Source organism: Gynuella sp., from assembly GCF_050297175.1.
Classification (GTDB): Bacteria; Pseudomonadota; Gammaproteobacteria; order Pseudomonadales; family Natronospirillaceae; genus Gynuella.
Map to the genome: position 1 here is coordinate 114880 of NZ_JBNKSF010000014.1, position 57671 is coordinate 172550.

The 57671-nt window shown below is 46.5% G+C and carries 44 protein-coding genes and 1 tRNA gene (2 of these 45 only partly in view); 17 read left to right on the forward strand and 28 right to left on the reverse strand.

What is annotated here, in order from left to right; all coding sequences use genetic code 11:
• The 10 genes from ACQY6I_RS05440 to ACQY6I_RS05485 all read right to left on the reverse strand — a co-directional run.
• A protein-coding gene (locus ACQY6I_RS05440) for a hypothetical protein (protein ID WP_428240453.1) crosses the window boundary here: on the reverse strand, positions 1-1095 show its 5' portion. It extends 468 nt beyond the left edge of the window; 1095 of the gene's 1563 nt are visible here — the first part of the coding sequence; its start codon is at positions 1093-1095; the stop codon falls past the left edge of the window.
• Between the two features lie 422 nt (positions 1096-1517).
• Positions 1518-3131, reverse strand: coding sequence for a hypothetical protein (locus ACQY6I_RS05445; protein WP_428240454.1), 1614 nt, complete (start codon positions 3129-3131; stop codon positions 1518-1520).
• A gap of 689 nt (positions 3132-3820) precedes the next feature.
• On the reverse strand, positions 3821-4171 hold the full coding sequence (locus ACQY6I_RS05450) for a hypothetical protein (RefSeq protein WP_044618083.1): 351 nt from the start codon (positions 4169-4171) through the stop codon (positions 3821-3823).
• Between the two features lie 1154 nt (positions 4172-5325).
• Positions 5326-5413 (reverse strand) — tRNA-Ser (locus ACQY6I_RS05455).
• 765 nt (positions 5414-6178) lie between these two features.
• Positions 6179-9001 (reverse strand): FAD-binding and (Fe-S)-binding domain-containing protein, encoded by a 2823-nt coding sequence (locus ACQY6I_RS05460; RefSeq protein ID WP_428240455.1) that lies wholly within the window; start codon positions 8999-9001, stop codon positions 6179-6181.
• A 110-nt stretch (positions 9002-9111) separates the two neighbouring features.
• The gene (locus ACQY6I_RS05465; protein WP_428240456.1) at positions 9112-9564 is read right to left on the reverse strand and encodes a chemotaxis protein CheX; all 453 of its coding nucleotides are present in this window, start codon (positions 9562-9564) and stop codon (positions 9112-9114) included.
• Positions 9565-9716: 152 nt separating this feature from the next.
• Positions 9717-10133 carry a YqaA family protein gene (locus ACQY6I_RS05470; RefSeq protein WP_428240457.1) on the reverse strand — a complete coding sequence of 139 codons (417 nt, stop codon included), beginning with the start codon at positions 10131-10133 and terminating at the stop codon, positions 9717-9719.
• The gene (locus tag ACQY6I_RS05475; RefSeq protein WP_428240458.1) at positions 10123-11952 is read right to left on the reverse strand and encodes an ABC transporter ATP-binding protein; all 1830 of its coding nucleotides are present in this window, start codon (positions 11950-11952) and stop codon (positions 10123-10125) included. The genes ACQY6I_RS05470 and ACQY6I_RS05475 overlap by 11 nt, the downstream gene beginning before the upstream one ends.
• Positions 11936-13786 (reverse strand): ABC transporter ATP-binding protein, encoded by a 1851-nt coding sequence (locus ACQY6I_RS05480; RefSeq protein WP_428240459.1) that lies wholly within the window; start codon positions 13784-13786, stop codon positions 11936-11938. Before ACQY6I_RS05480 ends, ACQY6I_RS05475 begins: the two co-directional genes overlap by 17 nt.
• Before the next feature lie 331 nt (positions 13787-14117).
• Positions 14118-14618, reverse strand: coding sequence for a DUF6942 family protein (locus ACQY6I_RS05485; protein WP_428240460.1), 501 nt, complete (start codon positions 14616-14618; stop codon positions 14118-14120).
• A gap of 68 nt (positions 14619-14686) precedes the next feature.
• On the opposite strand from ACQY6I_RS05485, the gene grxB reads away from it, so the two are divergent.
• The 3 genes from grxB to ACQY6I_RS05500 all read left to right on the forward strand — a co-directional run bounded on the left by grxB (position 14687) and on the right by ACQY6I_RS05500 (position 17057).
• Entirely contained in the window at positions 14687-15340 is a 654-nt protein-coding gene (gene grxB, locus ACQY6I_RS05490; RefSeq protein ID WP_428240461.1) for a glutaredoxin 2, read from the forward strand.
• Between the two features lies 1 nt (position 15341).
• A complete protein-coding gene (locus ACQY6I_RS05495; protein WP_428240462.1) occupies positions 15342-15998 on the forward strand; it encodes an HAD family hydrolase in 657 nt (218 codons plus the stop codon).
• A gap of 144 nt (positions 15999-16142) precedes the next feature.
• On the forward strand, positions 16143-17057 hold the full coding sequence (locus tag ACQY6I_RS05500; protein ID WP_428240463.1) for a phytanoyl-CoA dioxygenase family protein: 915 nt from the start codon (positions 16143-16145) through the stop codon (positions 17055-17057).
• 51 nt (positions 17058-17108) lie between these two features.
• Here the strand turns inward: ACQY6I_RS05500 and ACQY6I_RS05505 are convergent, their stop codons facing one another.
• Both ACQY6I_RS05505 and ACQY6I_RS05510 read right to left on the reverse strand, forming a co-directional pair.
• Positions 17109-18062 (reverse strand): PDR/VanB family oxidoreductase, encoded by a 954-nt coding sequence (locus ACQY6I_RS05505; protein WP_428240464.1) that lies wholly within the window; start codon positions 18060-18062, stop codon positions 17109-17111.
• Between the two features lie 9 nt (positions 18063-18071).
• Complete coding sequence (locus tag ACQY6I_RS05510; RefSeq protein WP_428240465.1) at positions 18072-19121, reverse strand: Rieske 2Fe-2S domain-containing protein; 1050 nt, start codon at positions 19119-19121, stop codon at positions 18072-18074.
• A gap of 256 nt (positions 19122-19377) precedes the next feature.
• Here ACQY6I_RS05510 and ACQY6I_RS05515 point away from each other — a divergent pair, with 256 nt between their 5' ends.
• Positions 19378-20103 (forward strand): GntR family transcriptional regulator, encoded by a 726-nt coding sequence (locus ACQY6I_RS05515; protein ID WP_428240466.1) that lies wholly within the window; start codon positions 19378-19380, stop codon positions 20101-20103.
• A 365-nt stretch (positions 20104-20468) separates the two neighbouring features.
• Here ACQY6I_RS05515 and ACQY6I_RS05520 read toward each other — a convergent pair whose 3' ends face one another.
• The gene (locus ACQY6I_RS05520; RefSeq protein ID WP_428240467.1) at positions 20469-21302 is read right to left on the reverse strand and encodes a p-hydroxycinnamoyl CoA hydratase/lyase; all 834 of its coding nucleotides are present in this window, start codon (positions 21300-21302) and stop codon (positions 20469-20471) included.
• 110 nt (positions 21303-21412) lie between these two features.
• Here ACQY6I_RS05520 and ACQY6I_RS05525 point away from each other — a divergent pair, with 110 nt between their 5' ends.
• Positions 21413-21889, forward strand: a complete 477-nt coding sequence (locus tag ACQY6I_RS05525; RefSeq protein ID WP_428240468.1) for a MarR family winged helix-turn-helix transcriptional regulator — start codon at positions 21413-21415, stop codon at positions 21887-21889.
• 746 nt (positions 21890-22635) lie between these two features.
• On the opposite strand, the gene ACQY6I_RS05530 is transcribed toward ACQY6I_RS05525, so the two are convergent.
• Together ACQY6I_RS05530 and ACQY6I_RS05535 are read right to left on the reverse strand one after the other, a co-directional pair.
• On the reverse strand, positions 22636-24279 hold the full coding sequence (locus ACQY6I_RS05530) for a GGDEF domain-containing protein (RefSeq protein ID WP_428240469.1): 1644 nt from the start codon (positions 24277-24279) through the stop codon (positions 22636-22638).
• 1400 nt (positions 24280-25679) lie between these two features.
• Positions 25680-25970, reverse strand: coding sequence for a hypothetical protein (locus ACQY6I_RS05535; RefSeq protein WP_428240470.1), 291 nt, complete (start codon positions 25968-25970; stop codon positions 25680-25682).
• Positions 25971-26057: 87 nt separating this feature from the next.
• On the opposite strand from ACQY6I_RS05535, the gene ACQY6I_RS05540 reads away from it, so the two are divergent.
• Positions 26058-26768 (forward strand): heparan-alpha-glucosaminide N-acetyltransferase, encoded by a 711-nt coding sequence (locus ACQY6I_RS05540; protein WP_428240471.1) that lies wholly within the window; start codon positions 26058-26060, stop codon positions 26766-26768.
• Here the strand turns inward: ACQY6I_RS05540 and ACQY6I_RS05545 are convergent.
• A complete protein-coding gene (locus tag ACQY6I_RS05545) occupies positions 26743-28047 on the reverse strand; it encodes an RsmB/NOP family class I SAM-dependent RNA methyltransferase (protein WP_428240472.1) in 1305 nt (434 codons plus the stop codon). The two genes, ACQY6I_RS05540 and ACQY6I_RS05545, sit on opposite strands and share 26 nt — an antisense overlap.
• 270 nt (positions 28048-28317) lie before the next feature.
• On the opposite strand from ACQY6I_RS05545, the gene ydiJ reads away from it, so the two are divergent.
• Both ydiJ and ACQY6I_RS05555 read left to right on the forward strand, forming a co-directional pair.
• On the forward strand, positions 28318-31377 hold the full coding sequence (gene ydiJ, locus ACQY6I_RS05550; protein WP_428240473.1) for a D-2-hydroxyglutarate dehydrogenase YdiJ: 3060 nt from the start codon (positions 28318-28320) through the stop codon (positions 31375-31377).
• Complete coding sequence (locus tag ACQY6I_RS05555; protein WP_428240474.1) at positions 31370-32731, forward strand: class II 3-deoxy-7-phosphoheptulonate synthase; 1362 nt, start codon at positions 31370-31372, stop codon at positions 32729-32731. The genes ydiJ and ACQY6I_RS05555 overlap by 8 nt, the downstream gene beginning before the upstream one ends.
• A 51-nt stretch (positions 32732-32782) precedes the next feature.
• Here the strand turns inward: ACQY6I_RS05555 and ACQY6I_RS05560 are convergent, their stop codons facing one another.
• Entirely contained in the window at positions 32783-34069 is a 1287-nt protein-coding gene (locus ACQY6I_RS05560; protein WP_428240475.1) for an Nramp family divalent metal transporter, read from the reverse strand.
• A 347-nt stretch (positions 34070-34416) separates the two neighbouring features.
• Here ACQY6I_RS05560 and ACQY6I_RS05565 point away from each other — a divergent pair, with 347 nt between their 5' ends.
• On the forward strand, positions 34417-35286 hold the full coding sequence (locus ACQY6I_RS05565) for a hypothetical protein (protein ID WP_428240476.1): 870 nt from the start codon (positions 34417-34419) through the stop codon (positions 35284-35286).
• A 208-nt stretch (positions 35287-35494) separates the two neighbouring features.
• Here the strand turns inward: ACQY6I_RS05565 and ACQY6I_RS05570 are convergent, their stop codons facing one another.
• From ACQY6I_RS05570 to flhA, 4 genes are all read right to left on the reverse strand, one after another.
• Positions 35495-36220, reverse strand: coding sequence for an RNA polymerase sigma factor FliA (locus ACQY6I_RS05570; protein WP_428240507.1), 726 nt, complete (start codon positions 36218-36220; stop codon positions 35495-35497).
• Between the two features lie 29 nt (positions 36221-36249).
• Positions 36250-37062: a MinD/ParA family ATP-binding protein gene (locus tag ACQY6I_RS05575; protein ID WP_428240477.1), complete on the reverse strand. Its 813-nt coding sequence runs from the start codon at positions 37060-37062 to the stop codon at positions 36250-36252.
• 65 nt (positions 37063-37127) lie between these two features.
• The gene (gene flhF / locus ACQY6I_RS05580) at positions 37128-38525 is read right to left on the reverse strand and encodes a flagellar biosynthesis protein FlhF (protein ID WP_428240478.1); all 1398 of its coding nucleotides are present in this window, start codon (positions 38523-38525) and stop codon (positions 37128-37130) included.
• Positions 38526-38610: 85 nt separating this feature from the next.
• Complete coding sequence (gene flhA / locus ACQY6I_RS05585; RefSeq protein WP_428240508.1) at positions 38611-40794, reverse strand: flagellar biosynthesis protein FlhA; 2184 nt, start codon at positions 40792-40794, stop codon at positions 38611-38613.
• 302 nt (positions 40795-41096) lie between these two features.
• Here flhA and acnB point away from each other — a divergent pair, with 302 nt between their 5' ends.
• From acnB to ACQY6I_RS05605, 4 genes are all read left to right on the forward strand, one after another.
• Positions 41097-43697 carry a bifunctional aconitate hydratase 2/2-methylisocitrate dehydratase gene (gene acnB, locus ACQY6I_RS05590; RefSeq protein ID WP_428240479.1) on the forward strand — a complete coding sequence of 867 codons (2601 nt, stop codon included), beginning with the start codon at positions 41097-41099 and terminating at the stop codon, positions 43695-43697.
• Positions 43698-43895: 198 nt separating this feature from the next.
• Entirely contained in the window at positions 43896-44267 is a 372-nt protein-coding gene (locus ACQY6I_RS05595) for a response regulator (RefSeq protein WP_428240480.1), read from the forward strand.
• 5 nt (positions 44268-44272) lie between these two features.
• The gene (locus ACQY6I_RS05600) at positions 44273-44881 is read left to right on the forward strand and encodes a histidine kinase (RefSeq protein ID WP_428240481.1); all 609 of its coding nucleotides are present in this window, start codon (positions 44273-44275) and stop codon (positions 44879-44881) included.
• A 3-nt stretch (positions 44882-44884) separates the two neighbouring features.
• A complete protein-coding gene (locus ACQY6I_RS05605) occupies positions 44885-45835 on the forward strand; it encodes a diguanylate cyclase (RefSeq protein ID WP_428240482.1) in 951 nt (316 codons plus the stop codon).
• 11 nt (positions 45836-45846) lie between these two features.
• Here the strand turns inward: ACQY6I_RS05605 and ACQY6I_RS05610 are convergent, their stop codons facing one another.
• Positions 45847-46617, reverse strand: a complete 771-nt coding sequence (locus ACQY6I_RS05610; protein WP_428240483.1) for a methyltransferase domain-containing protein — start codon at positions 46615-46617, stop codon at positions 45847-45849.
• 230 nt (positions 46618-46847) lie between these two features.
• Here ACQY6I_RS05610 and ACQY6I_RS05615 point away from each other — a divergent pair, with 230 nt between their 5' ends.
• A complete protein-coding gene (locus tag ACQY6I_RS05615) occupies positions 46848-47405 on the forward strand; it encodes a DJ-1/PfpI family protein (RefSeq protein ID WP_428240484.1) in 558 nt (185 codons plus the stop codon).
• Here the strand turns inward: ACQY6I_RS05615 and ACQY6I_RS05620 are convergent.
• The gene (locus ACQY6I_RS05620) at positions 47402-47662 is read right to left on the reverse strand and encodes a ribbon-helix-helix domain-containing protein (protein ID WP_428240485.1); all 261 of its coding nucleotides are present in this window, start codon (positions 47660-47662) and stop codon (positions 47402-47404) included. The two genes, ACQY6I_RS05615 and ACQY6I_RS05620, sit on opposite strands and share 4 nt — an antisense overlap.
• A 146-nt stretch (positions 47663-47808) precedes the next feature.
• Complete coding sequence (gene purL / locus ACQY6I_RS05625; protein WP_428240486.1) at positions 47809-51705, reverse strand: phosphoribosylformylglycinamidine synthase; 3897 nt, start codon at positions 51703-51705, stop codon at positions 47809-47811.
• A gap of 259 nt (positions 51706-51964) precedes the next feature.
• Here purL and mltF point away from each other — a divergent pair, with 259 nt between their 5' ends.
• Positions 51965-53371 (forward strand): membrane-bound lytic murein transglycosylase MltF, encoded by a 1407-nt coding sequence (gene mltF, locus ACQY6I_RS05630; RefSeq protein ID WP_428240487.1) that lies wholly within the window; start codon positions 51965-51967, stop codon positions 53369-53371.
• Between the two features lie 18 nt (positions 53372-53389).
• On the opposite strand, the gene ACQY6I_RS05635 is transcribed toward mltF, so the two are convergent.
• The 3 genes from ACQY6I_RS05635 to ACQY6I_RS05645 form a co-directional block, all read right to left on the reverse strand.
• Positions 53390-54394 (reverse strand): S1 family serine peptidase, encoded by a 1005-nt coding sequence (locus ACQY6I_RS05635; protein ID WP_428240488.1) that lies wholly within the window; start codon positions 54392-54394, stop codon positions 53390-53392.
• Positions 54375-54734 carry a hypothetical protein gene (locus tag ACQY6I_RS05640; RefSeq protein WP_428240489.1) on the reverse strand — a complete coding sequence of 120 codons (360 nt, stop codon included), beginning with the start codon at positions 54732-54734 and terminating at the stop codon, positions 54375-54377. Before ACQY6I_RS05640 ends, ACQY6I_RS05635 begins: the two co-directional genes overlap by 20 nt.
• Positions 54735-54905: 171 nt before the next feature.
• On the reverse strand, positions 54906-55814 hold the full coding sequence (locus ACQY6I_RS05645; protein WP_428240490.1) for a flagellar protein MotY: 909 nt from the start codon (positions 55812-55814) through the stop codon (positions 54906-54908).
• Positions 55815-56103: 289 nt separating this feature from the next.
• On the opposite strand from ACQY6I_RS05645, the gene rnt reads away from it, so the two are divergent.
• Positions 56104-56748 carry a ribonuclease T gene (gene rnt, locus ACQY6I_RS05650; RefSeq protein ID WP_428240509.1) on the forward strand — a complete coding sequence of 215 codons (645 nt, stop codon included), beginning with the start codon at positions 56104-56106 and terminating at the stop codon, positions 56746-56748.
• The gene (locus ACQY6I_RS05655) at positions 56732-57034 is read left to right on the forward strand and encodes an MTH1187 family thiamine-binding protein (protein ID WP_428240491.1); all 303 of its coding nucleotides are present in this window, start codon (positions 56732-56734) and stop codon (positions 57032-57034) included. The genes rnt and ACQY6I_RS05655 overlap by 17 nt, the downstream gene beginning before the upstream one ends.
• A 97-nt stretch (positions 57035-57131) precedes the next feature.
• On the opposite strand, the gene ACQY6I_RS05660 is transcribed toward ACQY6I_RS05655, so the two are convergent.
• Positions 57132-57671 carry the 3' portion of a peroxiredoxin gene (locus tag ACQY6I_RS05660; protein WP_428240492.1) on the reverse strand. It continues 84 nt past the right edge of the window, so only the last 540 of its 624 coding nucleotides appear in the window; the start codon falls outside the window, past its right edge; the stop codon is at positions 57132-57134.

Below are 57671 nucleotides of genomic sequence, written 5' to 3' on the forward strand. Positions count from 1 at the left end.
TGCATTGGCAACATCTGAAGCAAAGTCATAACACTGCTGAGGAGAAAGTTTTGCAACCTGAGAGGTGCAAATATTCTTGACCAGATCTCGCTCCCTGACATTCTGAGTAACAATTGCAGATGCCAGTTCAGAAACGACCAGATCCGCATATTCATCTGTTTCGACAACACTGGCTACCATCTTGCTGAATTGCTTCCGACGTGCGCCAACCTTGTTCAGTTGAGCCTTCATAAGCTTTTTGGCTTCATCCAACGAATCAGGCAAGAATGCTTCATACCACTCATAGACCTGATCCAGCGAGGCTGTGGACTGATATATTTGCATATACTGGAGTTTCTGAGAAACCAGACGGGATACCAGTTCACTGGCAAATGCACGACCAATCTGCTGTCTGGCAATCTCTTCAACCTGGCACTGCTGGGCAGCCGCTTCGATTAGATCAGCAAACAGACGATCAGACAGCTCTGCACACTCCTGCATAACAAAACTATCTCCAAAAACAGCATTTTTATCTGGATTACAGTGTTGCTTACTCATCGACCACCCTGGACGGGACCATGCAGTCAAAGACAGGGAACAAACTTTGTACTGATCTGCTGTTTTCAGACTCTGAGCCAAACGTTCAACCTGAGCGGAAGACAGCTGGATATCTTTCAGCCTTGAAAGGATAGATTGATAGATTTCGATACTTTGAAAAGCACTCCGGCTCCCTGCCTGCAGTAGGTCAATCGTTGTTGCTGCACTCAATAATTCATTCTTTTTGGTAATCATAGCAACCTCAACCGTCATCTGGTAACCGGGTTCACTGGCTTCCCTATAGTTAAAAACGACAGGCAATGAAATAGAGTTATCACGATTGATGAATGATTGAAGAGCCAGAACATCTTGTTCCGAAGGAGTTGTACTATATAACTTGACGGCGAGCATATTTCGGGGATTGTAGGCTTTGGTTTTAACCGCAACCATACCATTGGCCCCCAATATTTTGTCTGGTTTAACAATATTCCCCTGGTGCCAAAGCTCGACCCGGACAAACCCCTTCTCAACGGACACCAGTTTTAGTTCAGCATTTGTAGAAGCCGCCCACGCAGGCAAAGCAATCACATATCCCAAGACAACACGGACAAGAAATTTTGCGAAAAAATTCAGGCGCCACCCCATCGTTACTGAAATCACTCTATGACGAATCAGCCTCTCTTAGAACTCATAATCAAAACACTGGAGAAGCCGGCTATATCGAACAAACCGACTAGTCTAAATTAAGTAGCAGCCCTTGCACTATGGTGATTGGATAAAATTGAGATCGATTCCCCAGTTTAACAGAACATAGAGAGACTAACGCTTTTCAAATGACAGATTCGAACTACCTGCAATAATTCCATTGTTGATATTGTTGTAATTCTTCATCAAAGACGCTGGCACCCATTACCAGCCTCTCCCTTTAAACAAGCATAGCATGAGACGATGTTATTAAAAGCCCGATGATCAAGCACACAACTGGTTAGAAAATCAACTGGCTATCGACTATTTCTCAGCAATGGCTCGAACGCAGAACTCAAAACAGCAGAATCAGTACAACCTGCAGCACTCAAACGCCCATCCCGAAGTTTAGGATACCTTTGCAGAGAAGACCATAACTGCTGAACGGCGCTTTCCATATTGTTTGACAGCATTTCGACCATGTACTTGTATTCTTCGCTGTTACGTTTTTCGATCAACTCAATATTGGGAATCCGATTGCGAACGATCATAAAACTGAGAGGAAACAGACTTTTGTTAAGGCAATTGGATTGTTCATATTGCGTACTAACATACTTCTGCACCCAATTTCTGACATTTGATAGACTAGATTCAATCATCTCTGCAGGTATCTTGCCTTTTAATGAACTCTTATATTGACGACGCATATACGCAGCGCTTTCATGCATCTCTGACAAATCCGCAAAACCAAACGGCTTAATGAGCCCTAGGGATATATCAGAGGCAAATTCGAAACATTTATCCTCACCAAGACCAGGCACCTGCTGTTTACATACCTCTGCCAGTCGAGCCCGCTCACGAAAATTATGGGTAACAGCAGCAACCACCAGCTCAGACACGACCAGATTACGATATGCCTCACTGATAACCACCTCGTCCTTAAAGTTCCGATGACTATTTTGTTTTATAGCCACCCTGTTCATTTCAAACTTCATAGCGCTCTTAACATCAGCAATCTGAGAGGGTGCAAACTGGTCATACCAGGATAAAACATCAGTCAGATCTGTGGTTGAGTGATAAAACTCAGAACTCGTCACCCAATGGGAGACAAATTGATTCACCAGATCCTCAGCAACACTATTACCCACTTGTCGACGTGCGATATCGTCAATCTCACATTGCTTTGTTGCTCTCGCTAACAAATCTGAAAAAATCCGATCCGATAGCTCAACACACCCCTCGTCCATATCATTGTCTCCTGATGGAGCCCCCTCACCGACCGAGCAGTGCTGTTTACTTATCCTCCAATTAGGTTTTATTCGGGCAGTCAAAGCCAGTTTACAAACTTCCAGCTCACCGGCTTTTTCAAGGTTTTCAGCCAGCATTTGTACCTGTTCTGGCGATAACAACATATCCTTCAAATGGTCTAACAAGGCATGATATTCATCAGGACTGGAGAAAGCGTTGACGCTGCTGGTCTTATGTAAATCAATAATCACAGATTCGGATAAAGCTACCGATGTTTTTGTCGTTACATCTACAGTGATAAAGAATGCATATCCAGGCTCAGTTGCAGTCAGGTAGTCAAACTCAAAAGGAATTCTGATAGTGCCGTCCTCAACGATATACTGCTGCAAATGTTTGAGATAAGGCTTCATGGGGTCCAAACTATACTGTCTGGACACTCTAGTATTACGCTGGTTGTAAACACGGGTCTGTATAGTTATCTGCCCCTGTTTACCAAGTACTTTTTGTGGTTTGACAGTTTTGTCATTGCTGATAAACCGAATTTCGATATTACCACCATTAACACTGGCAACTTTCATCTCTATCGACTTGGGCGAAAAAAAAGTAAACGCATTTGCCTGACCGGGAAACCATATTAGGACACACATAACCATTAAATAGGAATAGAGTTTCTGTACTACCATACCTGCACCTATACAAACTAATTTCAAAACTACCCTTTCTGCACCTTTGACCCAAAATCTGTCACATGTTCTCACCAACATCCATCAATATCTGCTAATGCACGGCAAAAAAGGGCTTACAAAACAACCTCCTGTAGCAGAAGCCAGCTGAAAATAACAAACTTCTAACGGCGAAACCAAAGGTTAGTTAACATCATCGAGAACGGAAAAAACAAATGATTACCTCCTCAAATAAATAAGGATATAACCAGAATAATTTAACAAAGAGAAGCAAATACAGAAAGAACGCCTGCCCGGGGGGGCTTCCTAAAACACAGAAGGCATCTGAGAATGGCACTTTAGTACCTTCTACTATCTTCCAAGCAAAGGAGGCAAGGTTATAAAATAATCAGATATTTCTAAATCGCACCCCAGTGGAACAAAACTCTAAAAATGCCTCAATGTCACATAATAAATTAAAGACATACATTTCAGCACTGGAAAAAGAACCTTCAGTGTTAATCGAAGATTGAATCGGACGGCAAAAAGCCATTTTTTTGAAACAGCTTTTCAAAAACCGGATTGGAGGACAAATCAGAGCAATAAAGTCAAAATAGAAAAAGAACTTTCATGGAAAGATAACATGAGAACAGCAACGACAATGACATTAGCATCCTTGCCTGATACTCATCCTTAAAGATAACAATCTATCAGGTAAAGAGATTATCCAGAAGCTTCAAACTGGTTTTACCTTTAGCAGTCAAACGATATCCAATGACACAAGGCCTTAAACCTTTAACCAGAACCGGTTTTTTAAGGTTATAGCGCTTAACCATTCCAGTATCGACCAATTTGGTGAGTTCTTTACGAATTGCCTTATCATCTTTTCCTGGAGGACATAGATCCTTCACAAGACAATCATCCTTCTGATCCTCTTTCTCCTTGGCCTGCAGTAAAATGTATAACACAACCTGATTTATCAATTTGATCTTTGACAATGCGGGTGGATTCACCTTCTGCAAGCTATTCCACAACTGAGACTCTGTTTTTAATTTTGCCATAATCTACCTTCCTTTAAATTGAATTTATCCTACTATCTATTTTGATTATTATTATGTACAACCCCGATAACATCATATCTCAACATCCGGGATAGTAAATGGAGATCACAACCCTCTGAATGAAAACTTGCCGTCAATTAGTAGTAGTTTTCATAAAATGAATCACAATCTCCAAACCAACTACAACATAGAACATGAATTCTATAAGTCTACAGACAAACTACACATAAAATAGTCAATAACAGCATATTACACAAAAGCCAATAATGTAAATTGCTTTCCAGGAAAGATCCTAAAAAGCTGACTAGACTTATCTTGCTAACAATACTTTTTTCCGCTATTAAAAGGTGTTTTACCCTACATTAACCGGTTCAGCACAACTTTCTATTTCAGACTATCCCTTTTTTTGAAAATATTTCAATTGTCATCAAGCAAGGCAAATATGCATTATTAATTAGCAAGTAAAGGGCTAAAACGATACAGGATTCCCTTTATCCAATTTTGATAGAATAAAAATATATTTTTATATAAAAAATAGCTCTTTTAGGAAAATCAAAGCAACCGATATATACCCCCAGAACAATTTGGTATACCACGAGCTTTTAGTATAAATAAGTTACCTTGAACAATTAGAATATCTGGCATCAGCAAAGATCTTTTACTGATAGTGCTTTTGGGACACACATGACACCAAAGCAGGAAAATTGATGTCATACCAGAGAAGGAAAATCTTTGTGTTTTACTATTGCGGACAAAACCACTCGAGCCGAAAGGTCTTTTTCCCGTACTACCTCAATAGGAATATATCAGGTAGCCGAATCAGGAGAGCTTTAAATGGGATGATTTACAGATGTGGCCTAGCCATACTGTTGATGACATGATCATTGAGAAAAGCCAATGCTAGTGCTATTTCATCACTTATCATGGTTTGGAAATATAGTGATCAGGAAACCAGACACTCGCCATCTGGTACTTTTTTGTTGAAAAATACCCAAAGAAAATATTTATAAGAGAAGAGAACAAAAAAGGTGCAAATAGGCATTTCAAGCCGGGACCAGAAACAGCTTCCTCTCTACTTCAGAGAATGCTTTACCCAAAATATCCCGCTATCTTTACTATCGACCAAAAAAAACCGCTCTATGCGGATTTTAAAGTGGCGGTGAGGGAGGGATTTGAACCCTCGATACGTTGCCGTATACACACTTTCCAGGCGTGCTCCTTCGACCACTCGGACACCTCACCATCAAACAATCAGGAAACTACAAAGCACCCTGAATTTGAGGCGAGTAATCTATATGACTCAGAGAGGAAACGCAACTCGTTTTTATCTATTTCTTAATAAAAACAGCAACTTATCTTTATTCTTGTCGGTCAAGACCTGGAAATCAGTCTATTTCAGCACGAACCTAACCCGCAACACGCGATCATGTCTATTGCCCCCCTCCGTCTTAAAGGATCCCGTCACACAACCACACGTCACCAACCATCCAGAAGATGGAAGCTCTTAGTTGTCAATTTCAAACATTTGTACAAATGTTGAACGACAGTCTCCTATTTCCGGAACTTTGGGGTGCTTCCCAATGCTGCGAATTTGTAATCAAGCTACTTGATTTCATCCGACAGACCTTGCTTTCTTATCGGAGCCTTTCAGTATTTACTTTCCTAAACAATAAACACTTACACTTCACCACAGTTGAAATAACTTATTCAATTTAGAGGCACTTTGAAATTTTTATCCCACCATGTCCGTCCATTGATCACTACACACTCATCAGGACCGCTATAGTGGTTTAGCAGGTGTGGATATTTGTTACAAGGACAGACATGAAACAAGGCAAACACCATCGACAAGTCAATTGGGAAGGCGTGCCCCTATTCTGCACGTCAATGTTCAAGATACTCGACCTAACGTGCCACCGATACATGCTGGAGAGGATGTCTAAAGCCGCACTCGCAGCACTGCTTGAAAATTAACAGCTTCTTAATGACATCAAGCTAAACAGACATCTACCGTACAGCTGCTGCCAATAAGTACAGAATAGATCGATAGGGTATCCCTGCATGACGCGCTAATCCGCACTCACAAGTCATACTGGTTGAATAACCCTCGACACAGCCATTGATCTGCTGTTGCAAATCAGCCAGTGCCGCCTGATTTAGTTCTGGAACCACAAAACCCTTATCTCCGGCAAAACCACAGCATTCAATACCCTCAGGAACACAAACATCAGCAGCACACAACTTCGCTAACTCAACAGCAGCACTCAACAACCCCATGCGCCGGGTACTACAGGTGACATGAAGCGCGACTTTCCGATCCAGTGGCTGAATAGACAATACTGGCAATAGATATTCCAGCGCAAACTCAAAAGGTTCATACAACCGAAACTCGGTCTGGTCAAAAAATTTTAACGCGCAGGGCGATGTGTCCATCAAAATGGGTATTTTACCGTTATCACTGATTTCCATCAGCTGCTGATAAGCCTGCAGCCGTTTTTGTTCGGCTATATCGAGAAAGCCCTTCGACTCAAATGGCTGACCACAGCACAATGCGGGGTCACTGAGTACCCGGACATTTATTTCAGCCTGTTGGCACAGTTTCAGTATCAGCTCCGGCAATGGTAACGATGAATCATGTCGGGAAGGCGACAGATTACGACTGATGCAGGATGGCCAGTATACGACATCCTGTCTTGCAGATATGATTTCAGGTGGACTGATCAGCTTTGTATTCTTTCTGGCTAACGGCACTTCCCGCACCCACAATGGCGTCCGACTTCCCGACATCCGATGGACGGATGATGAAATTTTCTCCAACGCCTCTTCCCCAATTACCCGACTACCCGCTTCAGTGATCTTCAAAACCCCTCTTGTCACAGCCGCAGCGGCAGCAAAGTGATCCGCCACCATAACGGCAACAGGCTTCCAACGCCGATTTTGTCGCTGTCTGAGTTTTCGAATAAGGTCTCCAGTATTGATGGAAACCGGGCATTTCTGCGCACAGAGCCCGGTTGCAGCGCAAGTATCAACACCAGCATATTGATAGATCTTGGATACCTCGGCCAAACGTTGCACCTGGCCATTAGCCTTCAGTTCACAGATATGCCGGTACAACGTTATGCGTTGTCTCGGTGTCAGCGTCAGATGTCGGGATGGGCATACCGGTTCACAAAATCCGCACTCAATACATCGATCCACCAAAGTATCGGCCGCAGGCATCTTTTTCAGGTTTTGAACGTGAACAGAGGAATCATTGTTGAGGACAACCCCAGGATTGAGTATTCCTTCTGGATCCAAAATACGTTTTATCCGAGTCATAAGGGCATATGCATCCTTACCCCACTCCAACTCCACATAAGGTGCCATATTTCGACCGGTTCCATGCTCAGCCTTTAACGACCCCTGATAATCAACTGCCACTAACCGACAGACATCATCCATAAAACGTTCGTAACGATTAACTTCTTCTGAGGTCTCGAAGGATTGAGTGAAAACAAAGTGGAGATTTCCGGCCAGGGCATGACCAAAAATGATGGCTTCGTTGTAGTGATATTGATCGAATAACTGCTGAAGAGCATGAACTCCTTCTGCCAGCCGTTCCAGGGGAAATGCAACATCTTCAATAATAACGGTGGTGCCGGCCGGACGTACAGCACCGACGGCTGGAAACAGACCTTTGCGGATATCCCAGTAAGTCTTAATAACGTCGGCATCCTGACTGAACACAGCTTCTGCCAACAATTCGAAGCCGGATAATACTGAAGAAACCTGCTCAATATTTTGCTTTAGAGCCTGGGCATCGACACCACGAATATCAATCAACAATGCACAACACTCATCGTTTTGCAGGTCCAATTGAAAACCCAAACGACTCAATCCGGGCTTATCGGCAACCGCTTTCAGACTTCTGTTGTCCATTAACTCCATTGCATCAACAGGCAATGCTTTTGACGCAAGAACAGCGTTACAGGCAGTTTCAATATCCGGAAAAATGACCAGCGCACTGGCTTTGTTAGCATGATCCGGCACCGTGTGATAACTGACTTCGGAGATAAACCCTAAGGTACCTTCAGAACCAACAATAAGATGAGTCAGAATGTCGACAGGATCTATGAAATCAACCAGTGCGTTAATGCTGTAACCGGTAGTGTTCTTAAGTCGGTATTTGTGCTCGATTCTGCTCTTTAATTCAGGGTTTTGTCTGACCTGCTCCGATAACGTCGATAGCTCGGCCAATAATGTTGCATGGGATAACCGAAAGCTGTCTACACTGTCGCGATCACGGGTATCCAACAGGGTACCATCAGCTAAAATAACTCTGATTCCATGAAGGGTATGATAAGTATTATGAGCCGTACCACAGCACATCCCACTTGAGTTATTAGCAACGATGCCGCCGATTTTACAGGTATCGATAGATGCGGGGTCAGGACCGATTTTTCGACCAAAAGGTTTCAGTTGCCGATTTGCATCTGCTCCGATGACACCCGGTTGTAGATGTACTATTTGTCCTTGCAGATCAACCTGAATCCGATCCCAGCTACGATCCAGCATCAATAACACACTGCTGGAAACCGCTTGACCCGAAAGACTCGTCCCTGCTGCGCGAAAAGTAATGGCAACAGCCGATTCATTTGCTGCCTGCAAAACCTCAATCACCTGCTGCTCTGAAGTAGCAATCAGAATAAGCTCAGGTATCAACCGATAAAAGCTGGCATCTGTTGAATAAGCGTAGCGATAGGTATATTCCTGGATTATGTTTTCTGGTTTAAAGTGCTGGCTGATCACAGACAGAAATTGTGACCATGCGCGAGAAGAAGAGGATTCCATTATGTATTCAACCGTACAATGTCGTCTTTGCCAGTGAATATGAACCCATCAATTATTACAAGAACTGAAATCCATTTCTCTGGCTGAAGCAGGAAACACCCTTCAGGTGGTCAGACTGTTTGACGATGATCTGAATATTTACCCCAGGAAGCCGATTTGCGCATATCTTTCATACAGGCTTCTATCTGAAAATCACCAAAATCGGAGTGAAACGGCACCACGACTACTCGGTGCGGCAAAACATGGTGGTACTCACTTTGTTCCAGAAAAATCTCCGGTCTGGAGAGTTCGAACCCAAAACCTTTGTCCCAGAGAATCTTTTTGGTAGCCCCCGTCACCATGTTGGTAATCTCTCCAACCAAGTCAGCCACTCCTTCATCGATCACCGTAAGAGTTTCCTGCAGCATGACCGATCCAATTTTTAATATTGCAGGTTCAGAAAAATGGATAGCAATTGTGCAGACAGCCTGCTCCCCTTCCATACGGATAAAACCAGTGACAGCCGCCTGATGAACCTCCTGCTTAAGAAAAGGTTTCTGCGGAACCGCCCTGAAATCAGCCATAGTTTCTAATACGTCACATAGGGACTGAACAAATGGATTTATGTATTCAACCTGCATGGATATCTTTTTCGACTCAACCGGGACACCTTTATTTTAGACTACCTTTGACGAACACAATTGTAAGCTTTTGCATATGCAGAAAAACCTGTATTTCAGCCTAGAAACGGTATGACAAGAACGAAATAACGAATTGATTTACCAAGAAAAATGAATATGAGACTCAACGCAAAGTTGAGCCGGTGAAAGCCTGCAGCGAGAACAAGTGGATCACCAATCACAGGAACCCAGCTAAACAGCAATATAAACATGCCATATTTTTGAACCCATTGACCAGAGCGCTGATGGACCGCTGCAAATTTTAACGAATACCCTCTACGCAAGAGATCCCCTACCACGAAAGAGGTAACGGATCCCAGCGTATTGCCTAATGTAACGGAAACCCAGGCTGGCAGGATTTCCACTCCTTTCGTCAAAAAACCAAGCAACAAAATCTCTGAGTTCCCAGGCAGTAGTGTTGCTGACAGGAAACCACTTGAGAATAAAACCCAAAGATCTGCATCAACCATCATGAACCATTAATTCATCCTCGAGCTCTTTACGATATTGTTTTTCATACAACTCAAAATACCGTCCCCTATGAGCAAGCAGCTCAACATGATTACCCTGTTCAAGCAACTCGCCATTTTCGATATACAGGATACAATCCGCCTCACGAATCGTTGACAGGCGATGAGCAATGATGAAGCTGGTCCGATTTTTAAGCACTGCTTTCAGCCCCTGCTGAAGAACATATTCTGTCTGGGTATCAACCGAGGAGGTCGCCTCATCCATTATCAGAATCTGTGGGTCACCAATCACCGCACGGGCAAACGATATTAACTGCTTCTGTCCGGTGGACAGATTGTTGCCCCCCTCACCGACTTCCGTATCATAACCATGCTCAAGAGCCATAATCAGATCATGAGCATTGACCAACCTCGCAGCTTCCTCTACCTCCGCATCTGTGGCATCAAGTTTTCCATAACGGATATTTGATCGTATCGTGCCACTGAACAAAAAGGGCGTCTGCATGACAATTCCCAGGTTGGATTGCAACCACGCCAGGCTTCTTTCGCGATAATCAACACCATTGATCAGAATCTGTCCGGACACAGGTTCATAAAACCGACACATCAGATTCACAATCGTAGATTTACCACTCCCCGTTGGGCCGACCAAAGCGATGGACTTCCCTGCCAGTGTCTTAAAGTTAAACTGTTTCAACACTGGCTCACTGGTTTTATAGGAAAAAACGACATCTTGAAAACAAATGTCATGTATGTCGCTATCGCCACCATCCGGCGTTTCTGAATCCTGGCAAGCAGCCACTTTTCTCAACACAGCTTCTGAGTCATAAATCTGAGGTTTGACTGCCAACAGTCCTAACACTCTCTCCGCACAAGCAGTAGTACGCTGAAGGTCTGTCAGCGTCTGTGCCAACTGCAACAATGGATCACTGAGGGTGCGCGAATAAGAAATAAACGCCACCAGTGTTCCAACCGTTATAACACCGACAAGAACAGAAGCACCCCCAAACCAGATAGCAAATCCGGTAGCAACACTGATCAACAACGTCACCAAAGGATAATACGCTGCCGACAGCAACAGGTTATTAGTGGAAAGTCGCTTCATCAGCACCGAATCTGTTTTAAATTCTTCAAGATTCTCCTGTTCCCGCACTAAGACCCGACTGGTTTGAACTCCAGCGATTCCCTCATTGTAAACTGCTGTGAGACGGGAGTTGGTTTGTCGAACCAATCTTGAGCTTTTAAGAATCCGAAAACTGAAAAAGACCGACACAACAGCCAGAACCGGCAAAACCGATAGCAGGATAAACGCAAGTCGATAGTTCAGGATAAACAATACACCAAAGATACCGATGATAAATGGTACACTCCAAAACAAATCCAAGGTTCCCCAAGCGATCAACCGCGCAATTCTGGCACAATCAGAAGTTACCCTCGCAACCAACCAGCCAACAGCATTCTGGTCAAAAAAGGAAAACGACAGCTGTTGTAAGTGCTCAAATGTACGGCGCCGGAGTTCATACATTAGCCGATTGGACAATGTTCCCGCCAAAAGAATAAATGCCCGAATACAGAACACAAAGACCAAAGTCAGCACTGCAAAAGAAATCGCATAGGGAAGCAGATTTGCCTGATTGCCATGCATGGAAATTTCATCCACCACATACTTTGTTACCAAGGTAAAAGATGCCTCTGTCGCAGCAGTTACCAACGCCAACACTATAACTGCGTGAAAAAGTTTCTTCTGCTGACCATAGAAGATACCGAGCAACTCTTTCCAGACACCCTTATCAAATCGTTGAATCTTATTTTGCTGGTGCATAGTCCTGTCCTTCTTTGGTATAGGCTTTCGTATCCTGATCGAAGTCATGTTTCTGACCGCTCTGGATATCCCATAACTGCCGATAAAAACCCGATTCAGACAACAAACTGTCGTGAGTCCCCTGCTGTGTCAAACGACCATTTTGCAGCACCAGGATAACATCAGCCTGCTGGCAGACACTGATACGATGAGTAATAATCAAACGGGTCTGTTGATGACGGTTAACCATCAGAGATTTCAAAATCCGTCGCTCTGTTACGCTGTCAACTGCACTCAACGTATCGTCCAGAATTAATATTGGCGATTCTTTGAGCAGTGTTCTCGACAGCGTGACTCGCTGCCGCTGACCACCGGACAAACTGACTCCTCGTTCACCAACCACGGTTTCATACCCATGCTCAAAATCTTCAATCGTATGGTGGACAGATGCTCGCATAGCTGAGTCATAAACACGCCCATCAGATGCAGCGCGATCACTCAACCGGATATTTTCTTTAAGCGAACGACTAAACAAAAACGGTTCTTGCAGCAATACTCCAACCTGGTGACGTAATTGCCTGCGGTCTAAACGGTTCAGCTCAATCCCATCTATTTGAATAGACCCTTGCTGATAATCATGTATACGCAACAACACTTGAACCAACATGGATTTACCGGCTCCTGTAGGTCCAACAATAGCGACCGTTTGCCCATGAAAGATCTCAAAACTGATATCATTGAGCACAGGGAAATCAGGATCAAACGCAAAAGAAACGTTCTTAAAGCAAATATTGCCCCTCAGGCGTTCTGGCATCGGAAGGGGATCAACAGTCTCCACCTCCTCAGATTCATCCAAAACTTCCTGTATACGGGATATCGCAATGACCGCTTTACCAGCTTCACTTAACTCCTTACCCAGTTCGCGAATAGGCCATATGATCATGCTGGTATACGTTAAGAAAGCAAAGAAGGTTCCCAGCGTAATCATGTCGATACTGACCAGCCATGCCCCTACAATCAATACCGCACCCGTCTGAAGGAAACAAAGCAGATCAGAAGTAGACCAGAATCGGGACAGCAAGCGCATCAGCTCTATATTGAGATCGTAGTATTTGCGATTTTTCGCCTCAAATTTGTCAATCTCAAACTGCTGCCTTGCAAATGCACGAACTACACGTATTCCCGTTAAGTTTTCCTGAACAATGGTGGTCAATTCACCCTCAGCTTCATCAACTTTTAGAAACTGTTGTTTAACGCGACCAAAGAAATGTATCGCAAATAAAAACACCACGGGCAATAGCATCAGAGATAACAGAGTCATCCAGGCACTTTGCAGCAACATCAGCGGTAAAACGACTAACAATAGTATGATCGCCCGACCGATATTCATTACCTGCATGGTCAAAAATTCTTTCAGTGTATCGATATCGGAAGTACAACGTTGAAGAATGTCACCACTATCCGCCTTGGCATAAAAATCATGGGGTAAGAGGTGTAAATGGAAATACAAACGATTTCGTAACTGCTCTACCGTCGATTCACATGCATTAACGGCGAGTTTGTCTTTGAAAAACATGAACAGGCCACTAATCAAAGTGACTAGCACAATTGCCAGACCCGCTATCCATAGGTTTTCCGACAGGTAATCAGCACCACCGGCTATTTGAATAAGCCATTGAGAAAGGTCATCCCGAACAACTCTATCAGCACTGATAACTCTATCGATGACCAGCTTCCCGATAGTTGGTACCAGAAATAAGAATAGACTGGCGATTGCCAGACACAAAGCAGCCGCAAAATAATGCCACTTTTTGCGTTTAATGATGTTGAATAACAAGAAATTTTGACTCGTCATTACTTTGTTCCTTGAAGTTTGTACGAGCCTTAAATGAAAAAAGCCCGCATGAATGCGGGCTTTCGAAAATTCGCTTCACCCGCCTGAGCTGACGGGCTTAGAACTGCTGATCAGAGTTCTCCCGTCAATGTTTGGCTGCACCTTTACTTTCATACTTGCAAAGGGCTTTTGAGATTCTGATATTCGGCATCATCATGTCTCTTCCATCGCGGGTGAATAAAAATGCCTGCTTGAACAGGCGGGAGCTAATTTATTACGTTACCATTTACTTTGGCAACCCATATCTGGTTTTTTTATCTGACTTTTTTGTAAAGATTCACAAACAACAGATTTATTCAAGCTTCAGAACCAACTCTATCAACCGTTCAATTCTGTTATCTGATAACTGCCTGTAATCCAGATACGGGCAAATGATCAAAGCTTTTTTGACATCTACCGCAAACGAATTATCCAGCCATACAACGGATTCGAGCCCCATAGCCGCAGCGTGTGTTTTACCTGCCACAATATGCACGACACCCGGCCGATCAAACTCAGGAGCTGAAAACAACAGAGCCTCTGTACTATGAGACTGCAGCAAATGATTATCGCGATAGTTGCGCCAATCCTGCACAGCACTGTTTTTTCGCGATCTGAGCAAGGAAAGAAACTTTGCATAAACGTTAAATACTTTTCGCCAGTGATTGCTGGTATTGGTGACAATATATTCAATTTCACCCGGCTCTAAAGGTTTCAGTTTTGCCAGCTCAGGGTATTGAGCAAACCCTGGACGATTGGCGATATAAATGGCAACTGAAAAACTTTCGCTGCCAAATCCAACTATCTTGCTCATATCACCCTTTACCCGTTTTGATTGACTGGCATAATAACTTCCGTTCCGACATACAATCGAGGAAAATCATGAAGCTGTACCAATATGATCACTGCCCTTTCTGCGTCCGGGCCGACATGATTGCCAATTACAAAGGTATTGGTCATGAGAATGTATACCTGTTGAACGATGATGAACAAACCTGCCACGAACTGATAAACGTCAAAATGGTTCCTATTTTGCAGTTCGACGATGGTACCGCTATGGGTGAAAGCCTGGATATTGTCAAAGAGCTGGACCGCCTGGGAAAACCGGAAAAAGTACTAAGACCTGAACAAAATCATCCATTCGTAATGGCTCACATTGATAAAGTCAGCCTGTCGATTAACTGCCTGCTGTTTCCTAGGTATATTTTGCTAGGGCTGCCGGAGTTTGAGACTCAAAATGCCAAAGATTATTTTCAGCGTAGAAAAGAAGCCGATATTGGCCGCAGTTTCCAACAGGCGTTTGCGGAATCTTCCGAACACAGACATCACGTCGAAAAGATGCTGGCGGAATTACCAACACCTGATCTGCCAAGCCAACATGGCGACACAATTGGCTGGGACGATATTTTAATCTATCCCACGCTTCGCAATTTGACTGCAGTTAAAGACATCCAGATCCCGGCCGGGATCAGACAATATATCAGCGAAGTCACATCAGTGACTGACAGCCACACCTACTATAGCCGGGCCATATGATATGAATACAAAAGCCGTCATCTTCGATCTCGATGGAACATTACTGAATACGCTCGATGATCTGGCTGATTCAATGAATCAGGTACTTAGCCGGCACAAGCTTCCTACTCATCCTTCTTCGGCTTATCGCTATTTTGTTGGTAATGGGGCATTTCAACTGGTAACACGGGCTATTCCCGAACCCCAGCGACAGGATCCATTCATCCAAACCTGCTTTTCGGAGTTTATCGCAGAGTACGAACAAAACTGGAATCACAAAACACAACCTTACGAAGGCATTGAACAGTTACTGGGACAATTACAGCAACGTGATATCGCACTGACTGTATTAACAAACAAACCTCACGATTTTGCCTTGAAATGCATGAGGGAGTTTTTTCCAGACTGGGCCTTTTCCATCATCCTTGGTCAGCGGACGGGAGTTCCAGTAAAACCTGATCCTACTGCCGCCTGGGAAATACTCGGACATCTGAACATCACTCATCCTGAAGCCATATTCGTTGGAGACAGCAGCGTGGACATGGAAACAGGTATCAACTCTGAACTTAAGCCTATTGGTGTTTCCTGGGGATTTCGCTCCAGAGAGGAACTTGAATCTGCCGGTGCAGCAGCCGTTATTGACCATCCCATTGAGCTATTGGATTATCTCGATAACTGAATTATCGTCAGACAGAAAATAGATGTTCGTGAACCAAATCCGCTGTTGCGCTGACCAGTGCCACTGGTTACTGTCGGAGTAACTGAATGGGTTCGGTTAAACATACAATGACCATAAACAATAACGAACTGTAGCGGAATCCATATGCTGTCCATTTTTACTTCAGCCAAGAGCTTTAATAACCACTGGCTCGGTCACCGACAACTCAATCAGGCAGGGCTACATACCCAACGGGTCATTTGGGCGCATAAATGTCGAGATCTACGCAGGCTGATTCGAACCAATAAGAGCACCAGACTACAAAAAGAAATCAAGAGCCTCGACGCTAATGGATATGTGAGCATTGAGAATTTCCTTTCCATTACTGATCACAAGGCAATAGTTGACGAAATCAAACACGCCACAGATCGGGTGGCTGAGTTCGCGCCGATTCAGACCAGTCAGACATCAGGTTTCGGCGATAAACAGTTTTTTGAAGGCGGCTTTGACCGATACGATGGTAGTACACTTAACCGCTTCATAGATATTCATTCACAACAAATGCCACAGTTGGCTCACTTTGCCCGCAACCCCGATCTCTCAGCACTTAGCCGCCAGATTACCGGTCGTTCACACCAAAAACGAAAAACCAACATATATCTGATGATCCATGGAGCCGAAGAACAGTCACATGATCTGCAAAAGGATTTTCATCGAGATACGTTCTTTTCAGCCATGAAATTCTGGTATTTTCCTCAGGAAGTCACTCTGGCAGACGGTCCATTTATTTATGTACCGGGAAGCCATCGTCTAACCCCCCTTCGATTGCAGTGGGAGCACGATACCGCCATGGCCGCCATCGAAACACAAACACAACCCAATGTTGGCGGTTCATTTCGTATTGCTGAATCACAGTTACCACAACTGGATCTCCCAGACCCCGTTGCGGTAACCTGTCCGGCCAACACATTGGTAATCGCCAACGTTTTCGGTTTTCACCGCAGAGGAGATGCCGAGGGTGGGCGTCCACGCCTGTCGGTATACGGCTGGCAGCGTCCCTCTCCGTTTGTACCAATTTAAATAAAGTGCCTGCCTGAACAGGCAGCAATCTCATCAAACAAAACAGAAAAACTACAAATCCAGCAATAAACGGGCACTTCTGGCGCGTGAACAGCAGGGTGTAAATTGATTGTTGAGAGCATGTTCTTCGTCTGACATAAAGACATCCCGGTGTTCCGGTTCTCCTTCCAATACACCTGTCAAACAAGTACCACAAACCCCCTCTTCACAGGCCATGGGAATATCAACACCGGCCTCTTCCAGGACGCTAAGTACCGACTGGTCTGCCGGAATCACGAATACCTGACCAGTACTGTTGATCTCCACCTCAAAAACACCATCCTGACTGTGATCAACAGGCGCTGCGGAAAAATATTCCCGATGAATCTGAGCCGCCGGCCATCCCAAAGTCTCAGCTGCAGTCAGAACGTAGTCCATAAAGCCCGTTGGCCCACACACATAAATATGTGTTCCGGGTTCAGGACTGGCCAACACCTGGTTAATATTCAGACGCTGCTCATCATCACCATCATCGAAGTGGAACTGTACCTGTGAGGCAAATGCTGAACTGGCAATATGCTCTATAAAAGCCATTCTTTGTCTGGAACGTGCGCAGTAATGCATTTCAAATTCAGCATTCGTAAGAACCAACTGTTCCGCCATTGCCAGTATGGGCGTAACACCAATACCTCCCGCAAATAAAATGCTGCGCCGCGCCCCCTGCTCCAGAGCGAACAGATTTCTCGGTTCGCTGATCTGAATAATGTCACCGACCTTAATATGATCGTGTACCGCCAAAGACCCTCCCCGAGAGGCGGGATCCTTTAATACACCGATCATGTACCGATTGGTCTCTGAAGAAGAGTTAAACAGTGAATATTGCCGGACCAGATTATCCGGCAAATGCAGATCGACATGCGCGCCAGCAGTAAATGATGGTAGCGGAGTATGATCCGGCTTCATGAGTTCGAGACTGACAATATCATCTGTCTCGTAAGTTTTTCGTGTGACTTTGACATCTATCATTTTGTCAACTTACCCCACACTGCCCAACTGTAATTCACGCTCCTGCTTCAGCATTTTATCCAGCATTTTTCTGGCCTGAACCCCACCAGCATCAATATCAAGCTTTAACAGTTTTCGTTCTGGATAAGCGCTCAGGTTCCGCTGTTGCTGCTCAAGCATTTCCAAGTCTTCAGCAAAAATCTTACCTTGGCCCTGGCGTATCTTATCGGTTAAATCTGCATCGTCCGGTTTAAAATTCCGTGCCATACCCCAGAAATACCACATAGTGGTCTCAGTTTCCGGAGTAATAAAATCCACCACCACACTGCTCGCTTTATATTTATCATCAGCATCGTAACCACCATGCCCAGCATGGGCGACACCGACTTCGATCATAATATGGCTTGGAGGCGTAAAACGACAAATCTGCCAACGATCCACAGGAACATCCACGGCCAGATCATTGGCTTTCAGCGCCATCTGCCAAAACGGCGGCGCAATAATATTCTCCATATAACGACTGGTAATCACTTCGCCGTTTTCAACCTTGGTCTTAACCGGAGTTTCATCGATTTCTTTTTGCCCAATACTGGTTGAATGCACGTAAGTTTCATGCGTCAGATCCATCAGATTATCGATCATTAAACGATAGTCGCAATGAATGTGATACAAACCACCACCGTAAGCCCAGTCAGGACTGTTGGCCCATTCAAAATGAGGAATATCAGCGGGATCTGCAAGGCTGGTTTCGCCAGTCCACACCCAGATAAAGCCATGACGCTCTACAACCGGAAAAGCACGAACGCACGGGAACCCCTGCACCCGCTGCTTGGGCATGGATTCAGTTTTTCCATCACTCCCCATCACCAAACCATGGTACCCGCACACCAATTTGCCGTTGTCTATATATCCCAATGACAAAGGCGCGCCACGATGAGGACAAAAATCTTCCAGGGCAACCACTGCACCACTGGCATCACGGTAAAAAACGATATTCTCGCCACAGATTTGACGGCCGAGCGGCTTTTCTACGATATCTTCCGGGGTACAGGCAACATACCAAGTATTTTTCGGAAACATGTTTTGGACTCCTCATAATATTGTTTTTATTTTGGATCCAATATAATGATTCAAATACCTTATATCAACCTTTTTGATATTATTTAAATCGGCTTTTTCGTAAAGAATTTTTGTTATTAAAACCGTATTTTTAATAGTATTCCGATTCGAATCATTTATTCATTGGCGTTCCTTCATTGGTTTTCATTTTCATAAATTGGATCCAATATTGACATGAGTTATGCTATGAGGATCATTCACAACCTCTATATTCCATATGGCTAAAGAAGGTCAGAGAGTGCTGAGCACATTACGGCAAATGATATTGTCAGGTGAATTGTCGGCTGGCGAAAAGCTGGCGGAAATCCCGACGGCCGAAAGCCTTGGTGTCTCCAGGATGCCAATTCGTATCGCTTTTCGGACCCTTGAACAAGAGGGCCTGCTCACCAAACAACATCGGCGCGGATACCAAGTACGCCGGGTCACAGAAGAAGAGATAACCGGTTCAATAGAAGTGCGTGGTGTACTGGAAGGCTTGGCAGCGTTGCAAGCCACAGAGAAAGGACTTAAAGACCATCATCGCCAGATACTGTTGTCATGTCTTCGGGAAGGTGACCAACTATTTGCAAAAGGCTATGTGACTGAAGAGGATCTTGAGCAGTACCACGATATGAATAAACGCTTCCACGCCGTCATCATAGAAGCCGCCGCCAATCCGGCAATAAACGCTGCATTATCCCGAGATGAACACCTGCCCTTTGCCTCAGTCAGCGCACTGGCCATAGACCGCAATCATCTCGAACGTGAGTACCGACGTTTTAATTTCGCACATATGCAACACCACGCCGTGTTCGATGCGATCGATCACCGCCAGGGGGCACGAGCCGAAGCGATCATGCGCGAACATGCCAATGCCACTCTGGGATACGCCAAGCTGTTTGACGTACATGCAGAAGATAACAGCGTCCGGGTTTTCGGCGTGGATACAGCCGAGGAAAAATAGTCCGGTTGATTTTTCCAGCAGACATTGTTGGCATTAAAATACGGATAGGGAAAGCATGGTCCGCTTTGGAAAAAAGAGCCTCGCAACATTGAAATAGAGACCACAAAACATAGGTGGCAATGGCGGCTGCAAACATTCTCGAAAACGTTTATGACAATAAAAGTATCGGCGCTTTATCCTGACAAACCTCAATACACACCTTTCTTTGGTGAGCGAAGGCAGTGAATGATCACAACAACTATTTTTGATAGCAGTAGAGATTATTGGCGGAAGCTGAAATGTGGCGCGAAATGAAAAGCCTTAAAAAACCGGTTTACCCAATTGGCTGGCAGCTGGGTAAACCCGTTTATACGTGTGACTCGTGACTACCGGCGCTTGTATGTTTGCAAGCCCGGCTTAATGCTTTTCTCATCCAGGAACTGCTTAAGACCTTCCTGACGGCCCTGCTCCGGATCACGATGAATCGCCTGATCCACCTTGGCATACAGATAGTCTTCATTTTGATCCCAGGTCAATTCCCGGCACCGTTTAAATCCTTGCTTGGCGAAACGCAAAACAACCGGATTCTTCTCTAGTAACTTATTAGCAACCTTGGTCACTGTCTCCTTGAGCTCAGCCAGCGGAACACTTTCATTCACCAGCCCCATTTCCGCCGCTTCCTGACCCGTAAAAGTATCACCCGTCATAATGTAGTACAGTGATTTTCTATGCCCCATGGTGTCGGCAACGGCTTTACTGACCAGATTCCCTGGAGGAATTCCCCAGTTGATTTCCGAAAGACCAAAGGTGGCCTCATCTGCAGCATACGCGAGATCACATGCCACCAGCGGAGAGAAGGCTCCACCGAAACACCATCCGTTGACCATCGCAATCGTGGGTTTACTGTACATTCTCAGCAACTTCCACTGCCACTGCGAACAATCCCTACGCATGCGTTCCTGCCATATTTCGGATTTACCATCAGTCTCGCGAAAATACTCCTTGAGATCCATACCTGCAGACCACGACTCTCCTGAACCGGTCAACACCAATACTTGAACCTCATCATCCAACTCCAATGTCTCCAGGATCTCAATCATTTCACGATTCAGAGTAGGACTCATTGCATTGCGCTTTTCAGGACGATTAAAGCTCACCCAGGCAATACCACCCTGCACTTCAACCTTAACTGCCTTCCAGCGAGTATCATATTCGCTCATAATAGTTACCTTCACTTTATTATTTTCAGTCAACATATCAAGTAACTTGATACAATAACGAAACTTTAGCTTTTACTTTTTATAAACGCAAGCAAAAAATAAGGGTAAACATGGCACCTTTAGATGATCTCGCCAGTACAGATACGAATACCAAAGACCAAAACAGCAGACCTTCAGGTATTTCTTACCTGATTGGTCGCCTGGATCGCTCGTTGATTCGCCACATTCGCACGGCTGTCAGCCCTTTCGGTCTTACCACGACCCAATATACCGCTCTCTCTGTATTTGCTGCCCGCGGACAGCTTTCCAATGCCCAATTTGCAGAACGGACGATGGTTTCCCCACAGGCAGCCAATGAGCTCATGAAAGTGATGGAAAAGAATGGCTGGATTGAACGACAACCGGACCCCAGTCACGGCCGCATCATTCAGATCAGTCTCACTGACGAAGGTAAACGCTTAATGGCCCAATGTGATGCAGCCATTGCAGAGCTGGAACATAAAATGCTAGCCGATTTTTCCGAACAGGAACAGCAGGCTCTTTATAAGCAACTGAAAGCTCTGGCCAGAACATTGTCTGACATCTAAGGAAGCTCTGAATAAGTACCTGTCTTACCTATGTGACATTAAAAACCTGTTCAAATCGGTCGTTTATGCTCCGTAAACTCCGCTTTGAACAGATATTTCCAGGCCCCGGCTTCCTTACCGCCACGGCTCAAATGGTATGCCCCACCTCCTATTAATCAGCACCTAAGCGCCCGTCTACATTCGTTTCGTCGAACCTGTTATTGGCTAAAAAGGCTGCAATTAAGTGATGCGGCATTCCGACAGTTAACGTGAAGCTTAGTCATTCTAAGCGCACGTTGACCAACACAAAGTGCGGCCTTTTTAGCCATAACCCTTCGGGCTGAGGCCAATGTCACTCAACTCAGCGTTGCTCATCGCTCATTTAGGCCTGCTATTAAAACGTCAGGAACGTTTTAGCGTGTGGCTAAAGCTCATGGATTTGAGTAAAACTGGCTCTCAGCAGGCCGATGAAATAAGCGCAGACAGGCCCTAGTCGAAGTGAGGCCATCAGGTCAATCGAAAAGATCATTCCATGAACGGGCTTGCCAATCGTAAACTGGCCACAAACCTATGTACCACTGCTTACACCTTGTCTCACGGTTAGGGAAGCATGCTGCAATAGTTCTTATTTGGCCCGTGAATTGATCGGATGTAATAGCGCCATCAAACTATCACTAGGTATGACCTGGAAAACGAGCCCGTCCATGCAAGAAGCTTTCTAAACATCTACAGAAGAACACTATTGTTGTTCGGAGATTTCTGGAGTATTACCCATGTCCTTTGCTGACTGATATTAATCGAGTCTCATCCCCTTTCGCATCATTGTAGATTTTGACGCAATTTCGGCCACTTCGCTTAGCCTGATACAAGGCTTGGTCAGCACCTTCAATCAATTCATAAACCGTCATATCAGAATTCGGAATCACAGTACTGACACCACAACTAATGGTGACAGATAAACGATTCTGATCATAAAAAAAAGGAGTTTTCTCAATATGTGACCTGACCTCCTCTGCCACGGAATGAACATAACTCAACGGCGCATTTGGAAGAATAACAACAAATTCTTCACCGCCGTATCGTATGAGAACATCGGTTCTACGCTTGGCAGACTGTCGTAAAATTCCAGCGACATGAACCAGACAGCTATCTCCAACACTGTGCCCCCAGGCATCATTAATCTGCTTAAAGTGATCAACATCTACCATGATCAGAGAAAACGGTTGTTGCTCCGACAAACAGAGTGACCAATATTGATCAATATGTGCCTCAAGATAATTGCGGTTAAACACACCGGTAAGAACATCCGTTTTACTCGCTGCCTCCAACATTCTTTTTCTTTGTCGGGCCTGATATTCGCTAACAAAAGCCAGCATAGTAACTTCTGCGAGCACTGCGATCAGCCCAATATGCTCAATCAACATAGTGCTGCTGTTATTAAAATGACTAAGTGAAATGGCCACTAAAGCAGGTACAGTGAAAAACAGGTTTGCGAGCAGGTACAATTGGGCAATTCGGCTACCATGTAGTGCGGCTATCAAGCCGGAGACAAAACCGTAAACAGAAAATACAGCAATATTGTAACGGGCAAACTCCAGGGACCAGTGTGGAAACAAAATGGCCATAACTGCCGAAATGGAAAACAACCCAATACAATTTAAGCCCAGAAAATACAGTATAGGATAGGAATGTTTGCGAATATTCAACAGCGCCATAACAAACGCAACATAGCAGCCACTTGCCAGAATCATTGGATAACTGATCAGATAAAACCAGCTCAAATGAAACAGATCACTGATGACCAATAGAGCGGTACTATTATATGCCATACAACAAAGTACAAATAATGCGTAATAGAGATTTTCCAATCGTCTTAGAGAGAAATAGCGAAGCAGATATAAAAAGGACAAAGCGAACATAATACCCAACCCAACCAGTACCAGTGTATTACCCCACTTCACTGCCCAGGAATAGTCATCCAACGGCATAATAAAGGGCTCTGGCTGAGCAAGGAAAAACGGACTTTCCATCCGTGTCAGAACGATATATTCCGAAGGAAATAACCTGACCAACCGTCCATGCCTGAGCATAAACGGATTAATTAGCGAATTTTGTATGCCACCAGACAAACTGCCAATCTGGATCCCATGACTATTATATATGTAGTGATCAAACTGCCCAATCACACTGGTATTGCGAAAGTCCACAACATATTGTTCAGCCTCCGGTATGCGAAAAAACTGTATATACCAATTAACACCTCCGGTTAAAGATATCCTCTGCCGGGACCGAGGGATAATTTCATTACTCTTCAACACAAGTGGAGGCTGCCACTCCTCATCAACAGCAATCCAGAACTTTTGGTAATATTGGACACTTTGAGCAAAACATGTGGCGCTTTGAATAGCCATGAAACACCACAGAAATAAAAAACCATATTTCCGCGTCAACCTTTGCTCATACGTCCATTTCATATCTATACCATTAATGCAAAGCCAGTTTCCTGCAAACCATTGTTATCAGCCAGAACTCAAAAACCATTACCTTTTAACTTTGTGAAAACAAGGTAATAGCTGGGCTCTTACTGACAACATAACTGAGGGAACCTCTGAAAAATGGCCTATTTTCGCGCAGGACGTTAAGCCCCCGTCTCACATCCTCATTTACACCCGTAAAGTGCGGTGTTGCGAGTGGTGCTTCCTCACCTGCATCAAAACGATTCCTATTTTTCAGAGACCCCCTGAGCACTTAAAATCTATATAACAAAACTGAGTGATACCACATGCTTTGGACAATGCCCTCTTATGCACACAAACGTCAAAAAAAAAGAGAATATAAACAGCATATTCCGGGCCGGATTTGCCATCCAGATGAAATAAAAAAACAGCGTACTGCTCTTTATTATATAGAGATTCATTTAACAACCTTTCGTTATAAATGAGGCTATAGAAATTTGGTGCCAGGCAAATAAATCACCCTGTAGATCCATATAAAAATCATATTGCATTTTAATATAATCCGCTTAACCGGCCATAGACGCAACATACAATTAATAATGCACTCAAATATTACCAACACCAACACTTATCATGGAGAAGCGGTTTTACAGCATGAGGTAATTACAATCACAAGAGGCCCTCAAATAAAATGCTGTTTCTTGAGTGTTTCTACCAAATTCAAAGCGCATTTTTTAGGCGGTTAACAAATATTGACGGATGCGATCCTGATCACTCCACTCGGTATTTTTGAGGCAAGTCGGCGGACGGAGTCTTCCACCAACAGATATTGGTTGTTGCTACCCAGACAATAAGAAACAAACCAGCAGCATCGATATATCCAGAGGGTAAAAATTTGGACAGCTACACGGCTTAACGATCAAAGCCTTAATTATAACGAGCCCAAAAGACGCAGCTTATAGACCAGAAATAAACCTTTTTAGATGTTTTTTTAAACACTGTTCGTAACACCACTCAACCTGCCAGCTTGAGATAAAAAGCAAAAGGAGCAACATTATATAAAGATGTCATCTGACTAAGGAGGCCTCTGAAAAACAGGAATAGTTTTGATGCTGGTGAGGAAGCACCACTTGCAACACCGCAATTTATGGGTGTAAATGAGGATGTGAGACGGGGGCTGACAACGTCCTGCGCGAAAATAGGCCATTTTTCAGAGGTTCCCTAAGATTCTTTAAGGGACTATTCACCCAATACTCAAGCAGGCCCTTGTCTGAACACCGCCACCTAAAATAGGTGAGTTGCGTGCAAGGCGATATTGTTAAGATGGTCGAGAGGCTCAATCTACCAACGATGGGTCAATGTTTTTTGGTATCATCTGGTCGCGCTGGCGATGCCTCATCCAAATGTTGTTGTTCAATATTCAGGACATGGCCACGAGTTCGGTCAATCATAACACTGCAGCTCTCCGTCAGATCATTCAAACCTGTAGCAATGATCTCCATGGCCCTGCGCATGCTTTCTTCCTGCTTGACCGCCTCTATCGCTGCATTAATACCTAACAATTTTGCGTAGTGATTAAATTTCTCCAGCTCAGTAATAAACTGTTCCAGTTCTTGCTTAATCAACTGAAGCTCTTCGTTTGACACAACAACACTTTCCTCGACAGTTCAAGATCACAACACCTGGCTGTATACTCACCCGTTCTTGTCGCAACCTGAAGATCAGTTACCAGAATGAAGTCTAGACGAATATTGGAACTTGATGCCACCAGAGGCCTGGCCATTTTATTGATGATTATTTTTCACTTCAGCTATGACCTTAGTTATTTCAAGTTCGCTGACTTTAAAGTTAACCAGGGATACTGGGATTGGTTTCGCTATATCATCGTCACACTATTTTTCAGTGTCAGTGGCATATCGATGGTGCTGGCCACACGTAACGGCATTCGATGGAAGCAGTATCTTTTTCGGGTATCCCAGGTTGTCGCTGGCGCCATCGCTGTGACACTGGCGACATGGTTTGTGTTTCCAAAAAGCTGGGTCTATTTCGGAGTACTGCATTTTATCGCCGTTTCTATGCTGGCAGGTCTGCTGTTTATTCGCATTCCAGTCATTGCCCTGATAACGGGAATCAGCATATTCCTTCTGTTCAATTTGACCAACTGGTTTAACCTTCACTGGCTCTATATTGAACTCAAACCTATCTTGCACTTACCCAGAGGCACACAGGATCTGACGCGGTTTATTCCTTGGTTTGGCATGATATTGATCGGCATATGGTTGGGCCATCAGAACTGGCGACCCAACCTGCCACACAGCCGGTGGTTAAACGCACTCGCTTGGATGGGTCGTCACTCACTGGCCATTTATCTGATCCATCAGATCGTTCTGTTTGAACTGGTCAATGCGGCCTACCATATCAAACAGATGCTGGCGGCGAGCTAACCATTACGGCACTGAACATGGTATCGGAATCCACATCAGGAGCGCCATGAAGTGTCTGTTGCTGCAACTGCATATGAGGGTGCCGGCGTAAGAATGTTTCAACCTGCTGCTCATTTTCCTGACAAAACCAGCTGCAAGTCGCATAGACCAGTTGCCCACCCGGCTTCAAATACTGTACACATCGATCCAGGATCAACTGCTGCAACTCCAGCAATTCATCCAACCCATCTTGACCAATACGCCATTTAAAATCAGGGGCCCTACGCCATGTACCAGACCCCGAACAGGGAGCATCAATAAGAATCCGGTCAAAACCTCCCATCAGCCAGGACGGCTGTTGCTCATCCGGCCAATGAGCGTCCCAGTGCTCCGTTTGTATATTGCGGATCCCCATCCGTCTTGCCCGCTGGGTGACTGATTCCAGCTTATATGCCCGTACATCAGACGCAATGACAACACCTTGATTATTCATCTTCCCAGCCAGGGCAAGGGCTTTTCCACCACCACCGGTACAGGCATCCCAAACTCTCATACCAGCCTGTACACCTGCCGTTGCGGCAATCTGCTGACTGGCGAAATCCTGAATATCAATATGCCCCTGTCGGTAGGTAATCGTCTCGGTTACCCGCCCGTCAGCCGTCAGTTTCAATCCTCCGTTTTCAGCCTCAGTCGCAATGCCCTCATCGGCCAGCAGTCCCTGTAGGGACATCAGATCCTCAGAAACATTGACTCTCAACCATACTGGTGCAGAGGTATTATTAAGCTCCACAAAAGTCTGATAACGCTGACGGCTCCACTGACTCGACTGACAACGCTGATGTAGCATCGTCTCAAACTCAGGAGAAAAGCCATTAAACAACAACCATAGCGTTTCATCAGCTTCACATTGATGGAGCAGCTTGAGAAAATGCTCCCGTCTGCTCGGTCCATCATTAAGTTCGCGCGGTGGCGGAATATCATGATTCAGTCGTAAACCGATCCAATACCAGAATTCGGCAACCGGTATCGATTTAAGCTCATCGAGTCTCCACTGTTGACTCCAGCGACACAGATCTGGTTCGCCGAACTGATAGCTGTGGTGGAGATAGGCTGCCAATTGTAAATAACGCATCGCAGCAAACATGGCATCACTATAGGCTTTACGATCTTTCTTACCAAAACGGGACTGGCTCTGATAATAGGTCTTCAGCCAGCGATCCAGCTGATACCAATTGCCCTCTTCCAGATAGGTATCCCAGATTTTAAAAATAAACGGATAACGGAACGGCGCCCAGCTCATCAATATATGTCCACCCTTAACTAAATCTCACTGTTGGCCCAATGGTTAACTCCATCGGTGATTCAAGAATGTTCTTTCGCCAAATATCCATCTCCCGAGAAATATGGATATGCGCTTAGGATCAGGCGCCTCGGCGTAGTCTCTTAGCTACCAAAACATCTGACCGGTCAGTTTAACGCTTTGCCGGCATCTTACTTACTAAAATTTCCTCTCAGACACGATCAGTGTAAAATCCCGCGCCTCTTGTCAGCACTGTTCCGGTTAACATCAATGATTCCACGCTTACATGAAATATCGAACACGCAAACGCTTTATCTGAACTTTCTCAGGCGTCTGGAAAAAGACGGCTTTAAAGGAGACATCAGTCCAGAATATTCCGAAAGGGTGGTATCCGCGACCGACAACTCGATTTATCAGGTACTGCCACAAGGTATCGTCTGTCCAAAAAATATCGATGATCTGGTGCTACTGGCCAGACTCAGTCAGGAAGATCCATTCCAACAGGTTGTTTTAAGCGCCCGCGGCGGCGGTACTGGCACCAATGGTCAATCACTCACAGATGGTCTGGTCGTCGATATTTCGAAACATATGAACACCATACTGGAAATCAACGCTGATGAACGCTGGGTACGAGTCCAGACCGGGGTTGTCAAAGACCAGCTAAATGCAGCATTGAAACCGTACGGACTATTTTTTGCCCCTGAACTGTCGACCTCAAATCGTGCCACCATTGGCGGAATGATCAATACTGATGCTTCCGGGCAGGGATCCGTCATGTATGGTAAGACCCGAGACCATGTATTGGCGCTTAAAACCGTCTTACTCGACGGTACGGTCATAAATACTGCCCCCGTTGAAAGCACCGAACTGACACAGCTGATCAGTGGTCAAGATCGGATTGCATCCATTTATCAGACGGTAGCAGATATTTATGATCAACACCGGGAAGAAATCAAGGCTCTGTTCCCACCGCTGAATCGCTGCCTGACCGGATATGATCTTGCCCATATACGGGATGAGCAACAGCGGATTAATCTAAATAACGTTCTCTGTGGCTCTGAAGGTACCCTTGGCTTTATTACCGAAGCAAAACTGAATGTACTGCAGATACCTAAGACCTCGGCCCTGGTTTGTGTGCAATATGGTGATTTTGAAACCAGCCTGCGGGATGCACAGGCACTAATGGCATGTCATCCGACATCCATTGAAACTGTGGATTCAAAGGTACTAGGCCTGGCCAAGGATGACCTGATTTGGAATTCGGTTGCTCAATTCTTTCCAGAGCCAACCGGGCAAACCGTCGCAGGTATCAATCTGGTGGAATACACCGCCGATACCGATGAAGAACTTAAACAGAAAGTTGCTGTCATTCAGAAAGAGCTAGATGCGACCTGTGGCAAAGCTGGAAAGGCCATACAGTATGCAATAGCCTGGGGTCACGAGCAGGTAAATCAAGTATGGAATATGCGCAAAAAATCTGTCGGCTTCCTGGGTAATGCTCAAAGCGAAGCACGGCCGATTCCATTCGTCGAGGATACCGCCGTCCCCCCGGAAAACCTGGCTGACTACATCATGGAGTTTCGTGCCATTCTGGACGAATATAACCTGCAATATGGTATGTTTGGCCACGTGGATGCGGGTGTCCTTCATGTCCGCCCTGCATTGGACATGAAAGATCCTGAACAGGAAAAAATGGTTCGGGTCATTACTGACAGATTGGTCTCTTTGATACGGAAATATAATGGTTTGTTATGGGGTGAACATGGCAAAGGCGTCCGCTCTGAATATGCGCCGGACTTCTTTGGCAACCTGTACCCTCAATTGCAGAAGATCAAACAGGCATTCGACCCGCGCAATCAACTGAATCCCGGAAAAATTGCTACCCCGCTGGAATCACCGGTACAACTGCTTAAAATTGATGAAGTTGCCACTCGCGGACAGTTGGATAGAACAATCGAACAGGACAGCTGGCAACAATACAGCGAATCCATGTACTGTAACGGCAATGGTGCCTGTTTCAATTATGATTCAGCCGATGCCATGTGCCCAAGTTGGAAAGCCACTCGAATACGGAAATATTCCCCCAAAGGCAGATCTTCCCTGATCCGAGAATGGCTACGATTGTTATCCGACAAACAAGTAGACACGGTTCAGGAATCGGGCATCGCCAACTACATCAGCTGGCCGGTTTCATTTATTCCCAGACTCTTCAATACGCTCAAAAAGCACAATGGTGAATATGACTTCAACCACGAAGTATATGATGCCATGTCCACCTGCCTGGCTTGCAAAAGCTGCACTGGAAGCTGTCCGATTAAAGTCGATATTCCGGAATCACGGGCCAAATTTTTACACCTTTACCATGCTCGCTATCTGCGCCCGCTTAAAGACTATCTCATTGGCTCATTGGAATTTCTGATGCCAACCCTGGCGTTATGGAAAGACATCTATAACAAACCCATCCGCTGGACACCGGTAAAGTGGTTTCTGCGCCATGTTGCTGGCATGGTTGACAGTCCGCTGATCTCTGACATTTCCTTAAAACAGGAAATGAAAAAACACCAATTACCATGGGCCACTGCCCTGAACATCAGCCGACTCAGTAAAGAGCAGAAAAGCAAAGCAGTTATTTATGTCCAGGATGCATTTACCAGTTACTTTGATACACAGGTAGTGGTGGACACATTACTGGCACTGCGCGCACTTGGATTCCATCCTATGGTGATGCCTTACATGGCCAATGGTAAACCGTTGCATGTTCACGGCTTTCTGAGTCGCTTTCAGAAAACCGCATTTAAAACTGCTGACAAACTGAAAAAACTGCAAAACACTGGCATCCCGCTGATTGGGCTTGATCCATCAACAACGCTGACCTACCGTGCTGAGTATCAAAAATATCTGGAGGGCAACCCGGTCAATGTCATGCTAATTCAGGAATTCCTGAGCGAACGACAGGATGTATTTGCCGACAAGACTCTGCACTCTGAAGATGCGTTTCATATTCTGGGACACTGTACAGAAAAAACCAACGCTGCCTCTTCCATCCAGCAATGGCAACAGGTATTCAAAGTCATTGGCCTGACACTGAATGAAATAAAAGTAGGCTGCTGCGGCATGGCCGGCACTTTTGGCCATGAAACCAGAAATCAGGACATTAGCCGTAAAATATATGAACTATCATGGCAGGGGCCAGTTAAGAATCCTAAAAACCAGGGTAAACTACTTACTACCGGATATTCGTGTCGTAGCCAAGTCAAGCGCTACGAACACCAGATCCTGCTACACCCCATGCAACAAATTCTGAAAAGCCTGAGTGAAACAAATGACTGAATGGAGCCCAGCAAGCTGGAGGGCTAAACCAGCGAAACAATTACCCACCTACCCTGATGCAGAACGACTGCAACAAGCAGAACAGACACTGGCCAAACAACCACCTCTGGTATTCGCGGGAGAAGCCAGGCAACTGAAAAAAGAGTTGGCTAAGGTCTGCGAGGGCAAAGCCTTTTTACTCCAGGGCGGAGACTGCGCTGAAAGCTTTCAGGATTTCAGCAGTACAAACATCCGTGATATGTTCAAAATCCTATTACAAATGGCAGTCGTCCTGACTTATGGTGGTCAAAGCCCGGTCATCAAAATCGGTCGCCTGGCCGGTCAGTTTGCCAAACCCCGCTCGAGCGATACTGAAACCATCAACAATGTAACACTGCCCAGTTATCGAGGCGATATCATTAATGGTTTTGGGTTTACCGAGTCTGACCGTATTCCCGATCCAGCTCGCATGGTACAGGCTTATCATCAGTCCTGTGCCACCTTAAACCTGATTCGGGCTTTTGCAGCAGGCGGACTGGCTGATCTCAATGAAGTGCACCGATGGAACCTGGACTTTGTCAGCAAAAGCCCCTTGGCTGATCGTTATGAAAGCCTTGCTCACCGTATTGATGAAACACTGGAGTTCATGAGCGCCTGTGGTATCAGTGCTGAAAACACACCACAAATTCGTGAAACCAGTTTTTACACCTCACACGAGGCATTATTGTTACCTTATGAACAAGCATTGACCCGAGTCGACAGTCTGACTGGCGACAGCTACGACTGTTCTGCTCACATGCTCTGGATCGGTGATCGAACCCGTCAATTGGACGGTGCACATGTAGAGTTCTGCCGGGGCATTCACAACCCTCTGGGACTGAAAGCCGGTCCTTCAACCGATCCCGATGAACTGCTGCGACTGATTGAAACACTTAATCCCAACAATGAAGCTGGTCGCCTGAATCTGATTGTACGGATGGGTGCCAACAAAGTGGCGGATTATTTCCCGGCGCTGCTACGCAAAGTCAAAGAATCCGGTTACAAAGTGGTGTGGAGCTGTGATCCGATGCATGGCAACACAACTCAAACCTCAAACGGTTACAAGACCAGAGCTGTGGACGATATTCTGAAAGAAGTTAAATCTTTTTTTGATATCCATGATGCGGAGGGAACCGTCGCAGGTGGCGTACATTTTGAACTGACCGGCAACAATGTCACAGAATGTATTGGCGGGCAATTTCAGCTCACCGAGCAAGACCTGGCCACCAGTTACGAGACCCAGTGCGACCCCAGGCTGAATGCTGATCAGGCACTCGAGCTGGCATTCCTAATTGCCGATGCCATTCGTCCCGGGCATCGAGCGGTAAAAATCTGAAACCGGATTTCCACAGAAGGTGCCTCAGTTGAGGCATCTTCCATTACAATGTTACTGCCCTGACAGTGTAAAAAACAGCACATATCCATTCAGACCGATCACTACCGCACAAATCAACATACTAACGACAGTGATCCAGACAGGATTGACCAGATTCCCCATCAATCGGCGACTGGCGGTGAATTTTAACAATGGAATCAGCGCAAACGGTATGCCGAAACTTAGCACAACCTGACTGCCAACTAGAGCTTTCTGTTCTGATATTCCAGCCATAATGACTATTAATGCAGGTATTATGGTAATTAACCGGCGTAACCCTATCGGTATGGTGAAGCGAACAAAGCCCTGCATCAACACCTGTCCAGACATGGTTCCAACGATAGATGAAGATAAACCGGCCAGTAACAACCCCAGTCCAAAAACAATCCCCATGTAGTCGTTTCCTGATAACGAGGATAACAACTGAAAGCCTTCACTGATGGTTACGACATTTTCATACCCTTGCGTATGGAAAATTGCCGCACCTACTGCCAATAATGACAAGTTCACAACACCCGCCAACCCCATGCCCGCGATCACATCCCAACGGTAAAACTTCATCAATTTCCGACGATCAGAACTCTCGACCGAATCAGTCCGGTTCTGTAATAGCGCAGAATGCAGATAAATCACGTGAGGCATGATCGTGGCACCTAGAATCCCGGCAGCCAGATATACGGAATAACCGTCCGGAAATGATGGCACAAACAAACCTTGGGCCAGCGCTAAACTATCCGGACTGCTGAATAGCAGTTCAAAAACAAACCCTCCAACAATGGCCATTATCATGGCACCTATAATGATTTCCATCAGACGAAAACCAAACCGTTGCAAATGAAGGGCCGCGTAGGTCACCACACCCGTCAAAACAGCTCCCTGCATCAAAGACATACCAAACAGTAACTTAAACGCCAGAGCCGCCCCGAGAAACTCTGCCAGATCCGTCGCAATCGCCACCACTTCCGCCTGCAGCCAGTACAACCAAACGATAGGTCGGGGGTAATGGTCACGTATCAGCTCAGCCAGGTTGAATCCTGTCGCCAGACCCAGCCTGGCCGACAAGGACTGAATCACCATAGCCATCAGGTTGGCAACTAAAACGACCCATAAAAGGGTATAACCATAACGGGAACCGGCCTCAATATTGGTGGCAAAATTCCCTGGGTCAACATAAGCTACTGCTGCTATCAATGCCGGACCAAATATGGACAACCAGCCCAATCGCTTTCCTCGCCCGGAGAGGAATTCACTCACCTGAATCTGAACAGATTGATTGGAAATGGCCTGCAGCGTTGTCATAAAAACTCCATTAATAACGATCTTGACGATACAGTGACCTTTTTAATCTGAATTTCCCTAATAGAACATCGCGATTTTTAGAAGATATCGATAGAGATTTTTAATAGCCCCATTCATTCACAACAACACAGAATACTGCCGTTTTACAGCGCCGCTGATGAGTGTCGCGATAAAATGACTACACTTCCACCATGATGCCCCCATCATCAGACATTTATCCCCGAAGAAAATCATTATGTGATGCCGCTGTGGCCAAGGGCCATTCATCGGCAGAGGCCCGGTTCTAAAGGAAGTATCTGGCGGCCAAGTCTTTGTAAGAGACTTTTAACTGACGAAAAAGGAAAACCATGAAATCATTTATAAAAACAGGATTACTGTTCTCAATTACACTGACAGCCCAATTTTCTGTCGCCGCAGCAAACAATACCGTCGTTCACAAATTCGATGTTACAGACAGCTACAGCAATACACAGAACACACCGATTCCAAACCTCCTACTGGACAACGTGACTGATGGTTCGGTTAACGTGGTCGAATCAATGGACATGCCGGTTGCTCAACTGGAACAATTTACGCTGGAATTTGCCAACACCCCATCACTCAGAGTCTCAAAACTCTCAAAAGACACTACCGGAACGTACTACCCAAACTGCAACTCAGGATCTGACAATGTATTCGTGGGCAGTGTTAAAAATCAGTGGTTGTTCAGAGAAGTCGAGGTTGTAGTATGCCCACAAGGTTCACTTGTAGATCCTGAAATGGACTTCAAATATGCCATCTATGCCAAGACATTTGAAAAATATGATTCCGCTAATTCTTCCGGCCATATGGAAAATTTGCCGTTATCAGAAGGTTCCATCCATGCGGTCAACGTGACGCCAAACTCAGTGGCCGATACGTATACAACTCAATTTGATCATAAGACATTGCGGTTACGGCTACTGAAACAACCGATGGCTATAAACAATCCTAACCAGGGCATGCAATACGGCGTTGCTATTAAGGCAAACTGGCTTGGACATGGCGAAAAAGTGCTGATCGTCAATAACTATGACATCAATGTTACAGCGTTCACTCAGGCAATTGCTCTGACAGCAGAACCTGAATCGGACACAAATATGATCACCATTACCTATATGGATGACAGCAACGCGCCAAAAACCAGCAGAATGATTAACTTAAGGGATTTACTTGAATCCGCCTACGGGCCTTTGTAATTAAGGCAATGGTTTTTTAGTGAACGATGAAATCCGGTGCCCTATGGTTTGTGCCGGATTTCATCGTCAAAGATATTCTTTCGGCTGTTCATTCATGGGATGGATGGTAGATAAAATAAGAGGTAGGACTCAAAAACATCCCATCTATAAAACACTTTTTCGGGGCAAGGCTCACTCCCTCTTTCAAGTGCAACTCAATTGCAATCACTCAACCGATCCATCCCCGCAACCTCGCTTTCAAACGATTAGCTGCCTGAGAATGAATCTGACTGACACGGGACTCGCTAACCCCTAACACTTCACCAATTTCTTTGAGGTTCAGCTCTTCATCATAATACAGCGACAGCACCAGCTGTTCCCGCTCCGGAAGGCTTTTAATCGCCTCAATCAGATGACTGCGCATCAGATGTTGTTCGACCTGTGAATCCGGCGTTCCAGAATTTTGGAGGGGCTGAGGTGAATGTTCATAACCGGTTTCGGCTGGTTGGTTCTGATCCAACAGATCTTCATAGCTGAATAGCTTTGATCCCTGAGTGTCCTGAAGTAACGAATAGTATTCATTCAAACCCACACCCAGTTCTTCTGCAATTTCCTGGTCCGATGCGTCCCGACCTACGCGCCCTTCGATGTTATGAATAGCCTCCGAAATTCTGCGCGAATTGCGATGGACACTTCTGGGAACCCAGTCTCCTTTACGAACTTCGTCCAGCATGGAACCACGAATACGAATACCCGCATAGGTCTCGAATGTCGCGCCCTTGCTGCGATCATAGTTTCTGGCCGCCTCAAACAGACCCAGCATGCCACTCTGAATCAAGTCTTCGACCTGAACACTTTCCGGCAGCCTGGCTTTCAGATGATGAGCGATTCGCTTCACCAGACTGGCATGCTCAGTCACCAACTGCTCTAAACTTTGATGTGCCGTTTCGTACATGGCCGGACCATAGGTAATGACAGTCAAAATCAAGAAACTCCCGCAATCAACCGTTCGACGAAGAACTCCAGATTACCACGAGGGTTTTGCGGCAAAGGCCAGTTTACCACTTTGTTAGCCAATGCCCGATATGCCAGAGCCGCCTTGCTTCGAGGATATAACTCGCACACTGCTTTTTGACGCTGCACAGCTTTACGAACATGTTCGTCAAACGGTACTGAGCCAACAAACTGCAAATGCGCATCCAGGAATCGCTCTGTTACTTTAAACAGTTTGTTATACAGCTGCTGCCCTTCCTGAGGGGTACGAACCATGTTCGCCAAAATTTTAAAGCGATCAATATTACAGTCGCGATGCAGCAGTTTAATTAACGCATAAGCATCCGTCACAGAGGTCGGTTCGTCACAGACAACACAAATTGTTTCCTGCGCAGCTCCCACAAAACTGGTCACTGTTTTGGATATACCGGCAGCAGTATCGACAATCAATACATCGATATTTACCGCCATATCGCTGAAAGCATTAATGATACCTGCATGTTCCATTTCTCCAAGATTAGCCATTCGGCCGGCTCCAGAAGAGGCTGGTATGATTTTAATTCCCAGAGGCCCATCAACCATGACATCAAGCAAGTCACAACGCCCTTCCAAAACATCTTCTATATTTTTTCCGGAAGGCAGGCCCAAAAGAATATCAATATTGGCCAGGCCCAGGTCAGCATCCAGAATGACGACTCTTTTGCCAAGCTCTGCCAGCCCGATCGCCAGATTAACCGAGACGTTGCTTTTACCAACGCCACCTTTTCCGCCCGTCACGGCAATCACCTGTACAGGTTCTTTCATTACCTCTAAGCTCCGAAATGCAGTTCTGTCAGTATAGGTCAAATTTGTTGAATAAGGGTTACCCATCAGTTCACCATCAGATGTTGTTCCGCATTGCGGCTATAGGCATCCGGTTTTTGTTCATAACGTTTACGCCAACTGGTAATCGCCCGGCTGACAATATGATGTCCCCGGGCAACATGAATGTCTTCAGGAATATTCTGACCATCGGTCCAGTAAGCCATGGGCAATTGTTTCTCCATAATCAGACTGAGCGCTGGACCTAAGCGGCAACTTTCATCAACCTTGGTAAGTACACTGGCGTAAAACGGATACCGGCTGAAACGATCCATATAATCCTGAATTACCTCCATGGTTGTTGTGGATGGGATAACAAGAATATTCCGTACCTTCGAAGACATTGTCCCCTCAACCAGCGAATCGAGAAAGTATTCGGTCCCTTCCCGACTACCGCATGTATCGATCAAAATAAGCTTTTTAGTCCGACTGTAACGCTGTAAAACATCTTCCAAAGTCAGTGACTCATCAGGACTGGTAAAATCGCATTGAAGAATTTTGGACAATGTTTTCAGCGTATCCTGGGCACCAATACGAAACTGATCCATGGAGACCAATAGCAACTGATCAGGCCCCTGCTCCATGACAAACCGTGCCGCCAGTTTTGCCAGGGTGGTCGTTTTTCCGGAACCGGTCAGGCCATTAAAGGCGTATATGCCACCTTTGCGTACCAACTCGGTCTGACACGTCTCGATGCGACTGGAAACCATGGCAAGCGCCTGTTTCCAGCGGTCATCATTCCCCAAAGAAGAAGGAACTTCCGCCAACAGCATGTTGACCAAATCAGTGGAAAGACCAAACTGGGACAGCTTTTCCGCCACCGGATCAGCAGATTCAGAAGACCCATGACGCAATGGAATAATCTTTCTCAATTCCTGACTCTGTTGTTCGAGTAAACGGCGAAGATCCTGAATCTCACTGCGCATACCACTGATCTCTCTGGACTCACCGGCCCCCGCCCGAACTGCCGTCGCCGACTTATTCGTTGTCATTGCTCGCGGTGAAGGCTGGGTACTCGTTGATTTATGGGCCTTCGGTTTTAACTGAGCCTGAGCCTGAACCTTCGGTTGGCTGTATTCAGCATGCTTTTTTTGATAACCACTCAATTGAGTGACTGCCTGAGCCGCCGGATTCTTTTTCAACGGCCCAATAGAAGACAACAGACCCATTAAATGCTCTTTATCCACCGGCTCACGGTCAGTATTGGTGGCACGAATGATCTCAGCTCCCTCTGGCTCTGAATACTGGTACATATTATCGGCAGCAGGGTGTTCAACAGCCGCAAGAATTTCGACCCCGGAACCGACTTTACGGTTCGACAATATAATGGCTTCATCACCAAACTCGGCTGATATTTTCTTCAGGCCTTCTGACATTGAACGCGCATGGAATCGTTTGGTTTTCATGGCATACACACCCTACGTTAACTGTTTATCCTTTAAATAAACGGACCAACATGATCTATGGTTCCGGTCCTGTCGATGATCAAACCTATTTTCCGACCGTGGCCACAATAGTGATCTGTTTATTATCAGGAACTTCCTGATAAGCCAGCACAGTGATACTGGGAATACTGTGGCGTAAAAATCTGGCCATCATCATCCGTATCGCTCCCCCTACCAATAAAACGGCAGGATTACCTTTCATCTCCTGCTCCTGAACCGCCCGTGCCAAAGACCCCTGAAGTTTCTCTGCCAGGCTTGGTTCGAGCATGATAGTGTCAAGAGAACCATCCTGTCCGGCCTGCTGTATTGTTCTCAGCAATAACTGTTCCAGGTCCTTATCCAATGTAATAACAGGCAGATCCGGCGCATTACCAACGATGTTCTGAACGATCAGGCGACTTAAAGCTGTACGGGCAACAGCTGTTAAAACGTTAGGATCTTGACTCTTCGGCTGCAGATTCGTCAAAGCTTCGGCGATGGAGCGCATATCACGAATAGGAACCTGTTCGATGAGCAGGTTCTGTAATACCCGCAGAAGCAAACTGATGGAGACCGTATTAGGTACCAGCTCCTCAGACAATCGAGGACTCGCTTCTGCCAACCTGTCCACCAGCTTCTGAACCTCTTCATGCCCCAGCAGCTCATGACTGTGTTTGCTTAAAATCTGATTCAAATGCGTGGCGATGACCGTAGAGCTATCCACCACGGTATACCCAAGAGACTGTGCTTTCTCACGCTTGCCAGGTTCAATCCACACCGCATCCAGCCCAAAGGCAGGATCTTTAGCGGCCAGTCCATCAATAGATCCAAACACCTGCCCTGGATTAATGGCCATTTCACGATCGGGATATACCTGATCTTCTGCAATCGTGACCCCCATGAGGGTGATCCGATAAGTATTTGGCATCAAATCAAGATTGTCCCGAATATGAATACTCGGCATCAAAAAACCGACATCCTGCGACAGTTTTTTTCGAACCCCTTTGATCCTGTTTAACAACTGCCCTCCCTGGGAACGATCAACAATTGGGATAATCCGATATCCCACTTCAAGACCGACCATATCGATTTGCTGAACATCATCCCATGACAACTCTTTATTATCGTTTTCCAGAGCCGGTACCGCCGCAGCCCCAGCCCCACCACCATCTTTACTGACAGGTGTGGCTTTACCAGCACCGGCTCCACTACCTGTGGGGACTGCCAGAGCTTTTCCGGAACCATCCTCTGATGCCATTTGTTTACGATGAATTAACCACGCCCCAGAACCGGCAACGAATGCCAGGCCAAGAAAAACCAGATGAGGCATTCCGGGAATGGACCCCAGAATCGCCAGTAGAACAGCAGATATCATCAAAGCTTTGGGCGAACCGAACATCTGGTTAACCACCTGATCGCCCATCTGCTCACTGGATGAATTACGGGTCACCATGATTGCCGCCGCAGTGGACAACAATAATGAAGGGATCTGCGCCACCAAACCGTCACCGATAGTCAGCAGCGCATATTTCTCAACGGCATCGCCGAACTCCAGTGAATACTGCAAAGTACCGATGGCCAGTCCACCAACGATATTGATCAGCAGAATCAATACCCCGGCAACCGCATCACCACGGACAAACTTCGAGGCACCATCCATAGAACCATAAAAATCAGCCTCCTGGCCCACATCAGAACGCCGGGTCTTTGCAGTTTCCGCATCGATCAATCCGGCATTCAAGTCAGCGTCGATGGCCATTTGTTTACCGGGCATGGCATCAAGAGTGAACCGGGCACTGACCTCTGACACCCGCCCGGCACCCTTGGTAACCACCACGAAATTGATAATCATCAGAATCGCAAAAACCACCAGACCGACCGCGTAGTTTCCTCCGATCAGCACCTCACCAAACGCCTGAATGACTTTACCTGCCGAGTCCCCCCCTTCATGACCGTTCATCAGCACCACCCGGGTAGAAGCAACGTTCAGAGACAGACGCAATAACGTGGAAATCAGCAAAATACTGGGAAATACCGCAAAATCCAGAGGGCGCAGGACATAAATTGACACCAGTAATACCACAATGGCCAGGGCAATGTTGAAGGTAAAGAAGATATCCAATAGAAACGGTGGAACCGGCAGCGTCATTAACCCCAACAACACGAGTAACATGACCGGAACCCCAAGATTTCCACTCAGTATCCGACGACTATTAGTCTGCAGGCTGCCGACAATTTCCTGTCGGCTCATATTACGGACGTTCTTGACTGCGGAAAAATCGATAAGAGCCATACTTATAAGGAGTCACTTATTTGACGGAATTAAGGTTTGTTAAAAGGCTTTGCAAAAATATTGCCTGTTTTGATCTCGACTAACGGCTGCCTTAACTTTTAAGGGGCATTCATCTACAATGCGCCCACTTATTCTGACTACCCCAGGTCATTGATGGCCTCAGGGTCTGCCACGTAATACAAACATTTAAAAATAATCAGCAGACTCGAAATGCCCACAGAGGCGTAGCCGTCAATACCGTGAATGATGGAGAAAACATCGTGTTAGAAGCATATCGAGCCCATGTGGCTGAACGTGCCGAATTAGGCATAGTTCCCAAACCTTTAAATGCAGAACAAGTCGCCGGTTTAATTGAGTTACTGAAAAACCCTCCTGCTGGAGAAGAAGAATTTCTCATCGACCTGATCACTAACCGCGTTCCACCAGGTGTTGATGAAGCTGCTTATGTGAAAGCCGGATTCCTCTCTGCGATTGCCAAAGGCGAGGCCTCTTCGCCGTTAATCACAGCAGCCCAGGCCGTTTCCCTATTAGGGAACATGCATGGTGGCTACAACATCGAAACACTTGTTGAACTGTTGGATAACTCTGAACTGGCGGCACTCGCTGCTGGCGAACTGAAACATACTCTGCTGATGTTTGATGCGTTTCATGACGTCAAAGAAAAAGCCGACGCTGGCAATGCACATGCTAAAGAAGTCATGCAGAGCTGGGCAGATGCCGAATGGTTTACCAAACAACCCAAAGTACCTGAATCCATTAAGGTCACCATCTTTAAAGTAACCGGTGAAACCAATACCGACGACCTGTCGCCGGCCCAGGACGCCTGGTCCCGTCCGGACATCCCACTGCACGCTCTGGCAGCCTACAAAATGCCGCGTGAAGGTCTGAATCCGGATGAAACCGGTGCTGTTGGTCCGATGAAACAGATTGAAGAAATGAAAGCCAAAGGCCATCCCGTTGCCTTCGTTGGCGATGTCGTCGGTACTGGTTCCTCACGTAAATCAGCTACTAACTCGGTATTGTGGTTCTTCGGAGAAGATATCCCAGGCGTACCTAATAAGCGCAGCGGTGGTATCTGTATCGGTAGCAAAGTGGCTCCTATCTTCTATAACACCATGGAAGATGCCGGTGCTCTGGTATTTGAAGCCTCTGTTGATGACCTGAACATGGGTGACGTTGTGGAAATCCGTCCTTATGACGGCAAAATCCTGTCTGAAGACGGAACAGTATTGTCTGAGTTTGAACTGAAATCCGATGTACTACTGGACGAAGTTCAAGCCGGTGGCCGGATCAATCTGATCATTGGTCGCGGTCTGACTCAACGTGCCCGGGAAGCGCTGGGATTACCCGTATCAGATCTGTTCCGCCTGGCGGAGCAGCCCGTTGACACAGGTAAAGGCTACACCCTGGCCCAGAAAATTGTGGGTAAAGCCTGTGGCATTGAAGGGGTTCGTCCCGGCACATACTGTGAACCTAAAATGACAACCGTTGGCTCTCAAGACACCACCGGCCCGATGACTCGTGATGAGTTGAAAGATCTGGCCTGTCTCGGGTTTTCTGCAGATCTCGTCATGCAGTCTTTCTGTCACACAGCAGCTTATCCTAAACCGGTTGATATCGATACTCAGCACACCCTGCCGGACTTCATCAAAAACCGTGGCGGCGTTTCCCTGCGCCCCGGAGACGGCATCATCCACAGCTGGCTGAACCGTATGTTGCTGCCTGATACCGTTGGTACCGGTGGCGATTCTCATACCCGTTTTCCAATGGGAATCTCTTTCCCAGCAGGTTCCGGTCTGGTTGCGTTTGCCGCTGCCACTGGTGTCATGCCACTGGATATGCCTGAGTCTGTACTGGTTCGCTTCAAAGGCGAAATGCAGCCGGGCATTACGTTGCGGGATTTGGTTCACGCTATCCCCTATTATGCAATCCAAGAAGGCCTTCTGACGGTCGAGAAAAAAGGTAAGAAGAACATTTTCTCTGGCCGCATTCTGGAAATTGAAGGGCTGGACAAGCTGACCGTAGAACAGGCATTCGAACTGTCTGACGCCTCAGCTGAACGTTCTGCAGCAGGTTGTACCATTAAACTCAGTGAAGAATCGGTCATTGAATATCTCAATTCCAATGTCACTATGCTGCGTTGGATGATCTCCAATGGTTATGGCGACGCCCGTACACTCGAACGTCGCGCCAAAGCCATGGAAGAATGGCTGGCCAATCCAAGCCTGATCAGTGCTGATGCCGATGCCGAATACTCTGCGGTAATTGAAATCGACTTGGCTGAGATTGATCAGCCGATCGTCTGTGCACCAAATGACCCGGATGATGCCCGTCTGTTGTCAGATGTTGCTGGTGACAAAGTCGACGAAGTATTCATCGGCTCCTGTATGACCAACATTGGGCATTTCCGCGCAGCTGGAAAACTGTTGGATGCTCACAAAGGTAACCTGTCCACTCGTCTCTGGATTTCTCCACCGACCAAAATGGATCAGGCCCAATTAATGGAAGAAGGCTATTACAACACCTACGCCCGTGCTGGTGCTCGTACTGAGATGCCCGGCTGTTCACTGTGCATGGGTAACCAGGCACGTGTGACAGAAGGCTCAACGGTGCTGTCAACGTCAACCCGTAACTTCCCTAACCGTTTGGGTGATGGTGCCAACGTATACCTGACATCTGCGGAACTCGCATCTGTCGGTGCCATTCTAGGTAAGCTGCCTACTAAGGAAGAATATCTGGAGTATGCTAACCGCATTAACTCCATGGCGAGTGATATTTATAAATATCTGAATTTCGACAAGATAAAAGACTTTGTCGATGCCGCCAACTCCGTTATCGCTACGGATGCCACTGCTGACTAAAACTACCCTGTTTACCCACTATTTATAGTGGTTGCCAGGTTAATCATCATTAAAGCCCTCGTTTTTCGAGGGCTTTTTGTTTCTCGCTTTTTTCACCGACTGCCATCTTTATCTCAGAAATTTATCAGCCGATAAGTGGCCAAATGATTAATTATCTTCTATTACTTAACGGTAACCTTTCATCTGATTTGAGTACCTATGAAAACTCAAGTATTAATCTGCGATGATTCCAGTTTCGCCCGTAAACAAATGATTAGGGCTTTACCTGATGGTTGGGACATTGAAGTACATCAGGCCGGTAATGGAATGGAAGCCATCGAAGCCATTAAAGCTGGAAAAGGCGATATCATGTTCCTTGATCTGACCATGCCGATTATGGACGGCTATCAGGTACTGGAAACCATCAAAAAAGAGGACCTTCCCAGCATGGTGATCGTTGTCTCAGGTGACATTCAACCCGAGGCCATTGATCGAGTTAAAAAGCTTGGGGCATTGGAGTTCATCAAAAAACCGATCAGTAAGGAAGTTGCGAAAAAAATTCTGAGCGACTTTGGCATTCTTGCGGGGTAACAGGTATGCATGAGAACTTCGATGAGGTATATCGCGACTGTTTCCAGGAAATTACCAATATTGCCATGGGACAGGCTGCTGATCTGCTGGCCAGAATTTTAAATGTATTTATCGTACTACCTATTCCAAATGTGAACATTCTGGAAAGCAGCGAGTTACATATGGCGCTATCAGCAATAGATGAAAGCCGATCTGTATCAGCCGTTTGCCAAGGGTTCATCGGTGGAGGAATCTCCGGTGAAGCATTATTGATTTTCAACGACTCCAGCTTTTCCGATGTAGCCCATCTAAGGCACAACCTTGATAGCGATATCAATGAAAACGTCGAGCTGGAATTGTTGATGGATATTTCCAATGTATTAATCGGTGCCTGCCTCAGAGGTATAGCCGATCAGTTAGATTTGAAGTTCAGTCAGGGACATCCAAAAGTTTTAGGCAGGCATGTCAATGTTGAACAACTGATTAAAACCAATGCTGAACGATGGAAAAAGACTCTGGCTATCGAAGTGAATTACACAATTGAAGAACATGATGTTAACTGTGACCTGTTGCTTTTGTTTACCGAGGATTCATTTGAAACTCTGAAAACAAAGGCAGATTACCTATTAGAATAAATTATGTCTGATAATAGCGTCCGCGAATTTCACTGGATCATGGATATGATCCAAAACATTGATGTTGGACTTGTTGTCCTCGACAAGGAGTATCGCATTGAAGCCTGGAATGGTTTTATGGAAAACCATTCAGGCCTTGCATCGACTCACATTAAAGGTAAGAACTTATTCACTGCTTTTCCTGATATTGACGAGGAATGGTTTAGAGACAAGGCCGAAACTGTCTTTCAACTGAAGAATAGGGCGTTTACCACCTGGGAACAGCGCCCTTACCTGTTCAAATTTAAAAACTACCAACCGATTACCGGCACTGCCGAGTACATGTTTCAAAACACCACATTGCTCCCCCTGACGTCAGTAACCGGCGAGGTGGATCACATTTCGATGCTGATATACGATGTCACTGACATTGCTGTGAACCGTGAACAACTGAAGTCAGCCAACCGGCAATTAAGAACTCTGAGTCGCAGTGACCGGTTGACCGGTTTATATAATCGGGGCTACTGGGAAGAGCTGATGCGTATGGAATTTTTGCGTGCCAGACGTTCACAAACAGTTTCTACACTAATGATCCTGGACATCGACCATTTTAAAAATGTCAATGACGTTTTTGGACATCAGGTTGGTGATCAAGTCATTCGACTGCTGGCTAGCAATATATCCTCGAGCCAAAGAGTCACAGATATCTCTGGTCGTTATGGTGGCGAAGAGTTTGTGGTCATACTGGTGGATACTGATCCCAAACACGCGATGATTTCGGCAGAACGGTTACGTCAGAAAGTAGAATCATTGAGCTTAAGTACCGCGCAAGGCGAACTCAAGTTCACCATCAGTATTGGTTTGTGCGGTTTTCGACCGGAGTTCGAGAGTCATGAGGAATGGATTGTCGAGGCTGATAAAGCACTCTACGAATCCAAACACAATGGCCGCAACCAGACCACCATTGCTGGGTAGCCTGCTCATTTTCAGCTTTGTCTACGTGCTATCACACCGATATAACGTGCCAGGGAACGATACGGCTCCCGCTCACACACTTTTAGCTCCGCATCCAGAATGGCTTTTTCAATCTTTGGATTCTGCTTATTTACGTGAGGATACAAGTAGTCACTAAAACTGCGGACCCCGAACCACTTTTCGATCACCATATTTTCTGTTCCCAAAAAATCAAAAACCTGACCCTTATCTAACGGATGAATTGGGGTTAACCCCCGGGCGTCACCAGCCATCTCTTCAGAGAACGCTTTACGGAAATTTCCCTTAATTAAATTTTTAAAAATGATCGAATCGCGATTATAAAAAGTCAGCAACAAGTAGCCACCCGGCCTGACAGAGTCGCACAATATTTTCAGCCCCTGCCAGGGGTCTGCCAACCATTCCAGCACTGCCTGACAATGAACCAGATCATACAAAGCATCAATCATGTCCTGAAAACGGCCATTACGAACAGTAACCTTGTCGAGGTACTGCGGATAATCACCGAGGCGATCCCGCATCATTGCCGCCATATTCTCAGAGAGGTCGAAGTAATCCACCGTCGCACCGTGTGACGCGAAATGCAGGCTCATATCACCAAATCCACCACCAATATCTGCCACCGTTGGCTCCAATACTCCCGGAAAAGGATCAATGTTTTGCAAACGATCAAGAATAACAGCCCGACGGATTCTACCTTTTAGCGAATCGAAGATATTGGCCTTAAAGCGATCCACTAACGGATCAAAATTCACATCCTGCATTCAGCGAAATTCCAAATAATGCATAAAAAACCCTTAAAGACAGAGATCATGTTGTCCCACGCGGTGGGCCCGGCTGCGACCCCCCACTGATAACACCCTGAAAATGAGGCAGACAAAGTCCAGTACTCAAACAAACCATATAAAAGGTTTCGTAGTAAAGATCTACTACCATCAGACAAATAAACAACGTTAGTCTGAGATTTCCCAATAACAATGAGAAGGAGAGAGGCATGGCTAAAATTCTATTTATTGTTGGCGATTTTGTCGAAGATTACGAACTGATGGTGCCATTTCAGGCACTACAGGCAATGGGCTTCGATTGTGATGCCGTCTGCCCTGATAAACAATCCGGAGACTCTATCGCCACAGCAATTCACGACTTCGAGGGAGATCAGACATACAGTGAAAAAAGGGGCCACAACTTTACTCTGAATCAAAACTTTGCCGATATCGATCCCCACGAATACGATGGTCTGATGATCCCCGGCGGACGCGCTCCCGAATACCTTCGCCTCAACGATAGAGTCATTGCTCTGGTCAGGGCTTTTGTCGAACAGCAAAAACCAATAGGCGCTATCTGTCATGGCGCACAGCTACTGGCTGCAGCTGAAGTAATCCAATCAAAACGCATCTCTGCTTACCCTGCCTGTGCCCCGGAAGTAACACTGGCCGGCGGAGAATACATGCAGTTGGACATGGACCAGGCAATCACCGATGGTCAGTTTGTCACCGCACCAGCCTGGCCGGCAAATGCAGAATGGGTCAAACAGTTTGCCGCCCTGTTCTAACGGCGTAACAGGTAGGTTGTACAGGCAACCCGCAACAACGAGGTGAAATTAACCACTTCACCTCGGCGCTGCAAACATTCATCGTACAATCGGGTAATGAACTGACCGATTGACACACCTTCCCGCAATGCCATTTCTTCAAGTATTGTCCAAAAACGATTTTCCAACGACAGACTGGTCACATGGCCGTGTAGCCTTAGAGATCTAGCTGTTTTGCGATAGACCGCTTCATCCACACCGGTATAGATATCACACATACCCACCCTCTGATTATTTTACTGATTGGGAGTACTGGTTCACCGGAAAACAGGATAAAGCATCTTTGGCGCGATGCACTGGAGACGTGGTTATAACAAAACCAAAAACAGAGAGCCGGAGGAATAACCCTCCGGCTCGTTATGACTCAACCAACCCATTGACGGGCGTTGCGAAACATCCGCATCCACGGACCATCTTCCTGCCAGTCGTCCGGGCACCAGGAATTCGTGACTGCGCGGGATACCCGCTCGGGATGCGGCATCATGATCGTTACCCGACCGTCAGCACTGGTCAAACCGGTAATACCCAGCGGTGAACCATTAGGGTTCAACGGATAAGCTGTTGTGACCTGGCCGCGATTGTCCACGTACCGAACCGCAACATGACCACTGCGATTAGCTTTTTCCAAAGCTCCGTGGCTGGAATATTCAGCCCGACCTTCTCCATGAGCCACGGCCACAGGCATTCTCGCACGTTTCATGCCTTTGAAGAATAACGACGGCGATTCCTGAATCTCAACCATTACCGTTCGAGCCTCAAACTGCTCAGACTCGTTGCGAACAAAATGGGGCCAGTTTTCAGTACCAGGAATAATATCCCGCAGGTTGCTCAACATCTGACAACCGTTACAAACCCCCAAAGTAAACGTGTCTGGACGTTCAAAAAAGGCCTGTAATTCTTTACGGGCGGTTTCATTGAACAATATGGACTTAGCCCAGCCCTCACCGGCTCCGAGTACATCACCGTAGGAAAAACCACCACAGGCAACGAGTCCTTTAAAGCGTTCCAAAGTGACACGACCACTGATGATATCGCTCATGTGCACGTCAACAGGATTGAATCCAGCGCGATAAAATGCAGCCGCCATCTCCAAATGTCCATTCACACCCTGCTCTCGAAAAATAGCCACATCCGGACGATCTTTCAGATTCCGGGTGGTATCTTCATTAAGGTTGAAAGGCACAGACACATGCAGTCCAGGATCAGAAGCATCCAGCCAACGGTCGTACTCCTGCCGGGCACAATCGCTGTTGTCGCGAATGGCCTGCATCTGATAAGAAGTCTCCCACCACCAGCGCAGGTATTGGGTCCGGGTATGGGCCAGCACTTCTTCCTCACCCATCTGGAAGCGCAAGTGATCATCCTCGTTCAGGTGACCAATTAGCTGCACGCAATCAGACAAACCGCATTGCCCAAACTCCGCCAGTACACTTTCAGTTTCGTGGCCAGGTACCTGGATGACGGCTCCCAGCTCCTCTGAAAACAGTACTGAGGCCACATCTGAGGGGTGTGAGCACAACCCTGACAACTGGATGTCGACGCCGGTGCGGCCGGCAAATGCCATTTCTGCAATCGTGACAAACAGTCCGCCATCAGAACGGTCGTGGTATGCCAATATTTTCCGCTGTTCCAGCAGGCCCTGAATAACATCGAAAAAGTTCTTCAGATCTTCCGGACGATCGACATCCGGAGCGGTGGCACCGATTTTCTTGTAAACCTGAGCCAGACACGATCCCCCCAGACGATTCTGCCCTCTTCCCAGATCAATCAATAACAGATCTGTATCGCCTTTATCGGTTCGTAGTTGCGGTGTCACGGTCTTTCTGACATCCAGTACCGGCGCAACGCCAGTGATAATCAGGGATAATGGTGAAGTAACAGACTTATCCTTATCATCCTCCTGCCATACCGTTTTCATTGACATGGAGTCTTTACCGACTGGAATAGTCAACCCCAAAGCCGGACACAATTCCATGCCCACCGCTTCAACCGTACGGAACAGCGCTTCATCCTGACCAGGTTGGCCGGCAGCAGCCATCCAATTGGCAGACAGTTTGATATCCGTTAACTGCCCGATACGGGCAGCCGCTAAGTTTGTAATCGTTTCAGCCACCGCCAAACGACCACTGGCTGGCGCATTAATCACCGCAACCGGAGTACGCTCACCCATGGCCATGGCCTCGCCCGTTGTACTGTTCAATGTGCTGGTAGTGACTGCAACATCCGCAACCGGAATCTGCCAGGGACCAACCATTTGATCACGGGCAATCATACCGGTAATAGACCGGTCCCCAATGGTGATCAGAAAATTCTTGCTGGCCACGGCCGGAAATTTCAATACCCGCTCGGTGGCTTCCTGCAGATCAATTTTCTCGGCACTGAATTCCTGATGCTGCACCTCAACAGGGGTAAAACTCCGATGCATTCTGGGTGGTTTACCCAGCAGGATATCAAGTGACAATTCAACCGGCCGGTTGTCGAAGTACCGATCAGCGACAATCAGCGTTTTTTCATCAGTGGCCTCGCCAATAACAGCATACGGTGCGCGTTCGCGCTGACAGATGGCTTCAAATTCACTAAGCCGCCCAGCCGGAACGGCCAGCACATAACGTTCCTGTGACTCATTACACCAGACCGCCAGCGGCGACATGCCTGGTTCATCATTGGGAATATCGCGAAGCTCAAAACGACCACCACGACCACCATCGTTCACCAGCTCCGGAAATGCATTGGATAGCCCGCCAGCCCCTACATCGTGGATGAACGCAATCGGATTCTGTGTACCCATCGCCCAACAGGTATCGATCACTTCCTGACAACGACGTTCCATTTCCGCGTTGTCACGCTGAACCGATGCAAAATCGAGGTCTTCGTTGCCCTGCCCCGAACGCATTGAAGAAGCAGCGCCACCGCCCAGTCCAATCTCCATCGCGGGGCCGCCAAGCACGATCAATTTTGCGCCCACTGGAATATCATCCCAGGCCTTATCAACATGTTCCGCTTTGATATTACCAAGGCCGCCGGCAATCATGATCGGTTTGTGATAACCCCAGACCTGATCACCTTCTACACCTGCAGCCAACATCTCAAAGGTACGGAAATATCCCAGCAAATTGGGACGCCCAAATTCATTATTAAATGCCGCACCACCCAGTGGCCCGTCCAACATGATTTCCCGGGCGGACACAATCCTGCCTGGCTTGCCATATTTACTTTCCCAGGGTTGGATATACCCGGGAATACGCAGATTGGACACAGTAAAACCGGTAAGACCCGCCTTGGGTTTGGAGCCTTGACCAGTGGCACCTTCATCGCGTATTTCACCGCCAGCACCAGTAGCCGCACCGGCCCACGGAGATATAGCCGTTGGATGATTATGGGTTTCCACTTTCATCAGTATATGGACGTTCTCAGCATGATAACCATATTGATGAGTGGTCGGATTGGCGTAAAAGCGCTCTGCCGTAAAGCCTTCTATAACAGCAGCGTTGTCCTTATAGGCGCTGAGAACCTTATCACCGGCTTTTTCATAGGTATTCTTAATCATCTTGAACAGAGACAGGGACTGCTGCTCGCCGTCTATCTCCCAACTGGCGTTAAAAATCTTATGACGGCAGTGCTCCGAGTTTGCCTGAGCAAACATCATCAACTCGACATCGGTCGGATTACGTTTCAGTTGCTGAAAGCTGCTGACCAGATAATCAATCTCATCGTCAGCCAATGCCAGACCCAACCGGCCGTCCGCCTCTACCAGAGCATCATGCCCCTGGGCAATGACATCCACCGTTGTGAATGGCGCAGGTTCAGCCACTCCAAACAGCACATCCGCCTCATCCATGTGCCCTAGCACCGCCTGAGTCATACGATCGTGCAGAACAGCATAAATATCGCTCAGAACCTTTTCTGACAACGGCTGCTCTGAGCGAATGTCGTAAGCGATGCCACGCTCCAGGCGGCTGATCACAGCTAAACCACAATTATGCGCAATATCCGTGGCCTTACTGCTCCAAGGGGAAATGGTACCTGGTCTCGGTGTCACCAATGCCAGAGTGCCATGAAAAGTCTCCTTTTCGACTCTGGGACCATATTTGAGAATTCGACTTAGAATCTGTTGATCAGATTCACTCAAGGCTTCGTCTGATGTGTAAAAATGTACAAACTCCGCATATACATCAGCAACATCAGCCACATTCTGAAGTTCTGACAGCAGTCGTTGACGTTTAAAGGGAGATAACGCAGGGGCACCGGGCAATATTTGCATAGCGACGAGGGTCCTGTTTTTGATCCGTTAGGGGTGGGATTCGAATGGGCGCGTATCATACTCGAATGACAACAAATCTGTTAACCCCAATTTAGCCATCGTGACGAATATGGGTTCTATCTTGTCAGTCAGTCTCACAATAGTGGTTTTGTCTGACCACCCGAACAGCTAAAATGCAGCCAAGATTGTCAACTCTGCTGGGAGCACACGACTGTTCAATCAACTCACCCACCCGTCCGGACGTACTGTCATCAAGCGCTTGTTAATACTGGTTATTGTGTTATTGGCAGCATGGGTGATCATTCATGGTATCCAGTATAAAAGCCAACTGCAGCGTATTCATGAAGCTGGCGTGCTGACAGTGGTATCCCGGCTGGGTCCAAATACTTTTGATATGAATGGCGAACGGCTCGATGGCTTTGAATATTCGCTGATTCGCCAATTTACCGACTACCTCAATGTTGAGCTGAAAATACTCTCCGAGAATGACAATGCCGGCACTTATCGGGCGATCGACCTCGGTATCGCGGATCTGGCAGCCGCAGGCCTGACATTGTTTCTCAATGACCGCGAAGCCTACTATTTTTCCACTCCTTATTTCGAAGTAACCACCCAGCTGATTTATCAGGGCGACAAACCAACATCATTACTGGATTACAAGGACAAACGCATTCAGGTAATTGCCGGCTCTGCCGGCGAACGCTATTTGACTCAGGCCCGGCAGGATATGAAAGATCTGACCTGGGAGGCCATTTCCGGCAACAGCCTTGAACTGTTTGAAAATCTCGAATCCGGCGAAGCCGACTGGGCTCTGATGGACTCCATCGATTATGAAGCCAATGCCGTATTCTTCCCAGAAGCCAGAGTCGCATTTGACCTACACGATCCAACAGCAGTGGTCTGGGTTACGAAGAACACCGGTGATCCTTCCCTGATTGAGGCTATCAATACATTTTTCGCCAGTGAGCAACAAAACGGAGAACTGAAGAAACTTAAAGAACGTTACTTTGGGACCCATCATCAGCTGGATTTCGTAGGGATGAATGTCATCAATCGCCATATGCAAGGGCGTCTGCCGATCTATCAAAAAGCGTTTAAAGCCGCTGCAGAGGAAACCGGACTCGACTGGCGTCTCCTGGCCGCTATTGGCTATCAGGAATCCCATTGGCGCAGCCGGGCGGTATCCCCGACTGGCGTTAAAGGACTGATGATGCTGACACTGAATACCGCTCGCGATATGGGTGTGAAAAACCGCCTGAACGCCCAACAAAGCATACGTGGCGGCGCAAAATATTTTGTCCGCATGTTAAAAACCATCCCTGAACGCATACAGGAACCAGACCGGACCTGGCTGGCACTGGCCGCCTACAACATTGGTTATGGTCACCTGGAAGATGCCAGGAAGATCACTCAAAGTATTGGCAGAGACCCCGATAGTTGGCTGGATGTGAAAGATTATCTGCCGCTACTGGAAAAACCGGAATACTACAAATATACCGCCCATGGCAAAGCACGCGGCCGTGAACCCGTGGTATACGTACAAAATATCCGCCGCTACTACGACATTTTAAAATGGAACTTCCCGGAACCGGGAGAGCAGCTCGAAGTGCCAGATAGTCTGACTGAACTGCCGGAAATTAGAGTGACGATTCCGCCGACATTATAAAGCCGGCGAACATAAATCTTATTGACGACGACGGAAACAGGATAACAACGGCAACATCACAACCAGCCATACCGGGCTCAATGCACCACCGAAAATACCTGACGAACCACCACCGCCAGAGCTGGACGATCCCACAATAGACGGTGATACATTTCCGTTCAAAACCCTACCAATCCAATCGGAAGCTACGCTGACCCGACCGTAAACCCCAGGGAATAGAGGGTCACCACAGCCGATATTGTTTCCGTTTTCACCGTCATCACCAAAACTGACGGTACCCACCAGGACATACTCGCCGCCGGACAACTTGACTAAAGGCCCACCGCTGTCACCCTGGCAGGAGTCACCAATGATAGCGTAGTTCTGTCCCCCATAAGGATAAGTAGCAGAAGCACCAGTCGCACACAGCATGCTGCCTTGTATGTTAGCAACTCCCGAGTAGTAAGACATACACACAGAATTGGACATGGTCTTCAATTGAACGATTTTAAGAGTATCCGGAACACTGATATCAGCGGTTGTCTGATTGTCATGCAGATCCACCGGGTTCATATCTCCCCAACCAAGCGTCCAGACATCATCATTGTCACCCACAGAACCCAAGGTAATGGGAGTCCGGTTACTGGCCTCATCCAACTCCAGAATGGCAAAGTCATACTTTAGGGTGTTACTGTCAAAATTCGGATTAATGTACACCTTGCGAACATAGCGCAATTCGTTGCCATCATTATCAAAAGGTGTCAGATCACCAATATTCAGCAGCATATTGGCGACACCAGAGGAACTCATCTGACTTACACAATGTGCCGCCGTCAATACATATTTCGGGCTGATCAGGCTGCCACCGCAAAACTGACTATAGTAACCATTTCCGACATATGTCATCAGCGCCGTCACGAACGGCCATTCACCCGTGGCGTCCTTACCGTTAATAATTCTGCTTTGCGCCATGGCATTGCCCGTAAACAATCCTGCGGTTAACGTAAACGCGATAGCAATCAATTTAGTGGATAGTTTTTCCATGGCCCATCAGTCCTGTACCTGTTGAAAACAAAATTGGGTTGGTCAGCGAAGTAAACGCTTGATCCAATTCAAATGATAAAGCCACCAAATGAGGCATCGCACGACAATTATCGGGCCTTATACGACTAAATGTCAGCTGCTCATCTGTAATCGTATATTGAAGATCAGAGACGTCTGTACAGCCATTGGACATCACTTCAATCACAAAATTATCTCCCTCCCAGCGGGGATTAAACACATTAAGCGAGGAGATTTCGGTTTGATTGTTTTGCGCCATCGAATTGCAACCTGCCAAGATAAAAGAGGCGGTCAGCAATGTGGCCAAAGTCATTCTGAACATTTTTTATCCATATTCACGTGAGTCTTGTGAAACATCATAGTCAATCAGATGGGACATTGCCCGCTTCAACCTGACCGTTTGGATAATATCATTCAGTATTAGTATAGGCTTGCTAAAGTTTTGACCAAACCAAGAAAAAACGTAGAACTGAGACGAGGCTTCAAAATCTCGTCATTCATCAAAATTGGGATGTTTGGCAATCGGATCATCAGGATCGTCCATAATGCGTTCAATACGAATGGATACCCTTCGGTTTTTTGCACGGCCGGCGGCAGTCGCATTGCTGGCAACCGGATAACGTTCGCCATGATAGTTCAAAATCATCATACCGACATCAATGTTGCGGGACATCAGATAATGCTGAATCAAATCAGCCCGTTTTTCTGACAAACGCCGGTTTTCATAACGGGAACCACGATCATCCGTATGACCGTCGATATAAATGTTGATGACCCGCGTATCGGTCAGAATGTAAGTGGCAATCTTATTCAAGAGCCGCTTGTCAGAGGCATCCAGTTCATCCTGACCATTGTCAAAATAGATATTGGTGCGTTTAATCTGATCAAAATTCACCGGTAGCAACCCGGAAACACAGGCCAGATATTGCTCGTAATAGGGTTTGAACTGAGCAGGAGAGAGGCGCACCCGAATGCGGTCACTAAGATAAATGGCCTGTCTGGTGAACGTCGGGGCCATGCCATCCAGCAACTCCGCCATCATACGGTCAGAACGAATGGACTCGACCACTACAGGATAATGGGTATCCCGAACTCTCACGTAGCCAAGATCCGAAGTCAGAGCATTGGCTTTCCAGTCGGGGGCTTCAATTACCAATGCCGCTTTGCCCTCACGCATTTGATTATGATCAGTCTCCAAGTAAAACAGCAGATCTTCACCAGCTTCACGAAAGAACACCCCCGATCCATACAAGGGTATGTTCTGCCGAAAGAGACAACCAAACGGCGAGGAGACAAGCTGCCACTCAGTATCAGCCAGACCAGTCGTAAAGGTAATGGCCTGAGTGGGTACAGCAAGGATCAAACCAAGAAAGAAGAATAAAATGCGTTGATAATTGGCCATAAACACGCGCTCAAGGAAGAATTCTGGTAACTTGCTACCTGTCTATGTCGGTATTTTTGCCTGAATCTTTAATCCTCTTTACCATATACGGGGATTGATAGGTGTCTTGCCAGCGCAAATCGTAGTAGTTAACCGCTCAAAACCGATACATGGTGGCCTGTATATGGCGACCAGCAGATTCAAGACTGCAAGGCTTCACCGAATATTGAACTGTGTTCCGAACCAGATTCCGGAACGCTTACTGACAATAGGAAAACACTGAGTGTCTGAACAAAAACCATCCACACCGATGAACCAACGCTTCCGCGGCTTTTATCCAGTCGTCATTGATGTTGAAACCGCCGGGTTCAATGATCAGACTGATGCGTTACTCGAAATCGCAGCGGTTACTCTGAAAGTGGATCAAAACGGTTGGCTGGTACCCGATCAATCGATAGCCTTCGAAATTGAACCATTTGAAGGTGCCAACATTGAAGAGTCCTCACTGCAGTTTACCGGTATCGATCCATTTAACCCTTTCCGCGATGCGGTTTCAGAGCAAAAAGCCCTGAATGATATCTTCCAGCTGGTTCGCAAAGGCATCAAAAACACCCATTGCAACCGAGCAATCGTCGTGGCCCACAACGCCCATTTCGATCATGGATTTCTGAAAGCAGCCGTCGAACGCTGCGAAATCAAACGCGATCCGTTCCACCCTTTTTCCAGCTTTGATACCGCATCATTGTCTGGCCTTGCTTTTGGTCAAACAGTTCTGGCTAAAGCCTGTAAATCTGCCGCCATTGAATTTGATAATCATGAAGCCCACAGCGCACTGTACGACACCCAGAAAACTGCTGAATTATTCTGTGCCATTGTGAATAAATGGAAATCCATGGGCGGATGGCCCCCCGTAGACACCTCACCAAAGGCAGGTAACGATGAATGTGATCATTGATTTATGCGTTATTCCCATGGGCACGACAGCTTCTGTCTCTGCATATATCGCAGAATGCCAGCGGGTCCTGGAAGGCACGGGTTTGAGCTATACCATGCATTCTTATGGCACTAACATCGAAGGTGAATGGGATGAGGTCATGGCTGCTGTCAAAGCCTGCCATGAAGCAGTCCATAAAATGGGTGCTCCAAGAATTTCATCAACTCTCAAGATCGGCACCCGGACGGACAAATCACAGACCATCCAGGACAAAATCGATGTAGTCAATGACCTGCTGAATTCCTGAACGACTGTAGGGAGAGGTATCGAACAACATGTCGATGCTAGGGAAACAGGCAAAATAAAAGGGGCTCATTGCCCCTTTTGCAAATGGAATACTTGATTTAGAGCTTGTCTGAATTTTCCGCCAGATATTTGGCAACGCCGTCAGGAGTGTTAACCATACCTGCATCACCTTTATTCCAACCGGCCGGGCAAACCTGTCCGTTTTCTTTGAAGAATTGCAGAGCTTCAACGATACGAACCACTTCGTCCATATTACGCCCCAGAGGCTCATCGTTAACCACCTGATGACGCACAATACCGTTCTCATCAATCACAAACGTGGCACGCATGGCAACACCGGCTGGATAATAAGAATCACCACCTTCAGCCTCAATGCCGTAAGCCTTGGCAATGCTGTGATCCATATCTGCTGCCAGCGTGTAGCTCACTGCTCCAATGCCACCCGCATTCACTGGCGTATTTCTCCAGGCATTGTGAGTAAAATGTGAATCGATGGACAGGCCTACTACTTCACAACCAAGCTCTTTCAGCTTGCTGACACGGTGATCCATGGCAATCAACTCTGAAGGACACACAAATGTGAAGTCCAGAGGATAGAAAAACACCACAGCATACTTACCTTTAATGGCTTCAGACAG

What these genes read in the sequence shown, in the direction of transcription:
- rnt (WP_428240509.1), top strand. Translation starts at nt 56,104, where the DNA reads ATGAACCAACGCTTCCGCGGCTTTTATCCAGTCGTCATTGATGTTGAA.
- ACQY6I_RS05640 (WP_428240489.1), bottom strand. Translation starts at nt 54,734, where the DNA reads ATGTTCAGAATGACTTTGGCCACATTGCTGACCGCCTCTTTTATCTTG.
- ACQY6I_RS05450 (WP_044618083.1), bottom strand. Translation starts at nt 4,171, where the DNA reads ATGGCAAAATTAAAAACAGAGTCTCAGTTGTGGAATAGCTTGCAGAAG.
- ACQY6I_RS05515 (WP_428240466.1), top strand. Translation starts at nt 19,378, where the DNA reads ATGGCTAAAGAAGGTCAGAGAGTGCTGAGCACATTACGGCAAATGATA.
- ACQY6I_RS05655 (WP_428240491.1), top strand. Translation starts at nt 56,732, where the DNA reads ATGAATGTGATCATTGATTTATGCGTTATTCCCATGGGCACGACAGCT.
- ACQY6I_RS05495 (WP_428240462.1), top strand. Translation starts at nt 15,342, where the DNA reads ATGAATACAAAAGCCGTCATCTTCGATCTCGATGGAACATTACTGAAT.
- ACQY6I_RS05510 (WP_428240465.1), bottom strand. Translation starts at nt 19,121, where the DNA reads ATGTTTCCGAAAAATACTTGGTATGTTGCCTGTACCCCGGAAGATATC.
- ACQY6I_RS05475 (WP_428240458.1), bottom strand. Translation starts at nt 11,952, where the DNA reads ATGCACCAGCAAAATAAGATTCAACGATTTGATAAGGGTGTCTGGAAA.
- ACQY6I_RS05545 (WP_428240472.1), bottom strand. Translation starts at nt 28,047, where the DNA reads ATGAGCTGGGCGCCGTTCCGTTATCCGTTTATTTTTAAAATCTGGGAT.
- grxB (WP_428240461.1), top strand. Translation starts at nt 14,687, where the DNA reads ATGAAGCTGTACCAATATGATCACTGCCCTTTCTGCGTCCGGGCCGAC.
- purL (WP_428240486.1), bottom strand. Translation starts at nt 51,705, where the DNA reads ATGCAAATATTGCCCGGTGCCCCTGCGTTATCTCCCTTTAAACGTCAA.
- ACQY6I_RS05635 (WP_428240488.1), bottom strand. Translation starts at nt 54,394, where the DNA reads ATGGAAAAACTATCCACTAAATTGATTGCTATCGCGTTTACGTTAACC.
- ACQY6I_RS05505 (WP_428240464.1), bottom strand. Translation starts at nt 18,062, where the DNA reads ATGATAGATGTCAAAGTCACACGAAAAACTTACGAGACAGATGATATT.
- ACQY6I_RS05620 (WP_428240485.1), bottom strand. Translation starts at nt 47,662, where the DNA reads ATGTGTGATATCTATACCGGTGTGGATGAAGCGGTCTATCGCAAAACA.
- ACQY6I_RS05530 (WP_428240469.1), bottom strand. Translation starts at nt 24,279, where the DNA reads ATGGCTATTCAAAGCGCCACATGTTTTGCTCAAAGTGTCCAATATTAC.
- ACQY6I_RS05575 (WP_428240477.1), bottom strand. Translation starts at nt 37,062, where the DNA reads ATGAAAGAACCTGTACAGGTGATTGCCGTGACGGGCGGAAAAGGTGGC.
- ACQY6I_RS05540 (WP_428240471.1), top strand. Translation starts at nt 26,058, where the DNA reads ATGAAGTCTAGACGAATATTGGAACTTGATGCCACCAGAGGCCTGGCC.
- ACQY6I_RS05645 (WP_428240490.1), bottom strand. Translation starts at nt 55,814, where the DNA reads ATGGCCAATTATCAACGCATTTTATTCTTCTTTCTTGGTTTGATCCTT.
- ACQY6I_RS05555 (WP_428240474.1), top strand. Translation starts at nt 31,370, where the DNA reads ATGACTGAATGGAGCCCAGCAAGCTGGAGGGCTAAACCAGCGAAACAA.
- ACQY6I_RS05525 (WP_428240468.1), top strand. Translation starts at nt 21,413, where the DNA reads ATGGCACCTTTAGATGATCTCGCCAGTACAGATACGAATACCAAAGAC.
- ACQY6I_RS05480 (WP_428240459.1), bottom strand. Translation starts at nt 13,786, where the DNA reads ATGACGAGTCAAAATTTCTTGTTATTCAACATCATTAAACGCAAAAAG.
- ACQY6I_RS05465 (WP_428240456.1), bottom strand. Translation starts at nt 9,564, where the DNA reads ATGGCTGATTTCAGGGCGGTTCCGCAGAAACCTTTTCTTAAGCAGGAG.
- flhA (WP_428240508.1), bottom strand. Translation starts at nt 40,794, where the DNA reads ATGAGCCGACAGGAAATTGTCGGCAGCCTGCAGACTAATAGTCGTCGG.
- ACQY6I_RS05615 (WP_428240484.1), top strand. Translation starts at nt 46,848, where the DNA reads ATGGCTAAAATTCTATTTATTGTTGGCGATTTTGTCGAAGATTACGAA.
- ACQY6I_RS05460 (WP_428240455.1), bottom strand. Translation starts at nt 9,001, where the DNA reads ATGGAATCCTCTTCTTCTCGCGCATGGTCACAATTTCTGTCTGTGATC.
- ACQY6I_RS05595 (WP_428240480.1), top strand. Translation starts at nt 43,896, where the DNA reads ATGAAAACTCAAGTATTAATCTGCGATGATTCCAGTTTCGCCCGTAAA.
- ACQY6I_RS05485 (WP_428240460.1), bottom strand. Translation starts at nt 14,618, where the DNA reads ATGAGCAAGATAGTTGGATTTGGCAGCGAAAGTTTTTCAGTTGCCATT.
- ACQY6I_RS05560 (WP_428240475.1), bottom strand. Translation starts at nt 34,069, where the DNA reads ATGACAACGCTGCAGGCCATTTCCAATCAATCTGTTCAGATTCAGGTG.
- ACQY6I_RS05600 (WP_428240481.1), top strand. Translation starts at nt 44,273, where the DNA reads ATGCATGAGAACTTCGATGAGGTATATCGCGACTGTTTCCAGGAAATT.
- ACQY6I_RS05570 (WP_428240507.1), bottom strand. Translation starts at nt 36,220, where the DNA reads ATGTACGAAACGGCACATCAAAGTTTAGAGCAGTTGGTGACTGAGCAT.
- ACQY6I_RS05470 (WP_428240457.1), bottom strand. Translation starts at nt 10,133, where the DNA reads ATGATGGTTGATGCAGATCTTTGGGTTTTATTCTCAAGTGGTTTCCTG.
- ACQY6I_RS05605 (WP_428240482.1), top strand. Translation starts at nt 44,885, where the DNA reads ATGTCTGATAATAGCGTCCGCGAATTTCACTGGATCATGGATATGATC.
- ACQY6I_RS05500 (WP_428240463.1), top strand. Translation starts at nt 16,143, where the DNA reads ATGCTGTCCATTTTTACTTCAGCCAAGAGCTTTAATAACCACTGGCTC.
- ACQY6I_RS05445 (WP_428240454.1), bottom strand. Translation starts at nt 3,131, where the DNA reads ATGGTAGTACAGAAACTCTATTCCTATTTAATGGTTATGTGTGTCCTA.
- ydiJ (WP_428240473.1), top strand. Translation starts at nt 28,318, where the DNA reads ATGATTCCACGCTTACATGAAATATCGAACACGCAAACGCTTTATCTG.
- ACQY6I_RS05565 (WP_428240476.1), top strand. Translation starts at nt 34,417, where the DNA reads ATGAAATCATTTATAAAAACAGGATTACTGTTCTCAATTACACTGACA.
- flhF (WP_428240478.1), bottom strand. Translation starts at nt 38,525, where the DNA reads ATGAAAACCAAACGATTCCATGCGCGTTCAATGTCAGAAGGCCTGAAG.
- ACQY6I_RS05520 (WP_428240467.1), bottom strand. Translation starts at nt 21,302, where the DNA reads ATGAGCGAATATGATACTCGCTGGAAGGCAGTTAAGGTTGAAGTGCAG.
- ACQY6I_RS05610 (WP_428240483.1), bottom strand. Translation starts at nt 46,617, where the DNA reads ATGCAGGATGTGAATTTTGATCCGTTAGTGGATCGCTTTAAGGCCAAT.